The 57,671-nt window shown below is 46.1% G+C and carries 50 protein-coding genes and 2 tRNA genes (1 of these 52 only partly in view); 20 read left to right on the top strand and 32 right to left on the bottom strand.

Annotated elements, in window-relative coordinates:
* The 3 genes in view from infB to rimP are tightly spaced (at most 43 nt apart) and all read right to left on the bottom strand, a layout consistent with a single transcriptional unit that may run on beyond the window.
* On the bottom strand, positions 1-2,419 hold the 5' portion of the coding sequence (infB, locus tag ACRD67_RS03890; RefSeq protein ID WP_430965724.1) for a translation initiation factor IF-2. Its footprint begins 260 nt before the window's first position; the window shows 2,419 of its 2,679 coding nt (coding positions 1-2,419); the start codon lies at positions 2,417-2,419; the stop codon falls past the left edge of the window.
* 43 nt (positions 2,420-2,462) lie between these two features.
* Positions 2,463-3,695 carry a transcription termination factor NusA gene (gene nusA, locus ACRD67_RS03885; RefSeq protein WP_430965723.1) on the bottom strand — a complete coding sequence of 411 codons (1,233 nt, stop codon included), beginning with the start codon at positions 3,693-3,695 and terminating at the stop codon, positions 2,463-2,465.
* Positions 3,696-3,708: 13 nt separating this feature from the next.
* Positions 3,709-4,170 carry a ribosome assembly cofactor RimP gene (gene rimP / locus ACRD67_RS03880; protein ID WP_430966181.1) on the bottom strand — a complete coding sequence of 154 codons (462 nt, stop codon included), beginning with the start codon at positions 4,168-4,170 and terminating at the stop codon, positions 3,709-3,711.
* Positions 4,171-4,383: 213 nt separating this feature from the next.
* On the opposite strand from rimP, the gene ACRD67_RS03875 reads away from it, so the two are divergent.
* The gene (locus tag ACRD67_RS03875) at positions 4,384-5,715 is read left to right on the top strand and encodes a cation:proton antiporter domain-containing protein (RefSeq protein ID WP_430965722.1); all 1,332 of its coding nucleotides are present in this window, start codon (positions 4,384-4,386) and stop codon (positions 5,713-5,715) included.
* Positions 5,716-5,764: 49 nt separating this feature from the next.
* On the opposite strand, the gene ACRD67_RS03870 is transcribed toward ACRD67_RS03875, so the two are convergent.
* Positions 5,765-5,836, bottom strand: a tRNA-Gln gene (locus ACRD67_RS03870).
* A gap of 148 nt (positions 5,837-5,984) precedes the next feature.
* Here ACRD67_RS03870 and ACRD67_RS03865 point away from each other — a divergent pair.
* Entirely contained in the window at positions 5,985-9,308 is a 3,324-nt protein-coding gene (locus ACRD67_RS03865) for a glycosyltransferase family 117 protein (protein ID WP_430965721.1), read from the top strand.
* Positions 9,309-9,362: 54 nt separating this feature from the next.
* Here the strand turns inward: ACRD67_RS03865 and ACRD67_RS03860 are convergent, their stop codons facing one another.
* The 3 genes from ACRD67_RS03860 to ACRD67_RS03850 form a co-directional block, all read right to left on the bottom strand.
* Positions 9,363-9,659 (bottom strand): thioredoxin family protein, encoded by a 297-nt coding sequence (locus ACRD67_RS03860; protein WP_430965720.1) that lies wholly within the window; start codon positions 9,657-9,659, stop codon positions 9,363-9,365.
* Between the two features lie 91 nt (positions 9,660-9,750).
* On the bottom strand, positions 9,751-10,980 hold the full coding sequence (locus tag ACRD67_RS03855; RefSeq protein WP_430965719.1) for a metallophosphoesterase: 1,230 nt from the start codon (positions 10,978-10,980) through the stop codon (positions 9,751-9,753).
* A 55-nt stretch (positions 10,981-11,035) separates the two neighbouring features.
* On the bottom strand, positions 11,036-11,758 hold the full coding sequence (locus ACRD67_RS03850) for a copper homeostasis protein CutC (RefSeq protein ID WP_430965718.1): 723 nt from the start codon (positions 11,756-11,758) through the stop codon (positions 11,036-11,038).
* Positions 11,759-11,955: 197 nt separating this feature from the next.
* Here ACRD67_RS03850 and polA point away from each other — a divergent pair, with 197 nt between their 5' ends.
* The gene (gene polA, locus ACRD67_RS03845) at positions 11,956-14,784 is read left to right on the top strand and encodes a DNA polymerase I (protein WP_430965717.1); all 2,829 of its coding nucleotides are present in this window, start codon (positions 11,956-11,958) and stop codon (positions 14,782-14,784) included.
* On the opposite strand, the gene ACRD67_RS03840 is transcribed toward polA, so the two are convergent.
* Together ACRD67_RS03840 and ACRD67_RS03835 are read right to left on the bottom strand one after the other, a co-directional pair.
* Positions 14,785-17,199: a TonB-dependent receptor gene (locus ACRD67_RS03840; protein ID WP_430965716.1), complete on the bottom strand. Its 2,415-nt coding sequence runs from the start codon at positions 17,197-17,199 to the stop codon at positions 14,785-14,787.
* An 18-nt stretch (positions 17,200-17,217) separates the two neighbouring features.
* Positions 17,218-18,354: a DUF4249 domain-containing protein gene (locus tag ACRD67_RS03835; protein ID WP_430965715.1), complete on the bottom strand. Its 1,137-nt coding sequence runs from the start codon at positions 18,352-18,354 to the stop codon at positions 17,218-17,220.
* A gap of 282 nt (positions 18,355-18,636) precedes the next feature.
* Here ACRD67_RS03835 and ACRD67_RS03830 point away from each other — a divergent pair, with 282 nt between their 5' ends.
* Positions 18,637-18,996 (top strand): T9SS type A sorting domain-containing protein, encoded by a 360-nt coding sequence (locus ACRD67_RS03830; RefSeq protein ID WP_430965714.1) that lies wholly within the window; start codon positions 18,637-18,639, stop codon positions 18,994-18,996.
* A 47-nt stretch (positions 18,997-19,043) separates the two neighbouring features.
* On the opposite strand, the gene ACRD67_RS03825 is transcribed toward ACRD67_RS03830, so the two are convergent.
* Positions 19,044-19,556, bottom strand: a complete 513-nt coding sequence (locus ACRD67_RS03825; protein ID WP_430965713.1) for a lipocalin-like domain-containing protein — start codon at positions 19,554-19,556, stop codon at positions 19,044-19,046.
* A gap of 76 nt (positions 19,557-19,632) precedes the next feature.
* Positions 19,633-22,311, bottom strand: coding sequence for a DUF5916 domain-containing protein (locus tag ACRD67_RS03820; RefSeq protein ID WP_430965712.1), 2,679 nt, complete (start codon positions 22,309-22,311; stop codon positions 19,633-19,635).
* Positions 22,312-22,534: 223 nt separating this feature from the next.
* Here ACRD67_RS03820 and rplM point away from each other — a divergent pair, with 223 nt between their 5' ends.
* From rplM to tsf, 4 genes are all read left to right on the top strand, one after another.
* Positions 22,535-22,990 (top strand): 50S ribosomal protein L13, encoded by a 456-nt coding sequence (gene rplM, locus ACRD67_RS03815; RefSeq protein ID WP_430965711.1) that lies wholly within the window; start codon positions 22,535-22,537, stop codon positions 22,988-22,990.
* On the top strand, positions 22,990-23,376 hold the full coding sequence (gene rpsI, locus ACRD67_RS03810; protein WP_430965710.1) for a 30S ribosomal protein S9: 387 nt from the start codon (positions 22,990-22,992) through the stop codon (positions 23,374-23,376). The genes rplM and rpsI overlap by 1 nt, the downstream gene beginning before the upstream one ends.
* 266 nt (positions 23,377-23,642) lie before the next feature.
* Positions 23,643-24,794, top strand: a complete 1,152-nt coding sequence (gene rpsB, locus ACRD67_RS03805; protein ID WP_430965709.1) for a 30S ribosomal protein S2 — start codon at positions 23,643-23,645, stop codon at positions 24,792-24,794.
* Between the two features lie 103 nt (positions 24,795-24,897).
* Complete coding sequence (gene tsf / locus ACRD67_RS03800) at positions 24,898-25,722, top strand: translation elongation factor Ts (protein WP_430965708.1); 825 nt, start codon at positions 24,898-24,900, stop codon at positions 25,720-25,722.
* A 74-nt stretch (positions 25,723-25,796) separates the two neighbouring features.
* Here the strand turns inward: tsf and ACRD67_RS03795 are convergent, their stop codons facing one another.
* From ACRD67_RS03795 to ACRD67_RS03775, 5 genes are all read right to left on the bottom strand, one after another.
* Entirely contained in the window at positions 25,797-26,621 is an 825-nt protein-coding gene (locus ACRD67_RS03795) for a DUF4097 family beta strand repeat-containing protein (RefSeq protein ID WP_430965707.1), read from the bottom strand.
* A gap of 11 nt (positions 26,622-26,632) precedes the next feature.
* Entirely contained in the window at positions 26,633-27,505 is an 873-nt protein-coding gene (locus ACRD67_RS03790; RefSeq protein WP_430965706.1) for a DUF4097 family beta strand repeat-containing protein, read from the bottom strand.
* A 45-nt stretch (positions 27,506-27,550) separates the two neighbouring features.
* Complete coding sequence (locus tag ACRD67_RS03785; protein ID WP_430965705.1) at positions 27,551-28,354, bottom strand: hypothetical protein; 804 nt, start codon at positions 28,352-28,354, stop codon at positions 27,551-27,553.
* A 4-nt stretch (positions 28,355-28,358) separates the two neighbouring features.
* Entirely contained in the window at positions 28,359-28,910 is a 552-nt protein-coding gene (locus ACRD67_RS03780) for an RNA polymerase sigma factor (RefSeq protein WP_430965704.1), read from the bottom strand.
* Between the two features lie 142 nt (positions 28,911-29,052).
* Entirely contained in the window at positions 29,053-30,921 is a 1,869-nt protein-coding gene (locus ACRD67_RS03775) for a M61 family metallopeptidase (protein ID WP_430965703.1), read from the bottom strand.
* A 165-nt stretch (positions 30,922-31,086) separates the two neighbouring features.
* Between ACRD67_RS03775 and pyrH the strand changes: the two genes are divergently transcribed.
* The 6 genes from pyrH to ACRD67_RS03745 all read left to right on the top strand — a co-directional run bounded on the left by pyrH (position 31,087) and on the right by ACRD67_RS03745 (position 38,453).
* Complete coding sequence (gene pyrH, locus ACRD67_RS03770) at positions 31,087-31,794, top strand: UMP kinase (RefSeq protein WP_430965702.1); 708 nt, start codon at positions 31,087-31,089, stop codon at positions 31,792-31,794.
* 38 nt (positions 31,795-31,832) lie between these two features.
* Positions 31,833-32,387 carry a ribosome recycling factor gene (gene frr / locus ACRD67_RS03765; protein WP_430965701.1) on the top strand — a complete coding sequence of 185 codons (555 nt, stop codon included), beginning with the start codon at positions 31,833-31,835 and terminating at the stop codon, positions 32,385-32,387.
* Between the two features lie 37 nt (positions 32,388-32,424).
* Positions 32,425-34,827: an efflux RND transporter permease subunit gene (locus tag ACRD67_RS03760; protein WP_430965700.1), complete on the top strand. Its 2,403-nt coding sequence runs from the start codon at positions 32,425-32,427 to the stop codon at positions 34,825-34,827.
* Positions 34,828-34,919: 92 nt separating this feature from the next.
* Positions 34,920-36,353 (top strand): asparagine--tRNA ligase, encoded by a 1,434-nt coding sequence (asnS, locus tag ACRD67_RS03755; protein WP_430965699.1) that lies wholly within the window; start codon positions 34,920-34,922, stop codon positions 36,351-36,353.
* A gap of 37 nt (positions 36,354-36,390) precedes the next feature.
* Positions 36,391-37,848 (top strand): RNA polymerase factor sigma-54, encoded by a 1,458-nt coding sequence (gene rpoN / locus ACRD67_RS03750; protein WP_430965698.1) that lies wholly within the window; start codon positions 36,391-36,393, stop codon positions 37,846-37,848.
* Complete coding sequence (locus ACRD67_RS03745; protein WP_430965697.1) at positions 37,845-38,453, top strand: hypothetical protein; 609 nt, start codon at positions 37,845-37,847, stop codon at positions 38,451-38,453. The genes rpoN and ACRD67_RS03745 overlap by 4 nt, the downstream gene beginning before the upstream one ends.
* A gap of 29 nt (positions 38,454-38,482) precedes the next feature.
* On the opposite strand, the gene ACRD67_RS03740 is transcribed toward ACRD67_RS03745, so the two are convergent.
* From ACRD67_RS03740 to ACRD67_RS03695, 10 genes are all read right to left on the bottom strand, one after another.
* Positions 38,483-38,965, bottom strand: a complete 483-nt coding sequence (locus ACRD67_RS03740; protein WP_430965696.1) for an ExbD/TolR family protein — start codon at positions 38,963-38,965, stop codon at positions 38,483-38,485.
* Between the two features lie 11 nt (positions 38,966-38,976).
* Complete coding sequence (locus ACRD67_RS03735) at positions 38,977-39,585, bottom strand: ExbD/TolR family protein (RefSeq protein ID WP_430965695.1); 609 nt, start codon at positions 39,583-39,585, stop codon at positions 38,977-38,979.
* A 185-nt stretch (positions 39,586-39,770) separates the two neighbouring features.
* The gene (locus ACRD67_RS03730; protein WP_430965694.1) at positions 39,771-40,478 is read right to left on the bottom strand and encodes a porin family protein; all 708 of its coding nucleotides are present in this window, start codon (positions 40,476-40,478) and stop codon (positions 39,771-39,773) included.
* Between the two features lie 78 nt (positions 40,479-40,556).
* Positions 40,557-41,039 (bottom strand): ExbD/TolR family protein, encoded by a 483-nt coding sequence (locus tag ACRD67_RS03725; RefSeq protein ID WP_430965693.1) that lies wholly within the window; start codon positions 41,037-41,039, stop codon positions 40,557-40,559.
* A gap of 24 nt (positions 41,040-41,063) precedes the next feature.
* On the bottom strand, positions 41,064-41,684 hold the full coding sequence (locus tag ACRD67_RS03720) for an ExbD/TolR family protein (protein ID WP_430965692.1): 621 nt from the start codon (positions 41,682-41,684) through the stop codon (positions 41,064-41,066).
* 16 nt (positions 41,685-41,700) lie between these two features.
* Entirely contained in the window at positions 41,701-42,144 is a 444-nt protein-coding gene (locus ACRD67_RS03715) for a hypothetical protein (protein WP_430965691.1), read from the bottom strand.
* Between the two features lie 23 nt (positions 42,145-42,167).
* Positions 42,168-42,947, bottom strand: coding sequence for a MotA/TolQ/ExbB proton channel family protein (locus ACRD67_RS03710; RefSeq protein ID WP_430965690.1), 780 nt, complete (start codon positions 42,945-42,947; stop codon positions 42,168-42,170).
* Between the two features lie 79 nt (positions 42,948-43,026).
* Positions 43,027-43,114: transfer RNA gene (locus tag ACRD67_RS03705), tRNA-Ser, on the bottom strand.
* A 71-nt stretch (positions 43,115-43,185) separates the two neighbouring features.
* A complete protein-coding gene (locus ACRD67_RS03700) occupies positions 43,186-44,214 on the bottom strand; it encodes an asparaginase (protein ID WP_430965689.1) in 1,029 nt (342 codons plus the stop codon).
* A gap of 9 nt (positions 44,215-44,223) precedes the next feature.
* Entirely contained in the window at positions 44,224-44,991 is a 768-nt protein-coding gene (locus ACRD67_RS03695) for a TatD family hydrolase (RefSeq protein WP_430965688.1), read from the bottom strand.
* A gap of 36 nt (positions 44,992-45,027) precedes the next feature.
* On the opposite strand from ACRD67_RS03695, the gene ACRD67_RS03690 reads away from it, so the two are divergent.
* The gene (locus ACRD67_RS03690) at positions 45,028-45,474 is read left to right on the top strand and encodes a retropepsin-like aspartic protease family protein (protein WP_430965687.1); all 447 of its coding nucleotides are present in this window, start codon (positions 45,028-45,030) and stop codon (positions 45,472-45,474) included.
* Between the two features lie 111 nt (positions 45,475-45,585).
* Here ACRD67_RS03690 and odhB read toward each other — a convergent pair whose 3' ends face one another.
* Both odhB and ACRD67_RS03680 read right to left on the bottom strand, forming a co-directional pair.
* A complete protein-coding gene (gene odhB, locus ACRD67_RS03685; RefSeq protein WP_430965686.1) occupies positions 45,586-46,806 on the bottom strand; it encodes a 2-oxoglutarate dehydrogenase complex dihydrolipoyllysine-residue succinyltransferase in 1,221 nt (406 codons plus the stop codon).
* 6 nt (positions 46,807-46,812) lie between these two features.
* Positions 46,813-49,629 carry a 2-oxoglutarate dehydrogenase E1 component gene (locus ACRD67_RS03680; protein ID WP_430965685.1) on the bottom strand — a complete coding sequence of 939 codons (2,817 nt, stop codon included), beginning with the start codon at positions 49,627-49,629 and terminating at the stop codon, positions 46,813-46,815.
* 99 nt (positions 49,630-49,728) lie between these two features.
* Between ACRD67_RS03680 and ACRD67_RS03675 the strand changes: the two genes are divergently transcribed.
* Positions 49,729-50,265, top strand: coding sequence for an alpha-ketoglutarate decarboxylase (locus tag ACRD67_RS03675; RefSeq protein WP_430965684.1), 537 nt, complete (start codon positions 49,729-49,731; stop codon positions 50,263-50,265).
* Here the strand turns inward: ACRD67_RS03675 and ACRD67_RS03670 are convergent.
* The 4 genes from ACRD67_RS03670 to ACRD67_RS03655 all read right to left on the bottom strand — a co-directional run bounded on the left by ACRD67_RS03670 (position 50,262) and on the right by ACRD67_RS03655 (position 54,314).
* On the bottom strand, positions 50,262-50,618 hold the full coding sequence (locus ACRD67_RS03670) for a hypothetical protein (protein ID WP_430965683.1): 357 nt from the start codon (positions 50,616-50,618) through the stop codon (positions 50,262-50,264). The two genes, ACRD67_RS03675 and ACRD67_RS03670, sit on opposite strands and share 4 nt — an antisense overlap.
* Positions 50,619-50,650: 32 nt before the next feature.
* Positions 50,651-51,928: a metal-dependent hydrolase family protein gene (locus ACRD67_RS03665; protein ID WP_430965682.1), complete on the bottom strand. Its 1,278-nt coding sequence runs from the start codon at positions 51,926-51,928 to the stop codon at positions 50,651-50,653.
* 18 nt (positions 51,929-51,946) lie between these two features.
* A complete protein-coding gene (galE, locus tag ACRD67_RS03660; protein ID WP_430965681.1) occupies positions 51,947-52,963 on the bottom strand; it encodes a UDP-glucose 4-epimerase GalE in 1,017 nt (338 codons plus the stop codon).
* 193 nt (positions 52,964-53,156) lie between these two features.
* Positions 53,157-54,314: a DegT/DnrJ/EryC1/StrS family aminotransferase gene (locus tag ACRD67_RS03655; RefSeq protein ID WP_430965680.1), complete on the bottom strand. Its 1,158-nt coding sequence runs from the start codon at positions 54,312-54,314 to the stop codon at positions 53,157-53,159.
* Between the two features lie 96 nt (positions 54,315-54,410).
* On the opposite strand from ACRD67_RS03655, the gene ACRD67_RS03650 reads away from it, so the two are divergent.
* The 4 genes from ACRD67_RS03650 to ACRD67_RS03635 all read left to right on the top strand — a co-directional run bounded on the left by ACRD67_RS03650 (position 54,411) and on the right by ACRD67_RS03635 (position 57,578).
* The gene (locus ACRD67_RS03650; protein WP_430965679.1) at positions 54,411-55,646 is read left to right on the top strand and encodes a 3-deoxy-D-manno-octulosonic acid transferase; all 1,236 of its coding nucleotides are present in this window, start codon (positions 54,411-54,413) and stop codon (positions 55,644-55,646) included.
* Between the two features lie 17 nt (positions 55,647-55,663).
* Positions 55,664-55,912 carry a hypothetical protein gene (locus ACRD67_RS03645; RefSeq protein ID WP_430965678.1) on the top strand — a complete coding sequence of 83 codons (249 nt, stop codon included), beginning with the start codon at positions 55,664-55,666 and terminating at the stop codon, positions 55,910-55,912.
* A 65-nt stretch (positions 55,913-55,977) separates the two neighbouring features.
* The gene (locus ACRD67_RS03640) at positions 55,978-57,309 is read left to right on the top strand and encodes a sugar porter family MFS transporter (RefSeq protein ID WP_430965677.1); all 1,332 of its coding nucleotides are present in this window, start codon (positions 55,978-55,980) and stop codon (positions 57,307-57,309) included.
* Positions 57,310-57,452: 143 nt separating this feature from the next.
* A complete protein-coding gene (locus ACRD67_RS03635; protein ID WP_430965676.1) occupies positions 57,453-57,578 on the top strand; it encodes a hypothetical protein in 126 nt (41 codons plus the stop codon).
* Positions 57,579-57,671 lie beyond the last annotated feature (93 nt).

The following is a 57,671-nucleotide window of genomic DNA, read 5'->3' as shown; positions in this document are numbered from 1 at the left end:
AGGTCTCACGTATTTCTGCCGTTCCGGTAATTTCTTCCTTCATTTCAGGAGACAACATACCTTCCATGGCATCTTTAAGGTCATTGATCGCGTCGTAAATGATGGAATACATACGTACATCGATTTCCTCTTTTTCCGCAATGGCTCGGGCATTGCCCATGGGCCTTACATTAAATCCGATAATGATGGCGTCCGAAGCCGAGGCCAATAAGACATCCGATTCCGTAATGGCGCCTACCGCCTTGTGTATGATGTTCACTTGGATCTCATCGGTAGACAGCTTTTGGAAGGAATCCGTCAAGGCTTCAACAGATCCGTCAACATCACCCTTCAAGATAATGTTCAGTTCCTTGAAATCTCCCAGGGCAATTCGCCTGCCAATTTCATCAAGGGTAATATGGCGCTGCGTCCTTACGGTCTGCTCGCGCTGCAATTGCCCTCGTTTGGCAGCAATTTGTTTTGCTTCCCTTTCGTCTTCCAGTATGTTGAACTTATCTCCCGCTTGCGGGGCACCGTCCAATCCCAAAATGGAAATAGGTGTTGAGGGTCCAACGGATTCTACATTTTTTCCACGTTCATCCTGCATGGCTTTCACCTTACCACTACAGGTACCTGCCAGCACGTAATCCCCGATCCCGAGTGTTCCTGCCTGTACCAAGATGGTAGACACATAGCCCCTTCCCTTGTCCAGGAACGCTTCAACCACGGTTCCGGAGGCCAATTTATCCGGATTTGCCTTTAACTCCAGCAGTTCGGCCTCCAATAACACTTTTTCTAGGAGTTCATTGATACCGTCCCCGGTTTTGGCAGAGATGTCGTGCGATTGTATTTTACCGCCCCAGTCCTCTACCAAAAGGTTCATGGCCGCCAGGCCTTCCTTAATCTTATCCGGATTGGCCGTGGGCCTATCTATTTTGTTGATGGCAAAGACAATGGGCACACCCGCTGCCTGCGCATGGCTAATAGCCTCCTTGGTCTGGGGCATAATATCATCATCGGCCGCGACCACGATTATGGCAATATCGGTTACCTGGGCTCCCCGTGCACGCATGGCCGTAAAGGCTTCGTGACCAGGGGTGTCCAAAAAGGTAATCTTTTGTCCGCCTTCCAGGCTTACGCCATAGGCCCCTATATGTTGGGTTATTCCACCGCTCTCCCCTGCTATTACGTTCTCCTTTCGGATATAATCGAGCAGGGAGGTTTTTCCGTGGTCTACGTGTCCCATTACAGTTACGATGGGTGCTCTTGGTTTCAGGTCTTCGGGTGCATCCTCCTCTTCGAGAATGGATTCTTCGATATCCGCGGTCACGAATTCTACTTCATAGCCAAACTCATCGGCCACGATGGAAAGCGTCTCCGCATCCAAACGTTGGTTCATGGTCATCATGATGCCCAACGACATACAGGCCGAAATAATCTCGGTCGTGGAAACATCCATCATGGTTGCCACCTCGTTTACCGTCACAAATTCGGTCACCTTAAGGATTTTGCTGTCCAACTCTTGTTGTTCCAGATCCTTTTCGGTCTGTTGCCTATGCTGGTCTCTTTTATCCCGTCGGTATTTGGCTCCTTTGCCTTTTTTGGATTTCCCCTGTAGTTTCTCCAGGGTCTCCCGTACCTGCTTTTGTACTTCTTCCTCGGTAGGTTCTACCTTGGAAACAGAAGCAAAACGTTGTCCGGCCCCTTTCCTGGCGCCATCTTTACCCCTGGCACCGCCATTTGGACCGTTGCCATTTCCTTTGCTGATAATTCGCTTTCTTCGTTTCCGTCTGTCGGAAGAAGCATCCTCCTTAGGGGTTTCCTTTGCGGGTTCTTTCTTTTTCTTGGGCTTTTCGAACTTGGTAAGGTCGATTTTATCACCCATTATTTTTGGCCCAGAAAGTTTTTTGTACTGTGTCGTGATCGACTCGGGTTTTGCCTCTTCTGTTGCTGCTGGTTTCGTTTCCGCTGCCGGTTTTTCTTCAGTTTTCGGTGTTTCCTTTGTTGTTTTGGGCTCAGGGGCTTTTACCTCCTCAACTGCGGGCTTCTCCACTTTGGCGGGTGCCTTCTTTTTGGTATCCAGCTCTATCTTGCCAACGGTCTTGGGCCCGGAAAGCTCCACTTTGGCCTTAACGACCTGCTCGGAGGCCGAGCGTTTCTCCCTGGCCAGCCTTTTCTCTTCTTGCTCCTGCTCCAGTTGTAATCGTATGGCTTCCTTCTCCTTGCGCTTTTCTTCCCCTACTTCCTTGGATGCAACTTTCTTGCTCATATCCGTCTGGAACTCATCCAAAAGCACCTGATATACTTCATTGGAAATTTTCGTGGTAGGTCTGGCCTCCACGTCATGTCCTTTGGACGAGAGGAAATCCACCGCTCGATCCAATGAAATATTCAGTTCCCTTAGAACTTTGTTAAGCCTTATCGTTGCACTTTCTGCCATAAATAATTATTCCTATTCTTATAATTTGTCGCTAATATATAGCTTAATCTTCAAACTCTTCTTTTAGTATACGCACAACTTCCAAAATTGTCTCCTCTTCCAAATCGGTACGTTTTACCAAATCATTCACATCTTGTTCCAGGACACTTCGTGCAGTATCCATGCCTATTTTCTTAAGTTCATCAATGATCCAACCTTCGATTTCATCAGAAAACTCCGTCAGTTCCACATCTTCTTCAACGCCTTCTCGGAACACATCGATCTCATAACCGGTTAGTTGTCCTGCCAATCGGATATTATGACCGCCCCTACCAATGGCCTTGGATACTTCCTCTGGTCTAAGGTACACCTGGGCCGTCATCTTCTCATCGTTCAATTTTACCGTGGATACCCTGGCCGGACTTAAGGCACGGGTAACCAACAACTGTGGGTTGTTGGTCCAGTTGATCACGTCTATATTTTCATTGCCCAGTTCCCTAACGATACCGTGGATACGCGATCCCTTCATCCCTACACAAGCACCTACGGGATCTATCCTGTCATCATAGGAGTCCACGGCCACCTTGGCCTTCTCCCCGGGAATGCGTACCGCTTTTTTAATGGTGATAAGTCCATCGAACACCTCGGGGATTTCCTGGAAGAACAATTGTTCCAAGAAGGTCGGAGAGGTTCTAGACATAATGATGGTAGGTTTGTTCCCCTTGAGTTCCACGCTTTCAACGATACCCCGAACATTGTCTCCTTTTCGAAAGAAATCCGAGGGAATCTGCTTGTCCTTGGGCAAGATGATCTCGTTGCCCTCATCATCCAATAAGATAATGGCCTTGTGACGTATGTGGTGTACCTCTGCCGTATAAATCTCTCCTTCCAGATCCTTGAACTGTTTGTAAATGGTAGTATTGTCGTGCTCGTGTATTTTCGAAATCAGGTTTTGGCGAAGCGCCAGGATGGCCCTTCTTCCCAAATCGATAAGCTTCACCTCTTCGGAAACGTCCTCTCCTACTTCAAAATCGGGTTCGATCTTGCGCGCCTCGGAGAGCGAAATCTCTTCCAGGGGATCTTCCACTTCCCCATCTTCCACAACGACCCGGTTCCTCCATATCTCCAAATCGCCTTTGTCCGGGTTGATGATAATATCAAAGTTATCGTCCGAACCGAATTTCTTCTTTAGGGCGTTCCTAAACACATCTTCCAAAATCGCCATAAGCGTTACCCTATCTATGAATTTATCATCCTTAAATTCCGAGAAGGACTCGATTAACGCAATATTTTCCATTTTTGATCTACAATTAAAATTTTAATACAACTTTTGCTTCTTGAATATCGGAAAGTGCAATTTCCTGCTTTTTCCGTACGGTTACCTTGCCCTTACCGATGGGTTTGGGCTCCCTGGCCTTCCATTCCAGGGTAATGCTATCGTCTTCGGCTGCTGTTAATTCGCCCTCAATACTTTCGCTCAAGGTCCGTACCTCCAATTTCCTGCCGATATTCTTTCTATACTGCCGTGCCATGGTCAAGGGCGTTGTGGCTCCTGCGGATGCCACTTCCAAGGCAAAATCCTCTTCCTCCCGGTCCAAATTATGTTCTATGGCCCTACTGATATCCATACAATCCTGCAGACTTACGCCCTCATCACCATCCAAGGTAATTTTGATCTTATTGTCTGGCGAAATGGAAAAATCGATCAGAAAAAGTGTCTCGTTTTTCCCAAGGGCCTCCTCTAAAAGTGTGGTTACCTTCTCCTGCAACATCATTTGTAAGTAATAAAAGAGGGGACTAAATTGTCCCCTCATGAATACGTATATCCTTTCAGTGCTGCAAATATACAACTTTTTTGGTTTTCCCAATAATCATTACAAGATGTTTAAATCATTGTTGACTATTACAACCGACGCCTTGACGAAAGTCCGTGATTTAACCGTATTTTTAATCCGAGCGAACAATAACCGTTTATAACCAAACCCATGGAAATCTTCTCATCCTATAACCTCATTATCGAGGCTTCCGTAATCCTTATATTGTCCTTCCTTTTCAACGGTATCTCCAAAAGGACCAATATTCCGTCGGTACTGTTACTTATTATTTTGGGGGTAATCCTGCAATTTTTTCTAAAGTACTTTACCTCAGAGCAGGTAAACTTCTTTCCCGCCTTGGAAGTCCTGGGCATTGTGGGATTGATAATGATTGTGCTGGAAGCTGCGCTGGAACTGGAATTGAAGCGCGAAAAAATGGTGCCCATCCTAAAATCCATGGCCATAGCGCTCATTGGACTATTGGCCTCTGCCTGGGTGGCGGCCTTGGTCCTATACCAATTCATCCCCGATATGAGCATGCACTCGGCCTGGTTATATGCCACGCCCTTATCCATTCTTTCCAGCGCCATCATTATTCCGAGCGTAAGCGGATTGGCAGACCACAAAAAGGAATTTCACATCTATGAAAGCACCTTCTCGGATATCATGGGCATTATGATGTTTTATTTCCTGGTGGGGAGACTAAATCCGTCAGAAAGTGGGGGCATCGGGATTTTTGCCGGGAACATTTTGCTCACCATTGTGATATCGCTGATCGCCAGTTATGCCATAATCCTCATTTTTCAGAAAATCAAGAGTCAGGCCAAGCTGTTTCTATTGATCGCCGTACTCCTTTTGCTCTACGCCATAGGTAAACAACTGCATCTCTCCTCCCTACTGATCATCCTTATTTTCGGATTGGTCATCGCCAACATGAAATTGTTTTTTGCCGGAAAGTTGTCCGTTTTTCTCGATACCAAAAAGGCCGAACAAATTTATCACGAGCTTCACATTGTAACTTTGGAAACCGCTTTTGTGGTACGGACCTTTTTCTTTGTGATTTTTGGGCTGACCATTGCCATTGCCTCCCTATGGAGCATTAGTGTGGCCTTGATAAGTCTGTTGATCATCCTTTCGATCTATGCCATACGCTTCGCAGTGCTGCGGACGTTTATCGGCAGTGACATCTTTCCCCAATTGTTCATAGCACCCAGGGGCCTTATCACCGTTCTTTTGTTCTATGCCATTCCCCAAGAGGCCCAGGTAGCTACTTTTGAACCAGGCATATTGCTTTTTGTGATTATCGCCACCAGTCTTATCATGACCTGGGGCATGATCCGGGACAAAAAGAAAATGAAAACCTTGTTGGACGAGGTGGACGAAGAATTTGATGCACTGCACAAAGCCTATGAGCCAGAGATCTCGGAACCCATTCCCTTGGATTTGGAAGAAAAGCAGGGACCTGATGAATTGGGGACAGACGAACCAGGCGAGCGGGAATAAAAAATCCCGGCCCCTTGAAGGAACCGGGATTAAAACTTAAACTTTTTTGTTGGCCTACTAGGACTCGAACCTAGAACGACTGGACCAAAACCAGCTGTGTTGCCAATTACACCATAGGCCAATACCGCTTAAGAGCCTGCAAATTTATAATAAAGTTTTGTTTGCACCAATACTTAATCTAAATATTTTAAACCTAAAGGTTTTGCCAAAAGAGCATTCCCATTCTATTTTAATTAGTAAATTCGCCCATCGGATAAACTACAGACCGCATGTTTTCAAAGAACTTCGAGAAATGGAACACCATGCTGGGGTGGGCCGTTTTTTTAATCGCCCTTATCACTTACGGAATTACGGTTGAACCTACAAGTAGTTTCTGGGATGCAGGGGAATACATTACCACGGCAGCAAAATTACAGGTAGGGCATCCTCCCGGAGCACCACTATTACAAATGATCGGGGCTTTCTTCTCCATGTTTGCCCTGGATGACCAACAGGTGGCCCTTATGGTGAACTATGTATCGGGCGTATCCAGTGCCTTTACCGTTCTCTTTATGTTCTGGACCATCACCAATCTGGTCAGAAAATTGATCCAAAAAGGGCATGCCTTTACCAATAGTAGGGCCATTGCTGTTTTGGGAAGTGGCCTTGTAGGAAGTTTGGCCTTTGCGTATTCCGATAGTTTTTGGTTCAACGCGGTAGAAACCGAAGTATATGCCATGGCCAGTTTTATTATGGCGCTGTTGCTTTGGTTGGGACTTAAATGGACCGATGATTTGGATGACCCAAGGGGCAACCGCTGGTTGGTGCTGATTTCCTTTGTGGTGGGGCTCACCTTTGGAATACAGTTTATGGGCTTTTTGGCCATTCCGTCCATAGGGCTTCTGTACTACTTTAAAAAATACCGGACCACCACCGTTAAGAACTTCTTGCTCGCCAACATTATCGTGGTCGTCATTTTAATGGTGGTCTATAAATTTTCGCTTACCTATGTCTTGAAGTTGTTCGGATGGAGCGAAGTCTTTTTTATTAATAGCATAGGATTGCCCTTTAATTCCGGGACCCTTATCATGGGACTCCTTTTTGCAGGAGCCTTCTATTACGGCCTGCGTTATACCCGCAAAAACAACTATAGGAAGGCCAACACCATTGTGCTGTGCACCATGTTCCTGTTTCTTGGATTTTCATCTTGGTTAATGCTCCCCATACGTGCCAATGCCAATGTGGTGATCAATGAGAACAACCCCTCGGACGCACGATCCCTTTTGGCGTATTACAATAGGGAACAGTATCCCGGAGTGGACAGCCCTATTTACGGGGCCTATTACTCCGATCTCTTTGCCCCGGCCGGCGATGAGATCGATGAAAAACCCAAATACGAGAAAGACAGGGCCCTAGGGAAATACATTATTGTAAACGACTATGAGGATGCACTCCAAGGACCCAATAAAAAACATGTGGGCCTATTGCCCCGTATGTGGAGCGATCAGAATGCCGAAAATTATATGCGCTACTTTGGTCCCTTGGATTTTAAGATGCGTGAATCCAATGCGGAACTCAGAAAGGCGGTGAACCAACTAAAAACGGGATACGCCAATGGCGAAATAGACGAGGAACAGTACATTGGCTTTCTGCGACAGTTCAACGAATATATAGAGGTACAGCCCCCATCGGTTTGGGACAACGTTAAATACATGTTCGAATTTCAATTCGGCTATATGTACTGGCGATATTTTATGTGGAACTTTGTCGGGAAACAAAATGATCTGCAGGGCCGCTATGACAACAACGGAAATTGGCTCAGCGGAATCAATTTTGTGGATAGTCAGCGTTTGGGCAGCCAAGACAACCTCCCCAGCGATGATTTGAACAACAAAGGACGGAACACGTATTTCTTTTTACCGCTCCTGCTGGGTATTATAGGGCTGGTCTTTCAGATCAGTAAGAACCCCAAGCAATTTTGGGTATTGTTCGTGTTCTTTATGTTCACCGGACTGGCCATTCAGTTCTATACCAACCCCTCCATTTTTCAGCCTAGGGAACGGGACTATTCCCTGGTAGGATCCTTCTATATATTTGCCCTATGGATCGGTTTGGGCGTTTATGCGCTATTCGATGAATTCCGTAAACTGATGAATCCGAAAGTATTGGCACCACTGGTCACCCTCCTCTGCCTGTTTACGGTCCCAGGGGTCATGGCCTATCAGAACTGGGACGACCACGACCGATCTAATCGCTTCACGGCACGGTCCACGGCCAAGGCCTATCTGGATTCCTGTCAGGAAGATGCCGGGGCCATCATCTTTACCATTGGGGACAATGACACCTTTCCGCTATGGTACGCCCAGGAAATAGAAGGGTACCGCACCGATGTACGGGTGGTCAACACCAGCCTTTTTGCAACGGATTGGTATATTGATCAAATGAAGCGGCAGGCATACGAGAGTCCTCCCATACCCTCGCAACTGACCCATGAGGCATATCGTTGGGGATCTCGCGATGTGATCTACCACCAAGGTATAACCGATAGTCGATGGAACATCAAGGATTTCATGAATTGGGTGGGCAGCGATAAGCCCCAGACCAAGTTTAAGTACCTGTTGCAAAAACAAGGGGCCGATTTAAGTGAATATTCCGATAGTAACCTGAACATTGTCTTCTATCCTACCCATAAGATCCGTATTCCGGTAAACAAAAAGAATGTCCTGGAAAGCGGGCTTGTCAAGGAAAAGGACAGTGCCTTGATCCTGGATTACATTGACCTGGACCTACCACAAAGTGTGTTGACCAAGAACAGGATTCTTATGCTGGACATTATTGCCAATAACGATTGGAAACGCCCTATTTATTTTTCTGGCGGCAGTTTTGACAACGCGGAATACATTTGGATGAAGGATTACCTGCAATTGGATGGGCTGGCCTATAAACTGGTGCCCATAAAGACCAAGAACAGAAGTGCCTTTGAAATGGGCCGTATTGATGCAGACCTGATGTACGATATTGTAAAGAACTGGGATTGGGGCAATTCGGGTAGTACTGAAATCTATCACGACCCGCAAACGCGTTCCCAGGGACTTTCCTTTAGGGGAAATCTGGCCCGCTTGGTGGAAACCCTGATCAATGAGGAAAAAATTGATAAAGCCAGGGATATTATCGATATCGCCATGGAGCAGATGCCTTTGGACTATTTTGGTTTCTACACTTTTGTGGAACCCTTCTTGGACGGCTACTATAAGGTGGGGGAAACCAACAAGGCCCGAGACTTGTTTCAACGCCTGAAAAAGAAATATCAGGAGCGTTTGGAATACTATGCGGGGATTCCCCTGGACGAGCAATATGAACATATTGACAATATCATTGCCGATATGGAGGGATATCGCCGGAACATTGATACGCTGATCGAAAACGATACCCAGGAGATGGCGGAAAAAGAGACCCTGATCTTTAATGAGTATATCGACAAATTCGACCATTTTGTAGGCGGCGGTTCCGATTTTCTGCAGGAAGTCCCCGCTCCCGAAGATCCAGACCTTTTGGATTCGGTAGAGATCGACACAACAAGCTCAGGTACAAGCACGGACAGTACCGTTAATTAACAGCAAAAAAAAAGCCGGACAAAATGCCCGGCTTTTTTTGTACTAGCTCAATCGCTAAACGTATTCGTTGAGTATTCCTATAAGGGTATTGGCGTCCTGTTCCCCGCTCTGCCGCCATACCATTTCTCCTTTTTTATAAATCATAAGGGTAGGAAGCCCCTTGATTCTTAGTGCTTGGGACAGCTCCTTGTTCTTGTCCACATCAATTTTAATGACCTTGCCCTTATCTCCCAAAGCGGCCGCCACATCCCTAAGTACCGGATGCATGGAGGTGGACTGTTCATTCCACTCCGCGTAAAAGTCCAATAGCACAGGAATCTTTAAATCTATAAGTTCACCGAATTTAGACATATGTAAAACATTGGGTTATTGCCCAAAAGTAAGAAAAATTGTTAAAATACTACGAATAGCCCCCGTTTTGTGGTCTTTCTTAAGGTTAAATTCACGTTAAGGATTTCTTTTTTAGGGTAATTACGGTAATCTCTGGCCAAATACCTACCCTGCCCGGATAACCGATAAAACCAAAGCCGCGGTTTACGTTGATGTATTGGCCTAATTCCTTATAAATTCCGGCCCAGTACTTATAGCGCCATTTTACCGGACTCCACTTTATCAAGCCCGGGATTTCTATTCCGAACTGCATGCCGTGGGTATGACCGCTCAACGTTAAATGATAATGGTATTCATCTTGGATGACCTCTTCCTCCCAATGTGAGGGGTCATGGCTTAGCAATATTTTAAAATCGTCCTTGGAAATAGCGGAGGATGCTTTCCTGAGATCTCCTGCTTTCTTAAAACCGCCCTTGCCCCAATTTTCCACCCCAATTAGGGCCAGCCGGTCCTCACCGCGCTCTAGGTAGCGACTCTCGTTCAAAAGCAGATCAAACCCAATTTCTTTCTGCAAAGCTTTGAGGTCCTCCAAATTCTGTCGCTTAAGCGCCTCGGTCTCCCATTGCACATAATCGCCATAATCATGATTGCCCAAAATGGAATATTTGCCGTCCTTGGCCTCTAGCTTGGAAAAAATACCCTTCCAAGGGTGCATCTCCTCTGTCTTGTTGTTCACCATATCCCCAGTAAAGAAGATAACATCGCTTTGCTGTTCGTTCACCAAATCTATGGCGTATTCGATCTTGGCCCTATTGTCAAAGCTACCGCTGTGCACATCGGAAATTTGGGTAATCTGATACCCATCAAAGGCATCGGGCAGGTCATCAAACTCCAGCTGGTACTTTAATACCTTAAAATTGTATTTTCCCTTGTACATCCCATATAACAGTGCACTAAATGGCAGGGCCGCAATTCCCAGGGCCACCACGCTCAGAAAACGACGACGTGTAGGAATCGTAAATTCCTGGGTGGTTCCAAAAAACTTCTGATAGACACCGGTGACCAATCTAAAAATATCCTCGGAAAAGAGAAATATAATGGTGATGATCTTAAACACCAGCATGGCCATTAAAAAACCAAAGGCATAGCTTTTGGGGCGACTCAACACCCTTCCGGCCTCCGCTCCCCAGGTGAACTGATAGATAAAGTTCCCCAATACCAGCAAGGACACGACCATATAGAGATAATACACCCAGGGGTATCTGGATGCCGTTTTAAGTGCTTGCAGGGAGTAGAACCCCAATACCAGATAAAAAATAATAAATACGATCCAACGCAACATAGTAGCTTTTTTACAAATATATTTCTTTAGGCAGGGCTGTCATTTCCTTTACCTTTTATTTAACTAGGTCTACGATATGACGAACGGTTTCCATTTTCGTTACGGCCACGGCATCTTCCCGCAAAAAAGATGGGGAATTCATGGAAATTTTGGGAGGTTGCTCCAGTTTTGTATGGAAGGCGGTAGCGGATAAATGAATGGCTTTAAATCCCTTTTCCTTAAAACGGAGTACGTTGTTTTCGCGTACCCCACCACCCGGCATCACTATGGTTTTTTTGGCAGTGCCCTGCAACTTTGACAAGAGCGAAATACCTTCCAGGGCCGTTTTCTCCTGACCCGAACTTAGCACGCAATTAACTCCCAGGTCTTCCAGTTCCCCGAGTGTGCCCAGTGGGTCCGGAACCCAATCAAAGGCCCGGTGAAAGGTAAACTCCAAGGGTGCGGATAGTTCGATAAGTGCCTGCGTTCTTTCCGTGTCCAGGCTAAGGTCCTTGCGCAACATCCCTGAAACGATGCCACTAAGGTCCAAAGTCTTGCAGAAGGCAATATCCTTTTTCATAATCTCGAACTCCTGTGCGGAATAGGTAAAGTCTCCGCTCCTGGGCCTGATCAACACCCGTACAGGAATGGAAAGCTGTTCCCTGACACTCTGCAGCAATCCAAGGGAAGGGGTAATGCCTCCTACTCCCAACTCCGTGCAAAGTTCCAATCTATCTGCCCCAGCCCTTTCCGCGTTCAAGGCAGACTCTAGAGAATTGGCGCATACTTCTACTAGCATTTCAGTGGTCTTTGAAGGCTAAAATTAAGCATCCCAAACCTGCGAAACGAGGAAAATCAACTAAAAATGGGACTTGGGCCGTTCGGAATTGATTTCCATACGTTTCTTGCACCCTCCTGAATCTTTTATTAGCGCGCAATTTCTTTAGAAAAGAAGATAATCTTTGTAGCTTTGAAATTCAACCACAAAAGTGAAACATGGCAGATCAAAAAAGACTTTTTTTGTTAGATGCATACGCATTGATTTTCCGTGGCTACTACGCCCTGATCAAAAACCCCAGGATCAACTCCAAGGGTATGGATACCTCGGCCATCATGGGTTTTGTAAATTCCCTCTTCGATGTCATCAAAAGGGAAAAACCGGACCATTTGGCCGTTTGTTTTGACAAGGGCGGCAGTGTAGAGCGTACCGAAATGTTTGCCGACTATAAGGCGAACCGCGATGAGACCCCCGATGCCATACGGATTGCCGTGCCCTACATACAGGATATCCTTAAGGCCATGCATATCCCCGTTGTGGAGCTAGAAGGATGGGAGGCCGATGATATTATAGGGACCCTCGCGAAACAGGCAGAAAAAGAAGATTACAAGGTGTTCATGGTAACGCCAGACAAGGATTTTGGGCAATTGGTCTCCGAGAACATTTTTATGTACCGCCCTGCCAGATTGGGCAACGGTATAGAGATCTGGGGAATCCCGGAGGTCCAACAACGTTTTGGCGTGGAACGGCCGGAACAGGTCATTGATTATTTGGGCATGATGGGCGATGCTAGTGATAATATTCCCGGTCTGCCAGGGGTAGGTGATAAAACGGCCAAAAAGTTCCTGGAAGAATTTGGCTCCATGGAGGCCCTGCTGGCCAATACGGATAAGCTGAAGGGCAAGATGAAGGAAAAAGTGGAGGAAAATGCGGAACTGGGGCTATTGTCCAAAAAACTGGCGACCATCTGCATTGATTGTGACGTGACCTTTAATGCCAAGGACTACGAGCTTTCTATGCCCGATGGCGAAAAAGTACAGCACATTTTTGAGGAGTTGGAATTTAGAAGGCTCAGGGAACAGTTCATAAAAATTTTCTCGGGCGAAAACGGGGAGACCCAACCGCAGGAGGCAAGTCCCCAAAAACAGCCAGCAAAGGAAGCCGGGGGCGGACAGTTTTCGCTCTTTGGCAATGAGGGCACAAGCGCCGCCACCATAACCGAGGTCTCCAGTAGGAAGACCATAAAGACCCAAGCCCATGCCTATCAGAGTGTGGCTCCCGGTATGGCCATGAAGTTGTTTGTGCAGAACCTGATGAAACAAAGTTCGGTCTGTTTTGACACTGAAACAACGGGCATCAATCCACTTACCGCGGAACTGGTGGGCATTGCCTTTAGCTGGGAGGCCGGTAAGGGGTTTTATGTCCCCGTTCCTGAGGACAGGGACGAGGCACAGAAAATTATTGAGGTCTTACGGCCCTTCTTTGAAGCGGAACATATCGAAAAAATTGGGCAGAACCTGAAGTACGATATCAAGGTGCTCCACAAATACAAGGTAAAGGTAAAGGGTAAGTTTTTTGATACCATGTTGGCCCACTACCTCATCAATCCCGATATGCGACATAACATGGACGTGCTGTCCGAGACCTATTTGAACTACACCCCGGTATCTATAACGGAACTCATCGGAAAAAAGGGAAAGAACCAGCTTTCTATGCGGGAAGTCCCCCTGGAACAGCAAACGGAATATGCGGTGGAGGACGCTGACATCACCCTGCAACTTGCCGAACACTTTAGACCGGAATTGGCCTCCGCCAACACGGAAAAGCTATTCCAAGAAATTGAAATTCCCCTGTTACATGTGCTTGCCGACATGGAATTGGAAGGCATTCGCCTGGATAAGGACTTCCTGCTCGGACTCTCCAAGCAGTTGGATGACGACATTAAAGATTTGGAGGCCAAAATTTATGAGGAAGCCGGGGAACAATTCAATATTGCCTCCCCAAAACAATTGGGAGAGATCCTTTTTGACAAGTTAAAGTTGGTGGACAAACCCAAGAAAACAAAGACCGGCCAGTATTCCACTGCAGAGGATGTACTTTCCTATTTGGCCAAAGAACATATGATCATTCAAAACGTATTGGATTACCGCGGATTGTCCAAATTGAAGAGCACCTATGTGGACGCGCTGCCCGAACAGGTAGAGCCAAGTACGGGAAGGGTGCACACGGACTATATGCAGACCGTGGCGGCTACAGGCCGATTGAGCAGTAACAACCCCAACTTGCAGAATATCCCCATACGGACCGAAAGGGGCCGCCAAGTGCGCAAGGCCTTTGTGCCCAGGGACGGGGACCACGTTCTCCTGGCTGCGGATTACTCGCAGATAGAACTGCGCATTATTGCCGCCCTAAGTGAGGAGACCACGATGATCGAGGCTTTTAAGAACGGAGAGGACATTCATGCCTCTACGGCCTCCAAGGTCTTTAACGTTCCTTTGAACGAGGTGACCCGAGAACAACGGGGCAATGCCAAGACAGTGAACTTTGGCATCATTTACGGGGTATCGGCCTTTGGCCTGAGCAACCAGACAGACCTGAGCCGTTCGGAGGCCAAGGAATTGATCGAGACTTATTATAAGACCTATCCCAAATTGCGGAATTATATGGGGGAACAAATCGATTTTGCCCGGGACCATGGGTATGTACAGACCGTTTTGGGCAGACGGCGCTACCTTAAGGACATTAACGCGGGCAATGCCGTAGTGCGCGGGGCGGCGGAACGCAACGCGGTAAATGCACCCATTCAGGGAAGTGCCGCCGATATCATTAAAATTGCGATGATCAATATCCATAAGAAACTTGGCGAAGGTGATTACAGGACCAAAATGCTGCTACAGGTACATGATGAACTGGTCTTTGACGTGTACAAACCGGAATTGGAAAAGGTCAAGCAAATAATCAAGTCCGAAATGGAAAACGCCTATGCGCTTGCCGTACCCCTGGATGTGGAACTGGGCCTTGGAAATGACTGGCTGGAAGCCCATTGATCATTGAAAGGTGAAATTATAGGTGAGGGCAAACAAGGGACTGTTCAATAGTGATATCTCATAGGCCCCCAGTGGGCTGTCCAGAAAGATGTCGGAGTTCTCCGGGCCGTTTCTTTGATCGAAAAAAATGTTGATTGGGTTTTTGCGTCCGTATACGTTGTACACGGTAAAGGTCCAATCGCCCACCCAACGTTTGTTCGCTTTTTTGGCGTACCTGACTTTCCAAGAAAAGTCCAAACGGTGGTATACCGGAAGACGTGCATTGTTCCGTTCCAAAAAAATGGGGACATCGAGGTTCTCAAATTCAAAAACACCATTGGCTACCGTAAAGGGCCGGCCCGACTGTCCGGTGAAGTTCAAGCTCCAAACGTTATAGGCATCCCCTTCAAAGTTAATAGTGGCGTTGAGCACATGCGGGCGGTCAAAGTCCGAATTGAACCACTGGTTATTATTGATCCGATCCAGTGGGTTTTCATTGGTAGTGCGCAATATGCTCCTGGACCAGGTATAATTGAGCCATCCGTTTACCTTCCCCTTAGGTCTTCTAAGGCTGAACTCCACGCCGTAGTTCCTTCCCTGGCCCTGTAAAACCGAGGTCTGGAGGAACTCCTCCAAAAAGAAATCGGCCCCCGGTCTATAGGTGAGGACATTTTCGGTATCCCGATAATATCCTTCCAAGCTCATTTCAATAGCCCCATTTTTTGAGGTGTGATAAACCCCCAGGCTGTACGAATTGCCCCGTTGGGGCCTAATATCGGCATCTGCGGTCTTCCATCTCGATGTGGGCAGGGGGGTGGTGCTATTATACACGTTCTGTAGGTACTGATTGAGGCTGGCGTAACTGGCCTTGATCGTATTGTGATCATTAATTTTGATGACCGCACCCAACCTGGGTTCAATGTCGTCATAGGACTGTACCTCCTCCCCTTTGTCAAAAAGCTGCGTATCGATCACCGCATCACCGGTGGCATTAAAAATGGGCTGGGCAAAGGGGCCCCGTAGGGTATAGTAATTATAACGCAGGCCTGTGGAAAGCGAAAGAAAATCGGTAAGCTCCCAATTGGTATTCAAAAATCCGGAAATTTCATAACTGGTCTCCCTTTCCAAAGAGACGGGAAGCACACTAGGCGAGGTACCCGGATCCAAATTTCCCGGGCTTATCCGATACCTGTTCGCCTGTATGCCAAGGTAATATCGGAACCGCTCGGACGGTTCCTTGGAAAATTCTGTATTAAAACTTAGGTATTTGATCTTGGACTCGAACTCGATCTCATTGGAATTGTCCAATTCCGGAAAAATAATCTTGGGCAAATAATCACTGGACACCAGTACGGTCCTTAAATTGGTCTGGCCATCAAAGGAGTGCAACCAATTCAGGGTACCGTTCAGCGTTCTAAAATCGTATTGATTGCTCTCTGCGCTTATGTTCTCTACCTGGGAAATAAGATCCAATTGATAAAAGTCCTTGGCATAAAAGCCTGTAAATGCAATTTGATCCTTGCTTGTTGGAAGGTACAGCAGCTTTAGGGTGGCATCGTAAAATCGCGCTTTGGTATTATCGAGGCGTTCGGAAAATAAGGGCAGCAGAAAGTCGGTAAAACCGGCCCTTCCCCCTGCGCCCAAAAGCAGTTTATCCTTGATCAATGGGGTTTCCAGGGAAAATCTACTGGACACCAACCCTATCCCGCCCTTTAATTTTAGTTTGTCCACATAGGGGTTCTTCGTTTTGATGTCCAGTACGGAAGTTACCCTGCCGCCAAAGCGTGCAGGAATATTGGCGCGATACAGATCCACCGAGGACAGTACATCCGGAGTGAATACAGAAAAAAGCCCAAAGAGGTGGGTCGGGTTGAAAACCGGGGCATAATCGTACAATACCAGATTTTGGTCTAGAGATCCCCCACGGACCGAGAGACCATTGCTCACCTCTCCTGCACTGTTTACACCGGCCAACAAGGTCATTCCCCGCAACACATCAAATTCCCCAACGGCTGCGGGTACCTTGCTTAGGTCCTGGGTCTCCAAGCGTAGAACGCCCATTTCGGGCGTTAGCAAATGATCCGTGATTTTTTTTGCTTGTACGACCACCTCGGACAACTGCTCTTCCTGTACATAAAGCACTAGCTGTAAAAAAGTATCCTTGTCCAAAACAATGTTCCGTACTGCGTCCTTAAAACCGATAAAGGAAACCGTAACCCTGTAATTGGTGGATGGCAAGCTTATGGCAAAACGTCCCTGCACATCGGAGACCCCACCACAGTCACAAGGTTGAATACTGATATCGGCGTCGTTCATGGGGAAACCGGTGTCCCCGTTAAGGACTTGGACGGAAAGCTCATAGGTCCGTTGCCTCTCTTGGGCGTCAAGGAGGGGAAACCCAAATACAAAAAGCATCAAAAAAAATATAGTTCTCATCGGTTTGGTTTGGTCCCATTAATCTATCCACCCGGGGGGACGAACGCCCGTACGTGTGGTTGTTTCTTCACATGGGGCGGTGAAAATTTCTGGCGGAGGTACCTCACCCATTTCCTCAAATAGGGCAGGACGCCTTTCTTCAATCTGCGATTCGGGGATAGCCGTACGATCAATAAATAAATGGCTTACGCTTGCAGCAGCGGCGGTGAACCTGCCCAGGACAAATTCCTCGGTGTTATCCACAGCGAACATATTGCCTACCAATGCGGCCGGTGGTGGCGCATTGAAGCCCCCGTTATTGTCCAGGATATCCCTCAAGACCCTAAAATATCGGTGGGCCGAAGGAGATAAGGAGAATTGTTGTAGCTCAATAAGGACGTCCTCTTTGGAATACAGGAGGGCATTTCCCACGGGCAAGGCTTCGACAAAGGAGCCGTTTACAAATTCATCGGAGAGTATCTCTACCGTTTCGCTAAAACGTATCCGCCAACATCTTGAATCACAGGCATAGGTATAGTACGGTTTTCTGATCAGGCCCTCAGCAGAAGAATTTGTTTCGCAACGGCCATTTCTAAAGATGCTTTCCACACAGGTTTGGCAAAACGGCAATTGTTCAAAAGACCTAAAACGCCAATAGTAATAATTGTCCTCGCCCGGAGGGTCATTAAAACTTGCCAAAACGGAATGCCCGGGCACAAAGGTATCCGAAGCGTCCCTAAAAACCAGTTCGGGATCGTAGTTAGCGCCCATCCCAACAATGGGAACCGCTGTTGTCATTTCTTCTGGAAGGGAACGGAAGGTTCTGCCATCGGGCAGGATAATCTGTAGTTCAAAGGTATCCCCTGGATCGGCGGTGAAATCGGTCGGAGGGAGATAGCGATCTCCTGTCTCTACGAGTACGGTAGTGGCATCGGTATTGACATTCCTGATCAAAACACTGGCACCGAATATAAATTCGTTCGTATACCTATTGCCATCAAGGCTCGATTCACTGACTTTCACAAAAGTGAGGTCTGGCCGGTCCGATACCAGGCCATCTATAAAGATCAGTCCATCCTTGAACTCAAATTCCGGGGGTACCGGATCTACACATGCACTAAAAGAAAACAAAAGCGCTCCGAGGAGGTTTTTTAAGAACAGGTACTTAGACCGCATGGATCAGGTGGTTTGGATATCCGTTAAATATACTCAATTATCAACAGAAGATGCTTCGCTCTCATGTTAAACATTAGCCTGGAATGCTTTGATTTCGGAAGCTTGCATGCTTTTGCGACACCTAAGTTGCAGTCTTGGATATGGATCAAATGACAGGCTATCCTAAAAAAAGGTTAACATACCGAACACGTACAACAATTAAAAAGAAAAAGCGTTGCGTATATAAACCGCGGCGATAAGATTCCAAATAGCGTTGCCACGTACTAACTCAAATTCTTTACCATGTACCAATTGTCCAAACCCAATTGTACACTAAAAAAAATACTTGCTTTTTCGGTGCTGTTCCTGGCCTTGGCCTTCTGCGCTCAGGCACAGCAAGCACAAAGCCCCAGAGAAAGGGAAACCGCGGTAAAGGTGTTCCCTAACCCGGCAACCAATGTGGTCAATATTCTTGGCCTGATCAACAGTCAAAAGGCCCATATTACTATTTCGGATATGTACGGAAACCTTGCGTTGGAGCATCGTTGGGAAATCAGGGACAATTCGTTGAGCATCCCTATCGCTTCATTGAATCCAGGCATCTATGTTGTTTCCATAGTTTCAGAGGGCGAACGGGTACAAACCAAATTTTACAAGAAATAAAAAAGCCCTTTGTGCAGACAAAGGGCTTTTAGTATCAATCACTTTTTTTATCGTTTCTCAAAAACCGCTTCGGCACCGGCAAGGTTATCTTCATCCACGAACTCGGCCCCAACGGTCAGCGTATTGCCGCTTAATTGAATGGTCACGGTCTCCTGGGTCTGGTCCTCAAAGGTAATCGTCAGTTGATCTCCGTCAAGGCTCCAGTTTACCGTATCGGTCTCCTGGGTTTCCGGACAAGCAATGGACAGGCCATCACCGCCACTGTTTACATCTATACTCACCCCGCTAAAGTCGCGCTCAACAATGGTAAGGGTACCATCGGCCGCAAAGGTAAGCGTCAACAAATCACAATCCTGGGCCACCAAAGCTTCTACGATACCCTTGGCAAATTCCAGGTCGTCATTGGTTACTGAATCATCAATTTCAATTGTCGTGAGATCCCATGTCCCTACAAGGGCATCTTCGGTGGGTGTCTCGTTCCCGTTGTCGTCTTCGCTGTCCGAAGAACAAGAAAAGGTGAGGGCTGCTGCCAAAAAAAGCAGTATTAGCTTGTGTTTCATCTTACTTTAGAAGTTATAGTTAATCTAATCCAAACGCCAAAAATACGGATATATTACCTTTTACAAAGCTATTTCTTTAGAAGACAAAGCGGTAGGTTGCCTTTAACAGGAAGATGTTCTGTGGTTTTTCGCCCCCCAGGATGTTGTCCTCGAGACTTTCAAAAAGGCCGGCCTGTGGATTCCCATCTTGCGAAATATCCTGCGACCATACCAAAAAAATCTCCGATCCGGGGATATACTCCCATCGCAGTACCAAATTGGACCGGAACTGCACAAAAGAGAAATCCGGATTGTCAAAACTTAGGTCGGTAGTCCCGTCAAGATCCTCATCTATCTCATAGACATCATCTATCAAAGCGACCTGATTGTCCGTGTACAGGGTAAAGCGATCATCAAAATTTGAGGCCATGGCATTGGACACATGTTTAAAATTGGAATACCTGCCCCTGGAGATAAAGGGCTGCCCCCAGTATTGAATGGTGAGGTTGGGATTAATGGTATAGTTTAGACGGAAGGACATGCTCAAGGTACGTTGTTCTATTTCCCCGTTGAGGTATCGGGGATCACCATTGATATCCAAGTTGTCTATAAACTGTAGTTTATCGTTGTTTATACCGTATTCAGGAAATGCCGATATCCGCAGCGCATCAAAGGGCTGATAGGTAAATCCAAATTCGATATTGTATGATTGGTAGGAGTTGTCCACCCCTTTTCGCCCATTGTGAAAAACACTGAACCGTAATTTTTTCCGGTTATCCGTGTTGATACTGTTCCAAAAGCCTATTTCCTGTGATTGCCTTAAACGGGGTCCGCCCCGGAGGGCAAAATTGGAATATTGAATGGGCTCGTAGTTAAAGCCAAAGTTAGAAAACCAATTGTTGCTCCAGTTCTGCCAGCTATTGGTATTGAACCGCAGGCTATTATGGTTTCCGGCAAAATCCCAAACGCTCCAGTGATTGTAGTTGATTCCCACCCTTCTAAAAGTGCTATCTGGCTTTAGGGTACGGTAGCCCACCCAGGTATAGTGGCGCACATCGTCTGCCTGCCTTTGAAATCCAATATCGTTCAATTCCAGCTCCGGTGACCGCCAAGTGCCTCCTGTTTCGAACATCCAATGTCCGTTGCCTACCTTTCCGATTTGCACGTTGCCGCCCGTCCCTGTTAGGGATGTTCTGGTGGAATCCAGTGCTACATGGCTGGCCCCTGCCCTTTGGAACAGATGCGTAATGGATTCCTGGGTCTCCTGAATGGCATCGGCGCTCCCCTTCACGTGGCTCCAGACAATATCGCCCCCGATGTACCAGTCCCGATCGTTCCATTGGTGTTTAAAATCGAACCCTCCACTATAGGCCGAAGTGTGTAAAAAATCAAGTTCGGGGGTCAGGTTGGCCCTATTAGTGGCCGTAAAGATTCCCCCTACGAAGGTGTTGTTTTCATTAAAATCCTTCTGTATGCGTGCCACACCGTAATTCGTGAGTGGTTCTACCACTTCCCTTCTGCGTTCCCCATTGCTATCTATGGTGGCGTACTTCTTGGCGGTTAAACTTTCCAGGACACCAATGGACCAGCCGTCATCGGTTTTTCCACTGAACTTGGCCGCGCCCAAAATCTGGGTATTATCAGGTTGGTCCACAAATTCATCGTCCTCGGTATCCGGAGATCCCTGCGGACTGCGACCGATACGCCTGGAGTAGAATACATTGTCGAACCCAAAGGTATTCCCGGCCTGGGACTGGGATACCCTATAATCAAAGATATTTTTGTTCTCTACAAAGAAAGGGCGTTGCTCCCTAAAGAAAATCTGAAACCCATCCAAGGCTATGGCCGATGGGTCTGCCTCTACCTGTCCAAAATCTGGATTAATAGTAAGGTCTACCGTAAGGTCGTTCGTGATCCCTATTTTGGCATCGAGCCCCACGGTAAGATCGTTATCGCTCCCATCCTGAAATGGATTACCTTCTTCCGCTTCAAAGGTTTCCACATTGGTGACCGTATAGGGTTGTATTTCCAATTGTTTTTGCGGTTCCAGGTTTACCAATCCATGCAATTCACCAAATTCGCTCACCCAGCCTGGGGTATCCAAAGGTTTCCTTTGCCACAGGGATCGCTCCTCGGCCCTGAAAAAACGACGTGTAGACTGTAGTCCCCATACTTGTTCCTTGTTGTTGCCAAATTTCAGCTGGCTTAAGGGAATTTTCAGTTCGGCTGTCCATCCCTCTTCGTCCACATTGGTCTTTGTATACCAAATAGGGTTCCAACTGCCATCCCAATTGTTGCCATTATTGGAGATAAATTCATCCCCTTTTACACCTGCCGCCGTTACCGTGAAGGAAAAGGCCGTACGCTTATCGTGATAGCTGTCTATGTTGAACTCTATCCAATCGCCCTCAAAACCGTCACGCCGGGACAGGCGTTTCACGATTTCCCCAGGCTCCGCGTCGTAGCAGCGTACACCTATATAGAGGTACTTACTGTCATAGACAATCTTAAATTTGGTCTGATAAGTGGGCGGGGTATTCTCATCTGGCTGGTTTTCCACGTAATCCCCTGTCCATTCCACAATGTTCCATGCAGTATCGTTCAAAAAGCCATCCACGCTTGGAGGTTCCTGAGCTTGCAGGGACTTGGTCATGTACGTCCGTTTAGGCACAACATCGGATGCCTCCACAGCTGTGGTCTCTGCTGTTTCGGTCTGGGCCATCAATGCCATTTGGGATATCAAAAATGCGCAAATGGCTAGAAGGTTGGTTCTCATGATGTTGCTTTGAATTGATGTGACTTAAAGACTCGGCATCCCAATATCAGTTACACTTTTTAACCAATTTTAGTTTTTTTTTAACATTACAGGAAGGTGCCTTTTTGGCCGCTCGTAAAAATCAAAAAATATTCGGAAATAAGGATTTGTAATTCAAGTTAATAGTTGTACATTTGCACCCCGTTTATAGGGATTGAAGTGTTTAATCAATAAAAATATTAGTGTGGACACATTAAGCTACAAGACTATTTCGGCCAATAAGGCCACCGTTGACAAGCAGTGGTTGTTAGTTGATGCTGAAGGGGAAACATTGGGTCGTCTTGCTTCTAAAGTAGCCAAGTTACTGAGAGGAAAGCACAAACCAAATTTCACTCCCCATGTGGATTGTGGGGATAATGTCATCGTTATCAACGCAGAGAAAATCAACTTATCCGGAAACAAATGGGAGTCTAAAACATACACCCGCTACACCGGTTACCCGGGAGGTCAAAGATCACAGACTGCCAAGGAATTATTTGATAAGAACCCAGGCGCTATCGTGGAAAGGGCTGTAAAAGGAATGTTGCCCAAAAACAGGTTGGGAGCTGATCTCTTCAGAAACCTAAAAGTATATGTAGGTGCTGAGCACAACCAGGAGGCACAAAAACCAACCGCAATTAACTTAAATGATCTTAAGTAATGGACGTAATTCATAAAATTGGTAGAAGAAAAACAGCTGTTGCCCGGGTTTATGTTTCCGAGGGAAAAGGAAACATTACGATAAATAAAAAAGACCTTAATGATTATTTCACCACGGCCACGCTGCAGTACAAAGTAAAGCAACCTTTTGCCCTTACCGAGAACGAAGGCAACTATGATGTAAAGGTAAATGTCTATGGCGGTGGCATCACCGGACAGGCAGAAGCCGTGCGTTTGGCTTTGTCCAGGGCCATGTGCGAGATCGATCCCGAACACCGTGGCGTCCTTAAGCCCGAAGGCTTGTTGACCAGAGACCCAAGAATGGTAGAACGTAAGAAATTCGGTCAGAAGAAAGCACGTAAGAAATTCCAGTTCTCCAAGCGTTAATGGCGAACCGGTCTTGGTATCTTTTGAAAAGATGCCACCCCTATATTTAACAATAAACAAAAGTCCGAAACGAATTCGGAAATTAACAAGTTCATTGAAATACCCTTGTCATAGGGTAAATTAAAATCCAGGACGGAAAATCGGAATGCTTTTCGCATTGCAGTACAGGTCCGGGATACATTAGTTTAGCATCTAAATAACGGAGGCCCGTACCATTGCGGCCACTTCGTTATTGCTAATTCAACAGAACGTAAACTAAAGTAAAAATGGCAAACAAAATTGAAGTAAAAGAATTATTGGAGGCAGGCGTACACTTTGGCCACCTCACCAGAAAATGGAATCCCAACATGGCTCCCTATATCTACATGGAGCGCAACGGGATCCACGTTATCAACTTGTACAAGACGGTTGCAAAATTGGAGGAGGCCAATGAGGCCCTCAAAAAAATTGCTGCCTCGGGAAGAAAAATCCTTTTCGTAGCGACCAAAAAACAAGCTAAGGACATCGTAGCCGATAAAGTGGCCAACGTAAACATGCCCTATATCACGGAAAGATGGCCCGGCGGTATGCTCACCAATTTCGTTACTATCAGGAAAGCTGTGAAGAAAATGGCATCCATTGATAGAATGAAAAAGGACGGGACCTTTAATACCCTTTCCAAAAAGGAACGTTTGCAGGTAGATCGTTTGCGTGCAAAATTGGAGAAAAACTTGGGTTCCATTTCCGAAATGACCCGTTTACCCGGTGCCTTATTTGTAGTAGATACCATGCGCGAACACATCGCTGTTAGGGAAGCCCAAAAGTTGAATATCCCAATTTTTGCCATGGTGGATACCAATTCTGACCCAAGGGCCGTTGATTTTGTTATTCCCTCCAACGACGATGCCTCCAAATCCATTGAAGTGATCATGGCCCAAGTGACCAGTGCAGTGGCCGAGGGATTGGCAGAACGCAAATCGGACAAGGACGGTAAGGAAGAGGCAGCTGACAAAGCGCCAAAAGCCGCTGCCGAAACCCCAGCTGCTCCGGAGAAGGCTGCAGAACCCGCGGTAGAGAAAGCCGCTGTTGTAGAGGAGGCTCCCGTGGTGGAGGAAGCTCCGGCTGTAGAAGAAACCCCAGCCGTTGAAAAGGCCCCTGCTGTAAAAGAGACTGCCAAGGCAACAGAAGCGGACGATCTTACCAAGATCGAGGGCATTGGTCCCAAAATATCCGAAATTTTTCAGAACTCGGGAATAGCAACCTACGCTGATTTGGCTGGCAAGTCGGAAGAAGAGTTAAAAACGGTCCTTACCGAGGCCGGGCCAAGATATGCATCCAAAAACCCGTCTTCATGGGCAAAACAGGCCAAATTGGCCTCCGATGGAAAATGGGACGAGCTTAAGGAATGGCAAGAGAGTGTCAAAGGTGGTGTGGAATAACACCGATTGGCAGATAATAAATTGAATATTAATTTAACATTGCCCTAGCGAAGGAACATGATCATTGTCTCCTGAGCAAGGCCGATATTAAAACTCAAATAAAATGGTAAAAATTACCGCCGCAGAAGTAAATAAACTTAGAAAGACCACAGGTGCAGGTATGATGGACTGCAAGAAGGCTCTTGTTGAAGCCGAGGGAGATTTTGAAAAAGCAATCGAGATTCTTCGCAAGCAGGGCCAAAAAGTGGCCGCCAAAAGAGCTGACAGGGATTCTTCAGAGGGTGCCGCTATCGCCAAGGTAAACGCTGAAAACACCAGTGGGGTAATCATTTCGCTAAACTGTGAGACCGATTTTGTCGCCAAAAATGATAGTTTCGTCAACCTGGCCAACGAATTGGCAGAACTGGCCTTGGGTTATGATAGCAAGGAGGATTTTCTTGCTGCTGATTACAACGGACTTTCCGTTCAGGACAAGCTTACCGAACAAATTGGTGTTATCGGTGAGAAAATAGAGATCGGTGGTTTTAGCAGGCTCAATGCCCCTTATGTTGGTTCCTATATTCATGCAGGAAACAAAATTGCCACATTGGTAGGACTTTCCGCTGCAGTTGATGGCTCTGATGTAGCCGCCAAGGATGTGGCCATGCAGGCCGCCGCCATGAACCCTGTCGCCTTGAATGAGGCCGGAGTGGACCAGTCTATTATCGATAAGGAAATTGAAATTGCCAAGGATCAATTACGCCAAGAGGGTAAACCTGAGGCCATGTTGGACAATATTGCCAAAGGAAAATTGAAGCGTTTCTTTAAGGACAATACCTTGGTAAACCAGGCCTTTATAAAAGATAGCAAGCAAAGTGTTGCCCAATATGTAAAATCCGTAGCCGCCAATTTGGAGGTGACCGGTTTTGAAAGAGTGGCCCTGGGTTAAGATACCTATAGCGCGAAAAAAATAAGGACCGCCATTCCGTTTGGAATGGCGGTCCTTATATTATAACCTATCCCCTATTTTGCCCGGATTACAATATCTCCGTTATACGTCTTAAAAAGCATTTCGGCCCCTCCGCCATTAATGGTGCCATTTACCCATTGCTCTATCTGAACTTTATAGGTACTCGAGGAAGTGTCCCGATTTACAACGGGTTTTTGCTTTTCCACTGCCATTTCGAAATCGGTGTAGATCTCGCCCATATCGGACTTGGCCTTTACATTGGCCTTTAAGGTGGTAGGAAAGCTCACGTCCACATCACCATTGAAACTACTAAAGGCCATATTGGCATCAGCGGTTATCTTGTTGAAAACCACTTTTATATCCCCGTTCGTCGTATCGGCCGCGGCCGACCCACCTGCATCCAAGACGGTGATGTCTCCATTGACATTGCTTATTTCCATTTCCCCGTTTATCCCTTGCACGGTAATATCCCCATTGTTTATGGTACGTAGTTTCAGTGAAAAATTAACGGGTACCTTAATGGACAGGTTGGTTTCCCTGTTGTGTTGTTCATTGATAATCTGTACCACATTGTTTTTCTCTTCGGCCCGTATGTCCAATGAGGCATTAGTAATGCGCTTCAATCCATTTTTGGTAGTCTTGCCCTTATTCTTATGCCCATGCGCGTACCGCTCGCCAAAAGAGGCCTTGACTATGATTTCATTGCCACTATACCCTGTGACCTCAATAGAGCCCGAAATTTGATTTACAATCAGTTTTCCAGTTTTGGTCGGCTGGCTCAAAGGCACGGTGAACAGGTCTAGTTCAGTCTCCTGTGCCGTAAGCAGTGAAACGGAAAACATTAAAAAACTTGTGACTAAAATTTTGATATTTCTCATGGCACTGTATTTTATATTTTTTTAATAATTACATTTCCGTTCAGGGTTTCAAAATCATGTGCCAACTCGCCCTTGCCAATTTGCACGATGGGTCTTGATTCAAACTTGTATTTGGGCCTGTCTCCTTTGGCGGATTCCGTCTTGCTGGTCCTGGCATACTGCTTGGCAATATCGAAATCCGTAAACAATTCCCCGTTCATACTCTTAAAGGCAATGGCCGCCGACAGGTTCCTCTGATAGGTAATCGTAATGTCCCCGTTCAGCGAATAATAGGTAGAGGGGCCGGTAGGATTGGCGGCATATGAAATGTTCACCTCTCCGTTGATGGCATTTACCTCGGTCTGCCCGGTAACATTCTCCAGATCAATCCCGCCGTTGATATTTCCTGCTTTAATGAAGCTGCCCTTGGTATTCCTTATCTGCACTTCCCCATCGTTAATGGTATTTACACTAAGATTGGTACTATAGGGGATTTTGACCTTAAAATTAAAGGTGAAGTCATAGCCGAACTCCCGATCGCAGTTACAATTTTGAAAGCGAAATCCCTCATGTCCACCCCAATTGATACAGGGGCCTTTAACCCGGGCCACAATTTCATCTCCTTCCACAAGGGTTTCCAGTGTGATCTCCGATTTTCCAAGTGCTAGCTGTTTGGAGCTCCTTGCACGAATGATCCGTTCCACTTCCAGCATTACGGTGGTACCCTCATACCCTTCTACCGAAATGGAACCGTTAATGTTCCGTACCACCAGTGTACGATCGGTTGCATCTCCGCTAAAGGACAGTTCCTTTTTAATATTTTCCTTAAATTCTTCCTTCTGCGCCTTTGCGCATTGCGTTCCCAGAAATCCTAGGAAAACGGCAATTACCATTAGATGTTTCATGTTACATAAATTTGACTGTTCGTTAATTGATTGATGAATTCTCTTTTAAATAATGGACTCAATGGAGCTTTTTAGTTTCTGCTTCACTTTGCCATCCACTTCTTTGGTCCGTATTAATTTTTTAAAGGGCTCTATGGACTTTTTTTCCTGTAGGGCAACCATAAGATTGGCCAACGTTACCTGCATAATGGCGGATTCCTGCTGTACAATGGACTGCACCAATCCTTCCCTCACCACTGGATTGTCCACATATTGCGTCAAGGCTTCCACGGCGGCCAAGCGAACATTTACATTGGGGTCGTTGTTCAATGTCTGTAACAGCGCCTCAATAATCTTTTCGTCTACCTTCCCAAATTTATTGGCCTCGCTAACCCCTTGCAAGCGCTGGTTGGCGGAAGGTTGTTCCAGTAAGGTCAGTACCAATTTTTCCCGGACCTCCTCGGTTTCCGCACTTTGGACCACTTGTGCGCCGTCGGTTTCCTGTGTTTTACCAGGGTTCAGATAGTATCCCAAACCCAGTCCTAGGACCAGGAGCAACATACCGTATGCCAGCTGTGGGCGCATTACGGGCCTTAGCATGGACGTAAAACTGGCCAACATCGCCTGTAAGCCCGATTTCCTGGCGTTCTTTTCCCGCTCTTGGGAGAGCATTTTATAAAATCTATTATCCATTCCCTTCGAAGGTTCGGGTGTTGTTATCTGGTCCATTTGGTTCCAGGTATAACTGAGTTCTTGAAACTGCTCCTGAAATTGTGGATGATCTTCCAGAAACTTTTCAAAAGCCAAACGTTCCTTTCCTTGCAGTTCTCCCGATAAATATGTTATGGCCTGTATTTCAAAATTCTCCATGTCCTCAACTGTTTTCCATTTGTAAAAAAATTGTCCTAAGGTCTTTGATGGCCCGGTGGGCCTTCACTTTTGCAGCACCTTCGCTACACCCCAACACCGAACCTATTTCACTGTATTTCATTGCTTTGTACTTGCTAAGTATCAAGACTTCACGTTTCTCCGGACTAAGACGTTGCAACGCCCTATTCACCAAGGAAACCGTATCGTCATAATCCATCACGGAACCTGCGTCCGCATCCTGAAGTCTGTACTCCAAGGTCGAAATTTCCGTAGGACGACCTTCTTTGCTATGCTTTCTAAAGTGATCGTAGTTTACATTTCTGGCCGTCCGAAACATCCAAGCACTAAAGGACCCCTGTCCAGTGAACGTATGTTTGTACTTTAAAATCCGGACAAAAACGTTCTGTACCAAATCCTCACTTAGGGAGGCATTGCCGTTCATATGGTAGAAAAAGCCGAACAAGCGTTTCTTATGGCGTTCGTAGAGCAGTCCCATTTTATCCATATCCCCGGATTTTACTTTTAGCATCAATGCATTGTCGGTCAGTGCTTGCATTAGTGTTTTTAGGTTTACAAAAGGGAAAACTCTGGTTTTATAAAAAGGTTACAAAAAATAATACTTTTTTTAGAATGGGTGTCAAATAAAAAAGGCGGTACCCTAATCGGTACCGCCTTTTTGAGCTATGCATGTAGCTAATTTATCCCTTGAGCCAAGCTTCCTGAAGCTCGCCTTGTTGCTCATCTACCTCCTCAACGGGCACAATGGTTTCCACATTTAATGTGGGTGTCCCTACCTTGCCCTCCAGGGTTACTTCCTCTTCGCCCCTTTTTAACACCATGGTGATTTCGGTATCCGGGGTCCATCCAAAACTCTGTCCTATGATGGGACGGATGGTTTCCAGGGTAATCTCTGTTCCGTTAATTTGTTTTATGACATCACCTCCTTTGGCCCCAAACGTGGTCAAGAAACTATTCAGTTCAATACCGTTTCTTATAAAAATCGCGTTTCCGGCCGTCTGATCTACATCAATAAAAGGCACATCCCCGTCCAAAAAATAACTGCTCCGTTCTTCCTTAATGGTCGTGGTCAGTCCCGCTTTGGACAAAAAGGTACCGTAATCGATCGGGGTATTTCCAATTACATGGGTGTCAAAAAAGGTCCGTACCTCAGGATAGGTCATGGCAACAATCTCATCGATCAGTGTGCTATCATCAAAGGGTGTTCCCTTTCCGTATTTTTTGGACAGCTCTTTCATTAGCCAGAGCACACCCTTTTCGCCATGGCTAAGCTCCCTAAGGGTAATGTCCAGGGCCATATTGATCAAGGCCCCTTTTTCATACACATTGGCATAATTTGCCTTATAGGGTTCAACCAGGATGTTCCTGCTCATTTCCGTAAAAGAAAGTGAGTCATTATACCCCCTAGCATTGTTGATCTTGGCCATAAGCCGTTCGTAGAATTCGGTTTTATTGATCAGGCCCTGCTGGATTTGAAAGAGGTTGGCAAAATATTCCGTAGTACCCTCGTACATCCAGAGATGTTGCGACATCTTGGGGTCGTTGAAATCGAAATACTGGATTTCTTCCGAATGTACGTTCAAGGGGGTAACGATGTGGAAGAACTCGTGTGACACTACATCGATCATGGCCTCTTCCAAAGCTTCCCTGGGCAGTTGTTCGGGCAATACCACTACAGTGGATGTATGGTGTTCCAGCGCTCCAAATCCGGTAGCATCGGTCCCGTCGAGCGTGGAAAGGTACAGTAGGATGTTATATTCCTTTGTACCATCGATTTCTCCTAGAAAAGCTTTCTGCGCTCCCATCATCTTTTCCATGGAAGCTTTTAAACTCTCGGCGGTGTACACCCCATTGGGTGAATATACGCTGAGGTTCACCACAATATCATTGACCTTAAAGGAAGCGATTTCGGACTTGGTATAGAGGATCGGGTTGTCTATGATATCAAAATAACGATCCGCCAGGAAGACATCGGTCGTGTTATCATCGTCGTCCGGTTTTTGAATCAGCGAAGTGGTTGCCTTCAATTCGGCAGGTGCACTGATGGTCAGTTCATAGGGCACTTCCTTTAGTCCCTTGAAATAGCCGACAAAACCGTGAAGGTTCAGCATAAAATTTTCGTCCTTGGCAATATTGGTGCCAGCGGGTGAAAATACCGCCTCCTCCACTTCTGTCTCTGTATCATAGGTATCGTTGACGTAGTAGGCAATTTTGTTCAAATTTTTTCCCTGGGATATACTCCAGGTATTCTCATCGGTCTTGGACACCGGAAGCAGCTTTCCCTCGTAATCGTAAGCCTTGAAATCTTCTATATATTTACCATAATTATCGGTACTATAGGTGCCTGGAACGGTCTTTGGAATATAGAACAATACCTCATCCACCGTGAAAGCGCCCGGATCCATACTTACCAGTACCTTGTCTTCCTCTACATGAATAAGGTCTATAGCGGCAAGAATAGGAGTATTCCCCGCAGTCGTAAGCGTTTTGGCAGCTCCACAACCGCTCAATAAAATTCCCATAAGGATTGCAAACGTTGATCTTTTCATAGGATTAAAATTTAAAACTTATATAGATAATATCTTACAAGAATATAAAATATTATCTAGCCGGGGATTACTATTAGGAAATAATTAAAGGAATACGCTGCTTTTTACCCCCCTTTCCGTAAATTATTTTGATTATTTTTGCTTCAATTTAATTGGAAACGCAACATGCAGTACAAACGAATACTTTTAAAGCTTAGCGGCGAGGCCTTGATGGGAGAACGACAATACGGGATAGACCCTCAGCGGCTGGCAGAGTATGCCAAGGAGATTAAGCAGGTTGTGGATAAAGGTATAGAGGTGGCCATTGTCATAGGAGGCGGAAATATCTTTAGGGGACTGGCCGGTGCAAGTAATGGAATGGACCGCGTTCAGGGTGATCATATGGGTATGTTGGCCACGGTCATCAACGGCCTTGCCCTGCAGAGTGCCTTGGAAGACAATGGCGTACAGACCCGATTACAATCTGCCATCAAAATCAATGAAGTAGCCGAGCCTTTTATACGAAGACGCGCCATGCGCCATTTGGAGAAAGGGAGAGTGGTTATTTTTGGGGGAGGTACAGGGAATCCGTATTTTACAACGGATTCGGCTGCCGTGCTGCGCGCCATCGAAATAGAGGCCGATGTGATTTTAAAGGGTACACGCGTGGATGGCATTTACACCTCGGACCCGGAAAAGGACAAAACGGCCACCAAATTTGATACGATCTCCTTTGCCGAAGTGCTTACAAAAGGATTAAAGGTTATGGATACCACCGCCTTTACGCTAAGTCAAGAAAACGAGTTGCCGATTGTGGTCTTTGATATGAACAAAAAAGGAAATCTCATGAAATTGGTCTCGGGCGAGAATGTTGGCACAGTGGTTGATCTTTAGTTTTACAATACGTTGTTCGCACTTTTAAATTTTAGCATATGAACGAAGAAATACAGTTTATTCTTGATGCCGCCAAAGAAAGTATGGAGGGTGCCATGTCTCACCTGGAAAAGGCATTCATAAAAATAAGGGCCGGTAAAGCCTCCCCTGTCATGCTTTCCGGCGTTATGGTAGATTACTACGGGTCTCCCACACCCTTGTCCCAGGTTTCAAACGTGAATACCCCTGATGCCCGCACCATATCGGTGCAACCCTGGGAAAAAAGCTTGCTCCAGGAAATTGAGACCGCGATTACGAACGCCAATCTGGGCTTCAATCCAATGAACAACGGTGAAATGATCATCATCAATGTACCTCCCCTAACCGAGGAAAGAAGGATTCAATTGGTAAAGCAGGCCAAAGCCGAAGCGGAAGATGCCAAAGTGAGTATTCGCAGTGCCAGGCAAGACGCTAACAAAGAACTGCGTGCACTAGAGGTTTCCGAAGACCGTCTAAAGAACTCGGAATTGGATGTGCAGGACCTCACCGACATCTTTAGCAAAAAAGTAGATGATATCCTCCATGCAAAAGAGGGTGAAATCATGAAAGTATAAAATCATTTTCTACCTTTGACCCCTATAAAAAATAACCATGGTAGCTAAGCTTACGCAGGGGTTCTGGGCCATAACGGCAAGGATCATTCTTAGAAATAGAATTCTGATCCTCTTAGGCATAGCAGCAGCAACCCTGTACTTGGCCTTCCAATGGGAAAACATGCGGTTCTCCACCTCCGAGGCGAACCTTCTACCGGACCAACACCCTATCAATTTAGCGTACAACTCCTTCTTGGAACGTTTTGGCGAAGAAGGAAATGTGGTGGTCTTGGGCGTACGGGACAGCAGCTTGTATTCCCCCGCTAAATTCAACCGTTGGAACAAGTTCAGTAAACAGCTCGAAGCCTTTCCCGAAGTGGATTTCGTGCTCTCTACAGACAACTTGCAGGAATTGGTAAAGGATAACGAAAAGCAGGAATTTGTACTGCAGCCCTTTCTGCAATCCGACCCAAAAACCAAAGGGGATGTTGATGCGCTCACCACCCATCTTTTTACTGAACTCCCCTTTTATGAAAATCTGATTTACAATAAGGAAAGTCGTACCATACGTACCATAATGTACTTGGACAAAGACCTTGTGAACACCGGGGTTAGAAAGGATTTTATCCTAAAGGACCTTACCGATCTTGTGGATAATTTTGAAGCTGAGACCGGTTTGGATGTCAGGATTTCCGGTATGCCCTATATCAGAACGCTCAACTCACAGAACATCATTGATGAGATAGGAAAATTTATTTTCGCTGCCTTGGCGGTAACTTCGCTCATTTTCTTTTTTTTCTTTCGAAGTTTTAGGGCCACCCTCATCTCCATGTGTGTAGTAATCATAGGGGTCATGTGGGCCTTTGGCATTTTAGGTCTACTGCAATACGAAATTACGGTACTTACGGCATTGATTCCCCCATTGATCATTGTTATCGGAATTCCGAACTGCATTTTTCTGATCAACAAATACCAGCAAGAGGTAAAAAAACATGGCAACCAGGCACTCTCCCTGCAACGGGTCATTTCAAAAATTGGGAACGCCACACTTATGACCAACGTAACCACCGCCTCCGGTTTTGCCACCTTTATTATTACGGACAGCAAACTTTTGACCGAATTTGGGATCGTGGCCTCCATTAATATCCTAGGAATTTTTATTCTCTCCCTTTTGATCATCCCGATTGTCTATAGCTTTATGTCGCTTCCCAAGACCAAGCATCTAAAGCACTTGAATAAAAAGTGGATCGATACCTTTGTCAATTGGATGGAAAAAATGGTCCGCGAGAAACGCATCTCGGTCTATGTGGTCTCCGTTTTGCTATTGGTAACGAGCATTATTGGTATCTACCAAATTGATATTTCGGGCAGCCCCATAGAGGATATGCCCAAGAAAGCTGAATTTTTTAAGGATATCCGTTTTTTTGAGCAGGAATTTGACGGTATCATGCCCATAGAAATTGTGGTGGACACCAAACGCAAAAAGGGAGTCCTAAAGCCCGCAACTCTCAAAAGAATGGATCAACTCGGGAGCATCATCGATGAAATACCTGAACTTTCCAGGCCCGTTTCGGTGGTAGATCTAGTAAAATATTCCAAACAGGCCTTTTACGGCGGTATTCCAAAATATTATCAGCTCCCTACCTCTCAGGAGAACAGTTTCATTATGGACGTGGCGCGCAAGTCCTCGGACAACAGCAACCTCCTGGAAAGTTTTGTGGACACCACCGGGCAGGTGGCCCGGATCACGACCTACATGAGGGACGTGAAGACAGATCGTATGGAGGAAATAGAGGAAGATCTTCAGAAAAATATAGAGAAATTGTTTCCATCGGAACGTTATGATGTGTTTATGACCGGAAAGGCCCTGCTTTTCTTAAAAGGGACCAAATACCTCGTAAAAAACCTGGTATTGTCCTTGGCGTTGGCTATAGGGCTGATCGCTCTTTTTATGGCCTACTTGTTCCGTTCCTTTAGAATGATCATTATTTCTTTGATCCCCAATTTGTTGCCCTTGGTCGTTACCGCTGGGGTCATGGGTTTTGTAGGGGTTCCCATAAAACCCTCCACTATTTTGGTCTTTAGCATCGCCTTTGGTATCTCGGTAGACGACACCATACATTTCTTGGCCAAATACAGGCAAGAACTGGTGGCCAACCAATGGCGGATAAAAACATCGGTCTATAAGGCACTGCGCGAGACCGGCGTAAGTATGTTCTATACCTCCATCGTGCTCTTTTTTGGGTTTTCGGTTTTTATCATCTCCAACTTTGGGGGTACCGTAGCCTTGGGCGCCTTGGTTTCTGCAACCTTGCTTTTTGCCATGTTGGCCAATCTTATCTTATTGCCTTCGCTGCTGCTCTCCTTGGAAAGAAGTATTGCCAACCAGGAGGTATTGAAAAAACCGCAGATCGACATCCTTCCAAAAGAAGAGGTGGGTATAAACGATTCCAACGCCTAGATTCCTTTCCCGACCGCTATTTAACCCCTGATAAGTCGGTTCTTTTTGGGCAAAAGGCTATCTTTGCGGTTTTAATTTTGAAGTAATTTAGCATGAAGCCATCCAGTGTAAAAGAACTACTCTCTACCACACCGAGCCATCAAGAAGTTTTGGTCAACGGATGGGTAAAGACCTTTAGAAGTAACAGGTTTATTGCCTTGAACGACGGGTCTTGCCTAAACAATATTCAGTGTGTTGTGGACTTTGAGGCATTTGACGAAGCGCTGTTGAAAGAGATTGCCACCGGTACGGCCCTACAGATCGAGGGCATCCTTGTGGCCAGTCAGGGCAAGGGGCAGAGTGTGGAAATTCAGGTGACAACATTACGGGTCCACGGTAGTGCCGACCCCGAGACCTATCCCATACAGCCCAAAAAACATTCGTTGGAGTTCCTTAGGGAAAAAGCACATTTACGGGTGCGCACCAACACCTTTGCCGCGGTAATGCGTGTACGTTCGGCCCTGTCCTTTGCCATACATAAATACTTCCGTGACAACGGCTTTTATTACTTCCACGCCCCTATCATCACAGGTTCGGACGCTGAAGGAGCCGGGGAAATGTTCCGGGTAACCACTTTAGACCCGAAGGCCCCACCACTGGCGGAGGATGGTGAAATAGACTATAAGGAAGATTTTTTTGGGAAGGAGACCAATCTTACCGTATCCGGACAGTTGGAAGCGGAGGCCTACGCCATGGGCTTGGGGAAGGTGTATACCTTTGGTCCTACCTTTAGGGCCGAAAATTCCAATACTTCCAGACATTTGGCCGAGTTTTGGATGATTGAACCGGAAATGGCCTTTTACGACTTGGATGCCAACATGGATCTGGCCGAAGATTTTATCAAGGAGGTGCTATCCTACATACTGGAGAACTGCGAGGAAGATCTACAGTTTCTCGAAAAAAGGCTTTTGGACGAAGAAAAATCCAAGCCCCAGGCAGAACGCAGCGAAATGGCGCTTATTGAAAAGTTGAAATTTATCGTGGAGAACAACTTTAAACGAGTCACCTATACGGAGGCCATAGATATTCTAAGAAATAGCAAGCCCAACAAAAAGAAAAAATTTGAATACCCCATAGAGGCATGGGGGGCCGACCTGCAGAGCGAACACGAGCGTTATCTAGTGGAAAAACACTTTAAATGCCCTGTGATCCTTTTTGACTATCCGGCCAAAATCAAAGCGTTCTACATGCGGTTGAACGAAGATGGAAAAACCGTGAGGGCCATGGACATCCTTTTCCCGGGAATCGGGGAAATCGTTGGGGGCTCGCAACGCGAAGAACGTTTGGAGGTGCTAAAGGAAAAAATGAATACACTGGGCATAGACGAAAAGGAGCTTTGGTGGTATTTGGATCTTCGGAGGTTTGGCACCGCTGTTCACAGTGGATTTGGACTCGGATTTGAGCGCTTGGTTCAATTTTCTACGGGCATGGGCAACATCCGTGATGTGATACCTTTTCCGAGGACGCCCCAGAATGCTGAGTTTTAAACTGAATTCTTTAACTTTATAGGTAAGATTAGACCCCATGCTCAAACAGCACTTACAGTTTAAGTTATCTCAAAAACTATCGCCACAGCAGATACAGCTGATGAAGCTGATACAGTTGCCTACACAGGCCTTTGAGCAGCGTTTGAAACAAGAGCTGGAAGAGAATCCTGCATTGGAAAGTGGAAAAGAGGAAAGCGAGCTGGCCGAAGACGACTTTGAGGAAACCTATGACGAAAGGACAGATTCAGAGGACATTAACACGGAAGACATCAACATTGATGACTATTTAAGTGATGATGAGGTACCGGATTACCGTACACAAACCAGTAATTACAGCGCGGATGATGATGAAAAAAGCATCCCGTATGCCGCCGGGACTTCCTTTAACCAATATCTTCTGAACCAATTGAATACGGTTTATCTCAATGAACAGGAATGGGCCATTGCCGAATTTTTGGTGGGCAGTGTAGATGAAAGTGGGTATATCAGAAGGCCACTGACCGACATTATGGATGATCTGGCCTTTACCCAAAATATTTATACGGAGGAAGCCACTATAGAAAGCGTGCTGAAAATTGTTCAGGAACTGGACCCCCCCGGGGTAGCTGCACGATCTCTGGAAGAATGCCTGATTATACAGCTCAAGCGCAAAGAGGTTTCCCCACCTATTGAATTGGCCATAGCCATTTTGGAAAAGTCCTTTGAACAGTTTACCAAAAAACACTATAAAAAGCTGATCCAAAAACACGGGATTACGGAAGATGAACTGAAAGAGGCCATATCCGAAATCGAAAAATTGAATCCAAAGCCTGGAGGGTCGTATTCGGGAAATACCCGGATGATCGAACATGTGGTCCCCGATTTCTCCATCCGCATAGTGGAAGGGGAATTGGAACTCGCGCTTAATGGCCGTAACGCCCCAGAACTGCATGTCTCCCGCGAATACAGTAATATGCTGGAGGGTTATAAAAACGCCAAGGACAGGACGAAATCCCAAAAGGATACGGTCTTGTTCATCAAACAGAAGTTAGACGCCGCCAAATGGTTTATAGATGCCATACGGCAACGCCAACAGACGCTCTTTATCACCATGAACGCCATTATGCAATATCAAAAAGAATATTTCCTCAGTGGGGACGAACGCAAATTACGTCCCATGATACTCAAGGACATTGCAGATACCATTGACATGGATGTTTCTACCGTCTCCCGAGTGGCCAATAGCAAATATGTGGATACACCCTACGGCACCAAATTGATCAAGGAATATTTCTCCGAATCCATGAAAAATGAGCAAGGAGAGGACGTTTCCACACGTGAGATCAAGAAAATTTTGGAAACGGTCATCGGGGAAGAAATAAAGAAAAAACCGCTTACCGACGATAAACTGGCGGCAATCCTAAAAGAAAAAGGATATCCCATAGCCAGAAGAACGGTGGCCAAATACCGTGAACAATTGGGCATTCCGGTAGCTAGGCTCAGAAAACAGATATGATGAGGCTCTTTCTAAAAGTAATCTCCTATCTTTTTCACCCCTTGTTCGTTCCCTTTGCAGGTACCATTATCTATTTCCTGGTTACTCCAAAATACAGTCCGCTGGAACTTCAAAGTGGGAATATCCTGCCCATCTTTATCCTAACCATCATTATCCCCATTATCAGCTTTCTAATTCTAAGGAACCTGGGCATCGTAAAATCTGTATTTATTCCCAGCATTGAGGAACGCAAATACCCTCTTTACATAAGTATTGCCCTCCTTTTTATGGTGCTCCTAAAAGTAATCCCCAACAATTACACGGCCGAACTCTATTACTTTTTTCTCGGATTGATCGCCGCCTCTGGGGCATCTTTGTTACTGCTCTTTCTACAATTCAAGAGCAGCATGCACATGATGGGCATCGGGAGTTTGTTGGTCTTCCTGATTTCCCTCAGTATTCACTTTGAGATCAACATCACCTTGGCCATTAGCTGCCTCACCCTGATTGCCGGTTTGATCGCCTCCTCAAGACTGTACCTAAAGGCCCATAACAAGGCAGAAGTAATTATTGGTTTTTTGCTAGGTTCGCTTTCCCAATTGCTTACCATAAAATTTTGGCTTTAACAGCCATCCGAACAAACCCATTTTCTTGTTTATTCCAAATTCGCATAGGCGTCACCCTCATAGGTCGTATAGTTGATCTTAAGAGCATTTATTTTTCTAAGCTCCTGCCTCACATCCAAAATAATGCCCATTCCAGCATGTTTATCTACCTTGAGCGCAATGGTCATGAAGGGACGTATAGCCTCTGGTTTGTCGGCGATCTGACCCAGAACATAGGGACCCACATCGGAAAGATCCACAAACTTATCATTAATTTGTATCCTGGGCCCGCTTCCCAAAATTGTGGCATATTCAAGGGTCGGTTTTCCAATATGGATATAAATCACCCGATCAGGTTTCTCCAGTTTCTTCACCTCACTGGCGTTGGGCAAAACATAGTTTACCTTTAATTTCTCGCTTTTCATCACTGTTACGGTCATGAAAAAAAAGAGGAGCATAAATACAATGTCGGGCAGGGATGCGGTGGAAATTTCCGGCACATCCGTTTCCTTTTCCCGTTTGAATCTTATCATAGTGCCATGTTTTATTTGATTTCAGCTTCTGAAAGGTTCAGCGGAAACAATCCCTGAATCTCCCTTATTTTTTCTCTTAACGAAGCCCTGATGTATTCTGGGGTTTCCGGATTTAGGTATACGGCCTGCATCTCCGTAAAGTCCTCTCCAAACCTACGTTGTGCCTCCCTATTCCTAAGATGGTTATAAGCAGCGACCAGTTCATTTTGAACCGTAATATAACCTCCGTACGATGTGGCCCGCACAGTGGTAACCAACACAACGGCCTCGAGCGGATTGTCCGACGATTCTTGCTTTCTTAACCCCTCACAATAGTTACAATGGCCCTTGTTCCCGGGAGGTGCGCCGCCATTATCCAAAAAGGCGATGGCAATATCTCTAAGCTCCCCCATATCAACCCGCTCTTCCTCAACGAGCAACTCATCGGAATCATTTATGGAAATACGCAATATATTTCGCTCGTTGATAATCAAGGGAGGAGGCGTTTCCATTCGTGGTAACATGCGGTCCAGGCCCGCATCCGTTTCTATGCTGGTGGTTACCAGAAAAAAGATTAATAATAAAAAGGCAATGTCCGCCATGGAACCGGCGTGTACCCCAGGTGATAATCTTTTAGCCATTTTACTCATTTTATGTTATACAATCCTTGAATGCTGAACGGATAGGGGGCGGAGATTCGTGTTGGCTGGCCCACAACCAACTTGCTAATACGGGCTTGGAGCGTGTCCTTTAACTAAATATTAATTATCAAGATTCGTGCCATGCAGCGGAACTGCATTGCTTTCCAAACCCGGAAAGGGTAGCTTTAAAGAATGTAGAAAATGATGCCGATACGCAAGGGGCGTACTTCAATCGCGGTTCCGTCGGTAATTTGCACGTCATCCTCAAACAGCTTGTTCAACGCGTAGTACGCATGTACATTGAAGGTATTGTAACCGAAGTTTAAGGTGAGACCATAATGGAACTTTCTAAGATCTGTATTAAAGAAGGAAGTGTTTTGTAGCTCGGATACAAATTTGGACCTTCCGCCAACTACATAAGCCAGTTTTACGCCTGTATACACGCGCCAGAACTTATAATCCAAGGGTGTAGAGGTCCGCCAGCGAAACTCCAGGGGCATTTCAACCAAATGGGTCTCTACCTTGTTCCGATTAAAATCGGCACCGCTTTCAAGTATGGTATACACAAAACCATCTCCCGATTCCGTTGCCAATAAATTGGTGTAGTATGAGTTTACTGCATAGCCCAGTCCCAGTCCCAGGGCAATATTGCGTCGTGTATTTATGGGCATGTCCTTAATAAACCCAAGTTGCAGTCCATAGGACAGGTTACGTTCAGAAACATTGTCGGGTTTGTTGGACAGGAAATTATAGGTTAGTCCAATGTAGAACTGATCCTCCAGATACGAAGTGTCCACTAGGCCAGTCTGCTCGTTCTCCTGGGCGTTTGAGCAAAGTATTGAACCAACTAACAGTACCAAAAACATGCGTTGTCCAAGCATAGATAAATACATAGATGGTGGGAAGTTATAAAAAAACGCTTCAAACAAGCATTTGAAGCGTTTATATTTTAAGCGGCAAAACTTTCCCGCCTACTGCAAATTTCTAAATGCATCACCTTCGTAGGTGGTGTAGTTCACCTTTAGCGCATTCACCTTGCGTAGTTCCTGCTTTATATCCGAAATGATTCCCATATTGGCGTTCTTGTCTACCTTAAGTGCGGTAGTAAGAACGTTCTGAAGTTCCTGTGCCTTTTTGGCACGTTCCTGCAAAATATAAGATCCCACATCGGAAACATCAGCAAACTTATCGTTCAACTGAATTTTGGATTCCGTACCGAAAACCTTCTGGTACTCTCTAGTGGGTTTCCCTACATAGAGATAAATAATCCTGTCCTTTTTTTCGAGCTTTTTAACCTCGCTGGCATTGGGCAGGGTATTCTCCACTTTTAGCGTGCTATCCTTCATTACGGTAACCGTCATAAAGAAGAACAAAAGCATAAACACAATATCGGGCAAGGATGCCGTTGACACTGCGGGAAGGTCTCCATCTTTTTTCTTATTAAATTTTGACATAGTCTTTAAATTTTAAGGGTATCGCTAATTTGTGGATGTTTCCGCTTCGGACAACTTCTGTGGGAACAGGTCCTTTATTTGCTGTACCTTCTCCTTGAGTTCGTCCCTAACACTCTGAGGTGTTTCGGGGTTTAGGAAAGCCGCTTCCATTTCGGTAAAATCCCGTCTGAATAAACGTTGGGCCTCCCTATTACGCAAATCGTTATAGGCACCTACCAATTCGTTCTGTACGGTAATATAGGTTCCGTACGGCGTCTCGCGATCGTTCTTTAATGAAATGATGGCTTTTGATGGATTGTCCGATGATTCCGGATTCCTTTTCCCCTTACAGAAACTACAATAGTCCGGGGTGCCAGAGGCAGCACCTCCATTATCCAAGAAAGCGATGGCCTTTGTCCTTAGGTCCTTAAGGTCCGTAAGCTCTTCTTCGGCCAATAGTTGCCCATTCTTATTGATATTAACAGTAAAAATATTTTTCTGTTTGATCACTACGTCTTCATCTGGCGGCTCCATGGGAGGCAACATACGATCTAGTCCTGCATCCGTTTCGATAGTGGTAGTCACTAGGAAAAAGATAAGCAACAAGAACGCTATGTCCGCCATAGAACCAGCATTTACTTCCGGTGCTCCTTTTCTTCTAGGCATAATTTTTTGTATTTAATTATTTACTGAACAACTTCTTTACTCCGGGCAATACCATTGCGCCAATAGCAATAATGGTCAAAATGAAAAACACATTTAGTCCCATACCAATTTTCTTGACCGTGCTTTCAGAAGTTTCTATGCCGCGATCAGCCATTTGGGCGATATCGATATCCGTTCCACTAGATAGGCCATAAGAGATAGCGACCACCAATAGAAAGCCTGCAATCACAAATAGGGTCTTCTTAAGGCTGCTTGGGCTGGAAAACAAGTTTTTAAGCGCAAATATCAAACTTGCGGCTACGGCTATGGCCAGCAGCAAGTAAGTAATAATGAACATAAAGTTCATTGAAGAACTTTCAATTGCCTCCGATACCGGAGCATCCTTTTCAGGAAGTTGGGTCCATAGGATAAATCCCAGTAAGCCCAAGACAACCAATACGATTTTTAATATTTTATGCATGATGTTTCTCTATTAGGTACGACTTATTTTTTGTGATCTACCAACATATCGATCAAGGTGATCGAAGAATCTTCCATATCATTTACAATACTATCAATTTTTGCAATGATGTAGTTATAGAAGATTTGAAGTATGATCGCTGTAATAAGACCAAATACCGTTGTTAACAGGGCCACCTGAATATCACCTGCAATAAGTGAGGCACTTAAGTTACCCACGGCTGCAATCTTCTGGAAGGCCTGAATCATACCGATTACCGTTCCCATGAACCCTAACATGGGAGCAATGGCAATGAACAGGGATAACCAAGAAACGTTTTTCTCCAATTGTCCCATTTGAACCCCTCCGTAGGCCACGACGGCTTTTTCGGCAGATTCCACGCTCTCTCCGGCCCTATCAAGTCCTTGATAGAATATTGAGGCAACGGGGCCCTTGGTATTTCTACAAACCTCTTTGGCCGCTTCAACGCCTCCGGATGACAATGCATCTTCAACTTGTTGCTTAAGTTTACCGGTGTTGGTACTTGCCAGGTTTAAGAATATAATCCTTTCAATGGCAACTGCGAGACCAAGTATCAAACATAAAAGAACGATACCCATGAATCCGGCTCCTCCTTGGATAAATTGTTCTTTTAGAACCTGAGTGAATCCTTTTTGTGCCTCTTCTGCAGCTCCATCTTGAAGCATAACTGCTGTAGTGGCTACTGTCGCAGATAGATTTGAAACTATTGCTTTTGCGCTTACCGTATTTGTGCTTAGGACAAATAGCCCAGCCATTGCCAGGATTGAGAATAACTTTTTCATTTCGTTCAAACTTAAATTTAGTTAGTTAATAGGGTTAAAGATAAAAAAAAATTGTAATTAAAAAATTAAAACTTCGAAGCAGAGAGGAAGGGATTCGAACCCTCGATACACTTTTGGTGTATACACACTTTCCAGGCGTGCGCCTTCGACCACTCGGCCACCTCTCTGTAAATCCCTTAGGTAGGGTGGGCCAAATAACAAAAAAAATATTAGTTAATAAAATTTCGCCTGCTTTATTTTATCCCATTTCACCGCGCAAGGAGGTTTCGAATATGGTTTTGAACCTTTGGTGCGAAACATCACTTCCCAAAAGGAACATCAACTTGGTGATGGCGGCTTCCGTGGTAATGTCCTTACCATTAATGACTTGCAATTTCTGTAGCTGTTGGCTGGTTTCATATTGCCCCATAAGTACGCTCCCTCCAGAGCACTGGGTTACATTCACAATATGCAGCCCTTGGGCAATGGCTTCTTTTAGGTCATTGATGAGCCAATCCTCGGTCGGGGCATTTCCAGCCCCATAAGTTTCCAGTACCAGGGCCTTGAGGCTTGGAGTGTTCAAAACACTTTGCAATACCGCTTGGTTAAGGCCAGGGAAAAGCTTTAGGATAGCCACATTGTTGTCCATCCTTTTATGTACCTTCAGTTTTTCACTCTTTTTCTTCCTGAACAGAAATGCATGGTTCACATTTAAGTGGACCCCTGATGTTACCAGTGATGGGTAGTTTAGGGATGCAAAGGCCTCAAAATGCTCCGCATTTATCTTGGTGGTCCTATTGGCCCTGTACAGCTTGTACTCAAAATAAAGACATACCTCTTGAATGACCGCTTCATTGTTTTCCCGCAATGCCGCCAGTTGTATGGAGGTGATCAGGTTCTCCTTGGCATCGGTACGCAAGTCTCCAATAGGTAGTTGGGAACCGGTGAAAATAACAGGTTTGGACAAGTGCTCCAACATATAGCTGAGTGCAGACCCAGTATAACTCATGGTATCGCTCCCATGGAGCACCACAAATCCATGGTACTCGTTATAATGCCTCTCAATAAGCGTGGCCATGGATACCCAATGGGAGGTGTCCATGTTGGAAGAGTCTATGGGTGCTTCAAAGGAAACGCTGGTAACACTACAATCCAATTGGTTGAGCTCCGGAATATTTTCCATGAGCTTCTCAAAGTTAAAAGCCTTAAGGGCACCGGACTGGTAGTCCTTTACCATCCCAATGGTTCCGCCCGTGTAGATGAGCAGGATATTCGTCTTTTTTTCCATCAATGCAATTTAAATACCAAAAACGTCTTTGGAGTTTTTTGTTGTAATGGCCGCTATTTCTTTCATGTCCTTCCCGTATATCTGTACAAGTTTTTTCAAAACATGCTTTAAATAAGTGCTTTCGTTTCGCTTTCCGCGATAGGGCACCGGTGCCAGGTATGGCGAATCCGTTTCCAAAACAATGTGGGTCAGGGCTATCCTTTCCAAAAACTGATCTATTTTCCCATTTTTAAAGGTGACCACACCTCCAATGCCCAATTTCATATTATAGGATATGGCTTTCCTGGCTTGTTCCTCAGTACCCGTAAAACAGTGGAAGATACCGTACAGATCTTCATCCTTCTCTTCCTCCAATACTTCAAAAATTGGATCAAAGGCCTCCCTGCAATGGATGACGATCGGCAGGCCAAATTTTTTAGCCCATCGGATTTGCCGTTTGAACGCGTCCTGTTGCTGGGTCAGAAAGGTCTTGTCCCAGTACAGATCTATCCCAATTTCGCCAACAGCATAGAATTTATGCCTTTCCAGCATATGAGCTACATGCTCCAATTCCTCTTGATAGTTCTCCCGCACATGGGTGGGATGAAGGCCCATCATTAAAAACATATGATCCGGGTAGGCCGCCTCCAACGCCAACATGGCATCGGTATAGGTAGAGTCAATGGCAGGAATAAAGAAACGTTCTATGCCTTGCTCCAAGGCCGATTTGATTACCTGATCCCTGTCGGCATCAAAGGCTTCACTGTATAAATGGGTATGCGTATCCGTAAGTAACATGCAACAAAAATAGCCTTATCTTTGGGAAAAAATTAGATGTCCAGCCTCAAAAAATTTTTAGACCGTAAAAACTACCTTAGGGTCCCGCTTTCCCTTACGGCCACCAACCATTTTGAGATTATAGCAAAACTAAATGGGGTTACCGGCCGTTTCATTTTGGACACCGGTGCCTCCAATACCTGTGTGGGTCTGGATAAAATCGAATTCTTTAAACTCGTCTCCAAGGATTCCGAAATAAAGGCCGCAGGTGCGGGAGCCACCAATATGGAAACCCAGATTTCGACGAAAAACAAAATCGCCATTGGGGATTGGAAAAAGAAGAAATTGAAGATTGTTTTATTTGATCTGGTCCATGTGAACGAGGCGCTTACCGCACATAAGGCCCTCCCGGTTGATGGCATTATTGGCGCCGACATCCTGAAGCAGTCGAGCGCCATAATAGACTACAACAAAAGTTGCTTGTATTTGAAACGAAAAAAATGATTCCCTTGCGGTTCCCTCAAAAACGGTTATCAACGCCCGGTTCAGGGCAGCTCCCAATCGCCTAAAGACACGGGTAAATGCCTCCGCTTTTATTGGACAAGAAGGTATGCATTAAAGCTCCAAGGCCTTTTTGACCGCATTATCCATCAACAGTTCTGTGGGATTTTCCAAAGCTTCCTTTACCGCCACCAAAAAGCCTACGGATTCCTTACCATCAATAATTCTATGATCATAGGAAAGGGCTACGTACATGATCGGTGCAATAACAACTGCCCCCTCCTTGGCGATAGGCCTTTCCACAATATTGTGCATCCCGAGAATAGCACTTTGGGGCGGATTAATGATGGGCGTGGACAACATCGAACCAAAGACCCCACCATTGGTTATAGTAAAGGTGCCCCCGGTCATTTCGTCTACCGTAATCTCCCCCTCTCGGGCGCGGATCGCTAGGCGTTTTACCTCGGCTTCTATGCCTCTAAAGGTGAGGTTCTCCGCATTCCGAATTACGGGGACCATCAGGCCTTTTGGACCGGAAACCGCTATACTGATATCACAGAAATCATAACTTAGCATTTCCTTGCCATCGATCATGGAATTCACGGCTGGATACATCTCCAAAGCCCGAACCACCGCTTTGGTGAAAAAGGACATAAAGCCCAAGCCTACCCCATGTTTTTCCTTAAAGGTCTCCTTGTATTGCTTTCGAAGTTCAAAGATGGGAGACATGTCCACTTCGTTAAAAGTGGTAAGCATGGCGGTCTCATTTTTGGCGGCCACAAGGCGTTCGGCGACCTTACGGCGTAACATGGACAGCTTGGTGCGGGTTTCTCCCCTACTTCCTCCGGTGGGCGTGCCCATGGAGGGCACTGCATTTATGGCATCTTCCTTGGTAATACGTCCGTCCCTTCCCGTGCCATTTACCGAAGTCGGTGCGATATCTTTTTCATCCAATATTTTTTTAGCTGCAGGAGAAGGGCTTCCTGTGGCATACGACGCCACCTTCTCCGGTACCTGGGCCTTGGCCGCCTCTTTTTGCTCCTCTTTGGGAGCAGCTTTTTCAACGGTCTTTGCCGGTGCCCCACCTTCGGGTTTTTTGGCACTGGTATCAATAAGACACACAACGTCCCCTACGGCGACCGCATCGCCTTCCTCCGCCTTTAAGGTGATGGTACCACTTTCTTCCGCCGGCAGCTCCAAGGTGGCCTTATCCGAGTCGACCTCAGCGATTGCCTGATCCTTTTCCACATAATCCCCATCGCTCACCAACCATTCTGCAATTTCCACTTCGGTAATGGATTCCCCAGGGGAGGGAACTTTCATTTCTAAAATCATGCTGTATTAATTTGATTTATTATTTCGTGTTTTTCTTCTTGTGGTATTGTCCTTGGTCTTATCAAAGACGTAGTCAATGACCTGTTGATGCCTTTTTTTGGAACGTACGGAACTCCCCGCCGACGGTGATGCATAAAACCTTCTGGAAGCCACGCGGAATATATGGGCCTGGTCAAAATGCATGAGCATATGGCTCCAAGCACCCATATTTCTGGGTTCCTCCTGGGCCCAGACCACATCGTCGGCATTCTTGTATTTCTTGATAATCGCCTTCATTTGATCGGCAGGCAGGGGAAACAGTTGTTCTACCCGCACCAAGGCAACGTCATCCCTTTGCTGCTCTTCCTTAGCGGCCAACAGATCATAGTAGAACTTACCGGTACAAAAGACCAGGCTCTTAATATTTTTGACCAGCGCGCTGCTATCATCAATAACTTCCTGAAAGCTTCCCGTGGCCAGTTCATCCACGGAAGAAACCGCCCTTGGATGGCGCAACAAACTCTTTGGTGTGAAAATGATCAGGGGCTTTCTAAAGTTCGCCTTCATCTGTCTCCTGAAAACGTGGAACATTTGTGCAGGGGTACTGCAATCGGCGATGTACATATTGTCTCTGGCGCACAATTGCAGATAACGCTCCATCCGAGCGGACGAATGTTCCGCACCCTGACCTTCATAGCCGTGGGGCAAGAGCATTACCAGGCCATTTTGTAGTTTCCATTTGTCCTCCGCTGCTGAAATGTACTGATCCAACATAATTTGGGCACCGTTGCTGAAATCGCCAAACTGGGCCTCCCAAATGGTCAATGTATTGGGGCTTGCCATGGCATAGCCGTAATCGAAGCCCACTACCCCATACTCGGACAGGAGCGAATTGTATATTTGGAACTGCCCTTGTTTCTCGGACAATGCATTGAGCAAGAGTACCTCTTCCTCGCTTTCCTCTACCTTCATGACCGCATGCCTGTGCGAGAAGGTGCCGCGCTCCACATCCTGCCCGGACATACGCACGCCATACCCTTCCTCAAGCAACGACCCATAGGCCAAAAGTTCGCCCATGGCCCAATCCAAACGGTCCGTTTCAAAAAACATTTTCTTGCGGTCATTGACCAACCTTTCCACCTTTCTCAAAAACTTTTTATCGGCTGGTAACTCGGTAATGACCTTGGCAATCCGTGTCAATTTCTTTTTGTCATAAGTAGTATCCACAGGGTCCATCATCTCCCACTCCCGTACCGAGGTAAAACCGCTCCATTCGTCGGCCATAAAAGGGGTGATTATGGTCTTGTCCTCCTTTCGGGAATCCTCGAGTTCTTCTTCCAGGGAAGCTTTATATTCCATCTCCAATTCCTTTACAAACCCCTCCTGGATAACACCTTCCCCTAGTAAGCGATCGGCATAAATATCCCTTGGGTTTTTATGCTTGGCAATGGCCTTGTAGAGCTTTGGCTGTGTAAAACGGGGCTCATCTCCCTCATTATGGCCATATTTTCGATACCCCAAAAGGTCTATGAACACATCCCTATTGAAGCGCATGCGATATTCCAAGGCGAAGAGGGAAGCGTGCACCACGGCTTCGGCATCATCGGCATTAACATGTAATACCGGGCTAAGGGTTACTTTACCCACATCGGTACAATAGGTAGAGGATCGCGCATCCAGATAATTGGTGGTAAACCCTATTTGGTTGTTTACCACGATATGAATGGTACCGTTGGTCCTGTACCCATCCAATGTGGCCATTTGCACCACCTCATAGACAATGCCCTGACCCGCGATGGCCGCATCGCCATGCACCACTATGGGCAAAACCTTGGAAAAGTCGTCCGGATAATGTGCGTCCTGTTTGGCTCTGGTAATACCTTCCACAACGGCTCCCACGGTTTCCAAATGGGACGGGTTGGGCGCAATGTTCATTTTTATCTTATTTCCATTATCCGATTTTCGATCGGAGGTCCAGCCTAAATGATACTTTACATCGCCATCAAAGACTTCCTGTTCATAGTCTTTCCCATCAAATTCGCTAAAGATGTCCTTGGCCGATTTTCCAAAAATATTGGTAAGCACATTAAGCCTGCCTCGGTGTGCCATTCCCATGACAAACTGTTCAACGCCCAATTCAGCTGCCCTTTCCACCACGGCATCAAGCGCTGGGATCAAAGATTCGTTACCCTCTAGTGAAAAGCGTTTTTGGCCCACGTACTTGGTATGCAAAAAGCCTTCAAAAGCTACGGCCTGGTTGAGCTTTTTCAGAATATGTTTTTTTCTGTCCGCGTCAAAATTGGGATGGTTGTCGTTGATGTTGAGCCAATTTTGGATCCACTCCAAACGCTCGGGGTTTCGTATGTACATATACTCCACACCAATGGCATCACAATAGATCCGCTTTAAATGGGATATGATATTGCTCAAAGAGCTTACGCCTATGCCGATAATTTCCCCCGCGTTGAACATAGTACCCAGGTCGTCCTCGGAAAGGCCAAAATTCTCAATGTCCAAAGTGGGTGTGTACTTTCTACGGTCCCTGACCGGATTGGTTTTGGTAAACAAATGGCCCCGGCTCCTATAGCTATCAATAAGTTTAACGACCTGAAATTCCTTCTGCAGTGAGGTCGGGATGGCCACCTTATCGCCATTGGCTATAGTCATGGTCCCGTTTTGGGCAGAAAGGTCCACATCGTCCAAAGCGCTTTCCTGTCCAAAATCGAATCCCTGAAAAAAAGCGCGCCAACTCGGTTCAACGCTATCGGGATTGGTTAAATACTTATCGTAAAGCGCTTCAAAAAAAGAGGTATGCGCCGTATTTAAAAAGGAATACTTATCCATGGAAATATGCTGGGTCTTATGAACAAAATATTATCAAAAATACAACATTTAACATTTACTGTCTTATATTAGACGGGTTTATTGAAAAAATTAACGCTAATGAGAAAAACCGATTATTTCCCGGCCCCATTGCTCTTTTTGCTCTGTCTTTTTCTATTTTTGACCCCCTCGTGTTTCTCTCAAAACAGTGGTCCTGACAATTTCTGGAACAAGGTGCGTTTCGGTGGAGGTATTGGCCTGGGATTTGGAAATGGCAGTTTCAGCGGAGCCTTATCGCCCAGCGCACTCTACGAGTTTAACGACTACTTTGCCACAGGAGCAGGACTCACTATAAATTATTCCAAGTTTCGGGAATCCAAGCTATTGGCCTACGGTGGAAGTGTGCTCACCCTGTTCAACCCTATTCCAGCCGTACAGCTGTCGGCAGAATTTGAACAGTTGAGGGTAAACCGGGAGTTGGAGGTGTTCAACGGATCCAATGTGGTGGAAGACAACTATTGGTTGCCTGCATTGTACATGGGCATAGGTTTTGGCTCACGAAACGTAACCGTGGGAGTAAGATACGATGTGCTTTACGATACGGAAACCAGTTTGTACGCCGATCCCTGGGCACCCTTTGTACGTGTCTATTTTTAGGACGCGTACTTGGATTTGAACCATACTTTCTGCCACTCCCGTTTAAGGATCAAAAAAGAGACCTGCTCTGCTACCTCGACCACATCCACAGCACTGATTTCCTTAAAAGCATGTTCGGGGACATCTACCACGTACAGCAGGTTCAGGTAGTCCATAAAGCGTTCCAGGATAAGATAATACACCTTTTCGTGCAGGGTGGCTTTTAGATCGGCAATCTCTACGTCCAGGGAAAAATCGATGGGAACATTGGCCAAGTTAAAATCCTTCAACAATTGCTCTACCAAGCGTTCGTATAAGTCTTGGGCATGGGCGGTTTCTAAAAGTTCCTGGCTATTGGGGAAATTCACCTTCATATCTTATCTACGTGACCACCCCCTAAAATGGTTTATTCGTTTTTATAAATTATACCATCTTTCATTACAAACAGCACCAGTTCCATAGTGGCTATGTTCTGCTCCGGATTATCTGCAACCGCCACAATATCGGCAAGAAAGCCTGCTTTTAGCTGCCCTAAAGCGTCTCCCATACCCAACAAGTTTGCATTGGTTATAGTAGCAGAGGCCAAGGCCTCCACGGCCGGCATTCCTGCTTCCACCATATAACCGAATTCCTTGGCATTGAGTCCATGCGGAAACACCCCGGCATCGGTACCGAAAGCTATGGGCACCCCTCTTTTATAGGCCCTGCCAAAGGTATCTTGTATCAAAGGGCCTATTTCCCTGGCTTTTTGGGCAACTACCTCGGGAAAATATCCCGGCACCTCGGCCTTTTCCGTAACCTGTTTCCCGGCAGTAATGGTAGGTACGAGATAGCTATCGTATTGTTTCATCAAATCCATGGTGGCCTCGCTCATATAGCTCCCGTGCTCAATGGTCTTTATGCCTCCCTTTACCGCGCGCTGCATCCCCTCATCTCCATGGGCGTGGGCCGCAGTCAACATGCCATAATCCTTTGCCGTATCGGTAATGGCCTTAATTTCCTCAACGGTAAATTGCGGGTTTTTTCCACTTTTTGCTACGCTTAGCACGCCTCCCGTGGCCGTTATCTTGATGACATCGGACCCGTCCTTATATCGTTGTCGCACCGCTTTCTTGCCATCTTCTGGAGAGTTCACCACACCCTCCCTGGGGCCGGGATCTCCCATAAGACTTTTCTTCATCCCATTGGTGGGATCGGCATGGCCTCCTGTGGTGGCGATGGACTTTCCGGCCGTAAATATGCGGGGCCCTAGGACCGAGCCGTTGGTTATGGCCTTTCGCAGGGCGATGTTGACACCGGTTCCGCCAAGATCCCTTACCGTGGTGAAACCCGCCAGCAAGGTTCGCTTGGCATAGACCGTGGATTGGAAGGCGATATCCGCCTCGTTTTTCGTGAACCGGTCCATGTATGATTTTGGGCTGGATTCACTTTCTATGTGCACATGCAAATCTATAAGACCTGGCAGTACCGTCCTGTTCTTTAGGTCGATGACCTTGTCCGTTTCCGAACCTGTGGTATAGCCATTTTCAATACTTTTTATTCGATTCCCGGAAACCACTATGGTCTTCTCGGACATCATTTTCCCGGAAGCAACGTCAAGCACATTACCACAGTGCAGGTAAGTATCTTGAGCGTTTACCATATACACGACAAGCAAGCTCAGCACAAACATTATTTTTTTCATATCTTGATTTTTAGTCGATCAATTTCTAATATTTTGTTCCCAATCCCAAGCAGATTTCATGGCTTGGTCCAAGGACGATTCCGCCTTCCATCCCAACACTTTATTGGCCTTTGTCGTATCGGCATACGCAGAAACCACATCTCCGGCCCTCCGGTCTACGATCTTGTAATTCAGCTTGGTGCCGGATACCCGTTCAAAACTGGCAATGACCTCCAACACGGAACTGCCCTGCCCGGTGCCCACGTTAAAGACCTCATAATTCTCTTTGTTCTTTCTTTCCAGCAAACGCTGCAGTGCCACCACATGGGCCTTGGCCAAATCCACCACGTGGATATAGTCCCGGATGCAGGTGCCGTCAGCAGTAGGATAATCCCCTCCAAAAACGGAAAGTTGTTCCCGTATGCCGGCCGCAGTCTGGGTAATAAAAGGGACCAAGTTCTGTGGAATTCCAATGGGCAGTTCCCCTATTTTACCACTCGGGTGTGCGCCAATTGGGTTGAAATAGCGCAAGGAAATGGCCTGCAGATGGGGCAGTACCCTGCAACTGTCACGAATAATTTCCTCACCGATCTGCTTGGTATTCCCATAGGGCGATTCAGCGTGTTTCACTGGGGCATCCTCGGTAATGGGCATTTTATCGGCCTGTCCGTAAACCGTACAGGAAGAACTAAAAATAAAACTGGCCGCTTCCTTTTTGGATAGTTCCTGAAGCAGATAAACAAGGGTCCCCAGGTTGTTTTCATAGTAGAGCAACGGTTTCTCCACACTTTCCCCAACCGCCTTGGAGGCCGCAAAATGAATAGCACCTTCGATATCCTGATGCCTTTGGAAAAAATCCGTAACCTTGGATTTCTCCCTAAGGTCCAATTTTTCGAATATGGGGCTTTTCCCAGTAATGCTCTCAATGCCTTGGAGCACCTTTTCATCGGCATTGGACAGGTCATCTATCACCACTACCTCAAAACCTTCGTTTTGCAGTTCCACTACGGTATGGGACCCTATAAAGCCCAAGCCCCCGGTTACCAGTATTTTCATTAATATGCGTTTTTAATAAGTTCCAACTTGCGATTTATATTCTCGTTTTCCGGTGAATATTGAAGCCCTCTGTTCAACTGCCCAACGGCCTTTTTTCTGTCCAGAACGATAAAAGAAGGCCCCGGCCAAAGTGTAGGCTTCGCCCACGATCAAGCCCTTATAACCGTCCCAAAAACATAAAAGCGATATGATTTTATGCATCGGCAATAAATTCCTTCACCGCATCCGTAATAAAAGTAATCTGCTCATCGTCCAGTTCCGTATGCATGGGGAGGGAAATTACCTCCTCCACCAGTTGATTGGTTACCGGAAAATCTGCTTCGTTATATCGACTGTCCAGATAGGCCTTTTGCCTGTGCAGCGGTATGGGATAATACACCCCGCAAGGTATCCCCTTGCTGTTCAGGTGCTTTACCAAACCATCCCGATTCCCATTGAGGATGCGCAGCGTGTACTGATGAAAAACGTGGCAATCACAGTCGTCGCAGATACTGGAACATGCGTTTCCCATTTTGGGAACTGCCAGGTTCGTTAAGCCCTCCAAGGCCTGGGTATATTTCATGGCCGCCTTTCTTCGTTGTTCGTTGTAGGCATCCAGCTTTGGCAACTTGGCGCGTAGCACTGCCGCCTGCAGCGAGTCCAGTCTTGAGTTTACACCCACCACATCATGATGGTAACGCTCGTACATGCCGTGGTTTACGATGCCCCGAATGGTATGCGCCAAAGCGTCATCGTTCGTGAAAATAGCACCCCCGTCCCCGTAGCACCCAAGGTTTTTGGAAGGAAAAAAGGAGGTGGCCGATACATGTCCCATGGCTCCAGCCACATACTTATGGCCATCGGCCGAGCTATATTTTGCGCCTATGGCCTGGGCATTGTCCTCTATTACGTATAATCCGTGCTTTTCTGCCAGTGCCAATATGGCATCCATATTGGCACATTGTCCAAAAAGGTGAACCGGAACTATAGCTTTTGTCTTTGGGGTAATGGCTTTTTCAATGGCGGCAGGGTCAATGTTGAAAGTATCCAATTCCACATCTACCAAAACCGGTGTAAGCTGCAGCAGGGCTATGACCTCTACTGTAGCGGCAAAGGTAAAATCAGCAGTAATAACCTCATCTCCGGGCTGTAGGCCCAAACCCATCATCGTTATCTGCAATGCATCGGTACCGTTGGCACAGGGAATAACATGCTTTACGCCCAAATAAGATTCCAGTTCCTGTTGGAATGCATGTACCTCCGGGCCATTGATAAAGGCTGCTGAATCTAGAATACGGGAAATAGATGAATTTACTTGTTCTTTAATGGATTGGTATTGACCGTTAAGGTCTACCATTTGAATTTTCTTCATCTGTATATATTATCACGGACAATATTACAAAAATAAGGAACCGTAGCCAATGGAATTCTTGGAAAGAAGCTTATTTTAGCGATAAACTACGCCAAGGTGTTTGCCATATACAATACAGCTATTGCCATTGCCTCCCTTTTCCTTAAGCTTGTTGCTTTTCTCAGTCCTAAAATACGGCTGTTTGTGGATGGGAGAAAGGATACCTTTTCGGTGCTTGAAGCACACTTTTCCGATACCGATGACGTCCTTTGGGTACACACGGCCTCCCTGGGCGAATTTGAGCAAGGGCTTCCCCTGATAGAACGGTTAGGTGAGACTTATCCCTCCCATAAAATACTGGTCACCTTTTTTTCCCCATCCGGGTTTGAGGTCAAAAAAAACACCCCAGTGGCCAACTTGACCACCTACTTGCCCTTGGATACCAAAAAGAATGCGAGAAAGTTCATTGGGCTGGTAAAGCCAAAATTGGCCCTTTTTGTAAAATACGAGATCTGGCCCAATTACCTTAAGGTGTTGGAGCAACAAGAGGTCCCTACCCTTTTGGTCTCCGCCATTTTCAAAAAAGAGCAACCCTATTTTAAATGGTACGGTGGTTTTATGCGGAATGCCTTAAGGCGCTTTTCCCATATTTTTGTTCAGGACAAGAATTCCCAACAGTTGTTGAAAGCTATAGATCTGGACAAGGTTGCCGTGAGCGGGGATACCCGTTTTGATCGTGTATCCGAAATCCTGGACCGCACAAATTCCCTAGACTTTATGGAGCGTTTTAAAGGCGCCCATTTTTGTATGGTCGCCGGAAGTACGTGGCCCGAGGACGAAGCCATACTCACCGCATATATCAATGCTTCCGAACAGGATTTTAAGTACGTTTTGGCACCCCACGACATTAAACCGGACCATATTAAACGTTTGACCATGGCCCTTGACAAAAAGACGCTGCTCTACAGCGAGATGGACCGGTACGACCTTGCCAATTTTGAGGTGCTTGTTTTGGACACCATTGGCCTACTCACCAAGGTTTATAGTTATGCGGACCTTGCCTATGTGGGCGGTGCCTTTGCCACGGGACTGCACAATACCTTGGAACCTGCGGTTTTTGGAATTCCGGTAGTCATTGGTCCACAGTATCAAGGGTTCAGGGAAGCGGAAGATCTGGTGGCGAAAAAGGGCATTCATGTGATTAGGGACCTAGGGAAATTTAGTCGCCTTATGACCCAATTCATAGCACATCCCGAATTTCTGAAAAAGACCGGGGAAATCAATCGATCCTATGTAGCGGAAAACAGGGGGGCAAGCGTCCAAATCATAGGGCATATCCGTACATTACTATAAGTTTATCCCAATCCAACATGAAATTTCTTCCATTTTTAATGCTGCTGCTAGGCCTTACCTTATTTTCTTGTCAGGGAAAAAGGGAAGAACGGCAAAATTCAAATACCAAGGAAATGAGTGTTCCTGCCGAGTCCCCTAAAGAAGTTCCCAAGGCTGAACCAAAAGTGGCTCCTCCCAGCATGGATGCGCCAAATCTGGAAAGAGCAACGAAAAAGAAGAAAAAAACAACTCCCCAAGATACCCTTAGACCGATTAACGCCCGTTAGTTGGACTAAACCCAAATACTTGCCCTTTTTTTGTTAGTTTTACGAAAACCGACAAAACCAGGCAGATGAATTCCAAAATTGTAAAGATTTCCCTTATAGCGGCCTTGGCCGGCTTTTTATTTGGCTTTGATACCGTAGTAATAAGCGGCGCGGACAAAAAACTACAACTCTTATGGAGTTCCTCGGACGGATTTCACGGTGCCGTGGTTATGGGTATGGCTTTATGGGGAACCGTGGTCGGGGCCATTTTCGGAGGCATACCTACCAATACATTGGGACGTAAAAAAACCCTGATATGGATCGGTGCCTTGTATTCGGTATCGGCGATCGGCTCCGCTTTTGCCAATGACCCTATTACTTTTGCCGTGTTTCGATTTATCGGAGGTCTGGGTGTTGGTGCTTCCACCATAGCTGCCCCTGCCTATATTTCCGAGGTTGCCCCTGCCAAGAATAGGGGACGACTCGTAGGATTTTATCAGTTTATGCTTGTTTTTGGCATCATGGTCGCCTTTTTATCCAACTATCTCCTCAGTGGTCTCGGTGAAAATGATTGGAGATGGATGGTGGGGGTAGAGGCCTTCCCCGCAATTATCTACACCTTATTTGTGCTTACGGTTCCCAAAAGTCCCAGATGGCTTTTAACGCAAAATAGAACGGAAGAAGCCAGGAAAATTTTAGCATCCATCAGTCCTGATATCTCGGTGGAAGAACTTAAAGCCGATATGGATAGGGAGCAAAACGGCAATAGCTCATCGGAAACCATCTTTATAAAAAAGTATAGATTCCCCTTGATTCTAGCCTTTTTGGTGGCATTTTTCAATCAGCTTTCCGGAATCAACGCCTTCTTATATTACGCCCCAAGGATTTTTGAGGAAGCAGGATTGGGAGCAAGTACAGCACTGTTAAGCAGCATCGGAATAGGAGTTACCAATCTACTCTTTACCTTGTTGGGTATTTTCCTAATTGATCGTTTGGGGAGAAAGCAGTTAATGTACTTTGGGTCTGTAGGGTATATTGTTTCGCTCTCCTTGGTGGCCGCGGCCTTCTTCCTGGGTTGGACCGGCATGGTGGTCCCCATGTTCCTGTTTTTGTTTATTGCGTCTCATGCCATAGGGCAAGGGGCCATTATCTGGGTCTTTATTTCCGAAATATTTCCTAATCATTTAAGGAGTTCGGGGCAAGCTTTTGGGAGTTCCACGCATTGGGTACTGGCTGCCATCATACCGTCTCTAGTGCCCATACTTTTTACAAAGATCGGTCCCGGACCAGTCTTCGCCTTCTTTGCCTTTATGATGGTACTTCAGTTATTATTTGTCATATTCCTTATGCCGGAGACCAAAGGGATCTCTTTGGAGCAGCTCAGCAAAAAGCTGAGTGGGGACAACCCCCCCTCATAGTGGGCCAGCACACCGTTTATCGACAAAACAAACCGTATATCGAGACAACATCTTATTAACCAGTCATTTAGTCGAATTATGGGACCTGTCTGAAAACTATTCGGCATTTATGCTTACCTTGTAAGATAGAAAACTATACGATTATGGAAGAAATTGATTTTGGCACTCGGGTGCTGAACGGATTCCTCAGCATTATGATTGTGGTTCTGGTCGCTATCCTTGTCGCCGTTGTGGTTAGCCTCATTTTAGCAGCCTTGGGATTCTTTTAGACCGCATGGGTTCCCCTTCTTCTCCCAAGACGCAACTACCCGTATTTTAATTTCCTAAAATACCTACACTTCTTTTGCTATATTTTTCTGGAC

This window comes from Eudoraea algarum (assembly GCF_050589645.1).
In the GTDB taxonomy this organism is placed as follows: Bacteria; Bacteroidota; Bacteroidia; order Flavobacteriales; family Flavobacteriaceae; genus JBNGOQ01.
This window is presented reverse-complemented; position numbering and strand designations above follow the sequence as displayed.

Bases quoted from the DNA above. Each gene is read 5' to 3' on its own strand.
- ACRD67_RS03710 (WP_430965690.1), bottom strand. From the start codon at position 42,947: ATGAAAAAGTTATTCTCAATCCTGGCAATGGCTGGGCTATTTGTCCTA.
- ACRD67_RS03850 (WP_430965718.1), bottom strand. From the start codon at position 11,758: ATGCTAGTAGAAGTATGCGCCAATTCTCTAGAGTCTGCCTTGAACGCG.
- ACRD67_RS03780 (WP_430965704.1), bottom strand. From the start codon at position 28,910: ATGCAAGCACTGACCGACAATGCATTGATGCTAAAAGTAAAATCCGGG.
- ACRD67_RS03865 (WP_430965721.1), top strand. From the start codon at position 5,985: ATGTTTTCAAAGAACTTCGAGAAATGGAACACCATGCTGGGGTGGGCC.
- ACRD67_RS03675 (WP_430965684.1), top strand. From the start codon at position 49,729: ATGAGAAAAACCGATTATTTCCCGGCCCCATTGCTCTTTTTGCTCTGT.
- ACRD67_RS03725 (WP_430965693.1), bottom strand. From the start codon at position 41,039: ATGTCAAAATTTAATAAGAAAAAAGATGGAGACCTTCCCGCAGTGTCA.
- ACRD67_RS03695 (WP_430965688.1), bottom strand. From the start codon at position 44,991: ATGTTACTTACGGATACGCATACCCATTTATACAGTGAAGCCTTTGAT.
- ACRD67_RS03700 (WP_430965689.1), bottom strand. From the start codon at position 44,214: ATGGAAAAAAAGACGAATATCCTGCTCATCTACACGGGCGGAACCATT.
- ACRD67_RS03690 (WP_430965687.1), top strand. From the start codon at position 45,028: ATGTCCAGCCTCAAAAAATTTTTAGACCGTAAAAACTACCTTAGGGTC.
- ACRD67_RS03665 (WP_430965682.1), bottom strand. From the start codon at position 51,928: ATGAAAAAAATAATGTTTGTGCTGAGCTTGCTTGTCGTGTATATGGTA.
- ACRD67_RS03820 (WP_430965712.1), bottom strand. From the start codon at position 22,311: ATGAGAACCAACCTTCTAGCCATTTGCGCATTTTTGATATCCCAAATG.
- ACRD67_RS03735 (WP_430965695.1), bottom strand. From the start codon at position 39,585: ATGGCTAAAAGATTATCACCTGGGGTACACGCCGGTTCCATGGCGGAC.
- ACRD67_RS03875 (WP_430965722.1), top strand. From the start codon at position 4,384: ATGGAAATCTTCTCATCCTATAACCTCATTATCGAGGCTTCCGTAATC.
- ACRD67_RS03645 (WP_430965678.1), top strand. From the start codon at position 55,664: ATGAAATTTCTTCCATTTTTAATGCTGCTGCTAGGCCTTACCTTATTT.
- rpsB (WP_430965709.1), top strand. From the start codon at position 23,643: ATGGCAAACAAAATTGAAGTAAAAGAATTATTGGAGGCAGGCGTACAC.
- ACRD67_RS03680 (WP_430965685.1), bottom strand. From the start codon at position 49,629: ATGGATAAGTATTCCTTTTTAAATACGGCGCATACCTCTTTTTTTGAA.
- ACRD67_RS03835 (WP_430965715.1), bottom strand. From the start codon at position 18,354: ATGCGGTCTAAGTACCTGTTCTTAAAAAACCTCCTCGGAGCGCTTTTG.
- polA (WP_430965717.1), top strand. From the start codon at position 11,956: ATGGCAGATCAAAAAAGACTTTTTTTGTTAGATGCATACGCATTGATT.
- odhB (WP_430965686.1), bottom strand. From the start codon at position 46,806: ATGATTTTAGAAATGAAAGTTCCCTCCCCTGGGGAATCCATTACCGAA.
- frr (WP_430965701.1), top strand. From the start codon at position 31,833: ATGAACGAAGAAATACAGTTTATTCTTGATGCCGCCAAAGAAAGTATG.
- ACRD67_RS03635 (WP_430965676.1), top strand. From the start codon at position 57,453: ATGGAAGAAATTGATTTTGGCACTCGGGTGCTGAACGGATTCCTCAGC.
- pyrH (WP_430965702.1), top strand. From the start codon at position 31,087: ATGCAGTACAAACGAATACTTTTAAAGCTTAGCGGCGAGGCCTTGATG.
- ACRD67_RS03640 (WP_430965677.1), top strand. From the start codon at position 55,978: ATGAATTCCAAAATTGTAAAGATTTCCCTTATAGCGGCCTTGGCCGGC.
- asnS (WP_430965699.1), top strand. From the start codon at position 34,920: ATGAAGCCATCCAGTGTAAAAGAACTACTCTCTACCACACCGAGCCAT.
- ACRD67_RS03670 (WP_430965683.1), bottom strand. From the start codon at position 50,618: ATGAAGGTGAATTTCCCCAATAGCCAGGAACTTTTAGAAACCGCCCAT.
- ACRD67_RS03795 (WP_430965707.1), bottom strand. From the start codon at position 26,621: ATGAGAAATATCAAAATTTTAGTCACAAGTTTTTTAATGTTTTCCGTT.
- nusA (WP_430965723.1), bottom strand. From the start codon at position 3,695: ATGGAAAATATTGCGTTAATCGAGTCCTTCTCGGAATTTAAGGATGAT.
- ACRD67_RS03730 (WP_430965694.1), bottom strand. From the start codon at position 40,478: ATGTATTTATCTATGCTTGGACAACGCATGTTTTTGGTACTGTTAGTT.
- ACRD67_RS03825 (WP_430965713.1), bottom strand. From the start codon at position 19,556: ATGAAACACAAGCTAATACTGCTTTTTTTGGCAGCAGCCCTCACCTTT.
- galE (WP_430965681.1), bottom strand. From the start codon at position 52,963: ATGAAAATACTGGTAACCGGGGGCTTGGGCTTTATAGGGTCCCATACC.
- rimP (WP_430966181.1), bottom strand. From the start codon at position 4,170: ATGTTGCAGGAGAAGGTAACCACACTTTTAGAGGAGGCCCTTGGGAAA.
- ACRD67_RS03775 (WP_430965703.1), bottom strand. From the start codon at position 30,921: ATGAAAAGATCAACGTTTGCAATCCTTATGGGAATTTTATTGAGCGGT.
- rpoN (WP_430965698.1), top strand. From the start codon at position 36,391: ATGCTCAAACAGCACTTACAGTTTAAGTTATCTCAAAAACTATCGCCA.
- ACRD67_RS03760 (WP_430965700.1), top strand. From the start codon at position 32,425: ATGGTAGCTAAGCTTACGCAGGGGTTCTGGGCCATAACGGCAAGGATC.
- ACRD67_RS03740 (WP_430965696.1), bottom strand. From the start codon at position 38,965: ATGATAAGATTCAAACGGGAAAAGGAAACGGATGTGCCGGAAATTTCC.
- ACRD67_RS03785 (WP_430965705.1), bottom strand. From the start codon at position 28,354: ATGGAGAATTTTGAAATACAGGCCATAACATATTTATCGGGAGAACTG.
- ACRD67_RS03855 (WP_430965719.1), bottom strand. From the start codon at position 10,980: ATGTTGCGTTGGATCGTATTTATTATTTTTTATCTGGTATTGGGGTTC.
- ACRD67_RS03715 (WP_430965691.1), bottom strand. From the start codon at position 42,144: ATGCATAAAATATTAAAAATCGTATTGGTTGTCTTGGGCTTACTGGGA.
- ACRD67_RS03860 (WP_430965720.1), bottom strand. From the start codon at position 9,659: ATGTCTAAATTCGGTGAACTTATAGATTTAAAGATTCCTGTGCTATTG.
- ACRD67_RS03745 (WP_430965697.1), top strand. From the start codon at position 37,845: ATGATGAGGCTCTTTCTAAAAGTAATCTCCTATCTTTTTCACCCCTTG.
- ACRD67_RS03655 (WP_430965680.1), bottom strand. From the start codon at position 54,314: ATGAAGAAAATTCAAATGGTAGACCTTAACGGTCAATACCAATCCATT.
- rpsI (WP_430965710.1), top strand. From the start codon at position 22,990: ATGGACGTAATTCATAAAATTGGTAGAAGAAAAACAGCTGTTGCCCGG.
- ACRD67_RS03720 (WP_430965692.1), bottom strand. From the start codon at position 41,684: ATGCCTAGAAGAAAAGGAGCACCGGAAGTAAATGCTGGTTCTATGGCG.
- ACRD67_RS03790 (WP_430965706.1), bottom strand. From the start codon at position 27,505: ATGAAACATCTAATGGTAATTGCCGTTTTCCTAGGATTTCTGGGAACG.
- tsf (WP_430965708.1), top strand. From the start codon at position 24,898: ATGGTAAAAATTACCGCCGCAGAAGTAAATAAACTTAGAAAGACCACA.
- ACRD67_RS03840 (WP_430965716.1), bottom strand. From the start codon at position 17,199: ATGAGAACTATATTTTTTTTGATGCTTTTTGTATTTGGGTTTCCCCTC.
- ACRD67_RS03830 (WP_430965714.1), top strand. From the start codon at position 18,637: ATGTACCAATTGTCCAAACCCAATTGTACACTAAAAAAAATACTTGCT.